Source organism: Opitutus sp. ER46, assembly GCF_003054705.1.
Taxonomy (GTDB): domain Bacteria; phylum Verrucomicrobiota; class Verrucomicrobiia; order Opitutales; family Opitutaceae; genus ER46.
Genome location: NZ_QAYX01000016.1, coordinates 57,672 through 115,342 on the forward strand (window position 1 = coordinate 57,672; position 57,671 = coordinate 115,342).

A 57,671-nucleotide genomic window follows, 5' to 3' on the forward strand; every position below is an offset into this window, starting at 1 on the left:
TCAACCCGACCCGCAGCCTGCGCCTCTCGGCCAACGTCGCCCAGCAGGAGGCGGTGCGCGGCGACACCAGCCCGATCCTCACCGCGCTCGTGGCGGAGCGGCTGAAGCAGTGGCAGCTCCCCGCGCTCTGGCCGCTCACCCTCGCGGGCGGCGTGCAGCGCGTCGACTCGTACGCCACGCAGTACATGACCAACCCGCTGACCACGGCGAAGCTCTCCGCCGGTGAGCGCACGCCCGAGCTGCGTGAGTGGCGCGCCAACGGCGTCGCCAACTACACCTTCGGCCGCAACACCTGGCTCAAGGGTTGGGCCATCGGCGGCGCCGCCCGCTGGCAGGACAAGGTTGCCATCGGGTATCCGGTCATCAACGACCCGGTGCTCGGCCTCGTCACCGATGTGAAGCATCCGTTCATGGGTTCGGACCAGATCACCTACGATGGCTGGATCAACTACTCGCGGAAGATCTTCGGCGGCCGCGTCGGCTGGAAGATCCAGCTCAACGTCCGCAACATCCTGAACGACAACCTGCTCATCCCCGTGAAGGCCAACCCGGTCTACGTCGGCGATCTCTCCACCCGTGATGTCGCGGCGTGGCGAATCGGCGAGGAACGCACCTGGGAAGTCACCTCCACGTTCACCTTCTAGCCGTTCGGCCGTGCTCCGGCCGTATCGTTTCTCCGTTCCCGCCTGTCGCTCTGACGAAGGGTGTCGCCACCGACAGGCGGGGAACGGGTTCCCCCCGCCGGACCTGTGCCCGGCGGGTATTCGTTTTATCCCGGTGCCCGGGCGGATTCTATCCGCCGCCCATGCGTCATTCCTGCCATGCCTTCCGCTCGTATGCTGACCGAGACCCTCAGCTGCTGGGTGCGCCGCACCGCCATCACGGGCAGCCTGCTCGTGCTCCCGCTGGCGATGCGCGCGGCGCCATCCGGCCCGCCGGCTGCGGCCCCGACCCTTGCGGCGCCCGCGCCCGCTGACGCCCTGGCCCAGGGTTTCGTCCGCCCGGCGGATGCGGCGCGGCCAGTGGTGTTCTGGTGGTGGTTCAACAGCCACGTGAACCGGGCGGGCATCACCCGCGACCTCGAGCAGTTCCGGGCCAAGGGCATCGCCGGCGTCGTGTTGATCAACACGTCCACCGGCTTCGGCGCGGGCGCGATCCCCCGTGGCCCGGCGTTTCTCTCGCCGGAGTGGCGGGCGCTGTACCGCCATGCGCTCGACGAGGCGGCCCGGCTCGGGCTCGAAGTGGGCGTGAATCTCAGCACCGGCTGGTGCATGGGCGGCGCCTGGATCAAGCCCGAGGACTCCGGTCGCTGGTACCTGCAGGCGCAGACGGTCGTGACCGGGCCGACGCACTTTGCCGGCGTGCTGCCGCGGCCGGGCAACCGGGCGGGCTACGACAACGCGCGGCAGCTTCAGGTGAAGAACTTCGTCGACCTGCCGCTCGCGCAGGCCGACTACCGGGACACCGCGATCATCGCGTATCCCGAGCCGGATCCCGCGGCCGCGCGCGTGGCCGGCGATCGTCTCGCGGCGTTGCCGGCAAAGGCCAACCGGCTCGACGGGAGCAGCCACCTCACGGCGGACGAAGTCATGCGCCCGCCGCTGGCCCCGTGGGCCGCCGCCGCGGGCGACCAGCCCGTGGCGCCCGCGGCCATCGTGGATCTCACCGCGCGGGTTGACGCGACCGGCCGGCTGGAGTGGGACGTCCCCCCCGGCCGCTGGGTCATTCTCCGCACGGGCCACCGCATGACCGGCGCCCGCACGCTCTACGCGCTCCCCGAGGCGGAGGGACTCGAGATCGACTGGCTGAATGAACGCGGGGTCGACGCGCAGTTCGATCACCTCGGCAAGATCCTGCTGGCGGAGGCGGGACCGCACGCGGGACGAACGCTCCGGTATTTTCATGAGGACAGCTTCGAGGACGGGTTCCCCAACTGGACCGACAACTTCCTCGCGCGCTTCCGGCAGTTGCGGGGCTACGATGCCACGCCGTACCTGCCCGTGCTCAGCGGGGTCCTCGTCGGCAGCGCGGAGATCTCCGACCGTTTTCTGTACGACTATCGCCGCACCGTGGCCGACCTGATGGCCGACGCGCACTACGGGCGCCTTGCCGAGCGCAGCCATGCCGTTGGCCTCGAGGTGCAGAACGAGGCGGCCGGGCCCAGTTGGTCCGGGACGATGGGGATGGACGCGCTGAAGAACCTCGGCCGCAGCGACCGCCCGATGGGTGAGTTCTGGCAGGACAACTACCGCTTCGTGCAGGACGGCCAGAACCAGGTGACAAAGATGGTGGCAACCGCCGCACATATTTACGGCCGGCGCACCGCGTCGGCGGAGGCGTTCACCACCTTTGCGCACTGGAGCGATGATCCGGCCGCGTTGAAACCCACGGCGGACCGCGCGTTTTGCGAGGGCATCAATCGCATCGTGTTTCACACCAGCACCGCGACGCGCCCGGAGGACGGAAAGCCGGGCTACGAGTACGGCGCGGGCACGCACTTCAACCCGAACATCACCTGGTGGGAGCAGGCCGGCGCCTTCGTCGAGTACCTCAGCCGCTGCCAACACCTGCTGCAGGCCGGCCATTTCGTCGCGGACGTCCTGTATTACAACGGCGACGCGGCGCCGAATCTGGTCCGACCCCGGCACACGCCGGCGGACCTGGGCCCAGGCTACGATTACGATGTGGCGAACACCGAGGTGCTCCTGACGCGCCTCGCCGTGCGCGACGGGCGGCTCGTCCTGCCGGATGGCATGACCTACCGGCTGTTGGTGCTGCCCGAGAGCGAAACGTTGCCAGTGGAAGTCGCACGTAAGCTGCGTGAACTGGTGCGGGCGGGCGCGACGGTGATCGGCCCGAAGCCGGTGCGGGCGCCGGGACTGCGGGATTTTCCGGCGTGCGATGCCGAAGTGCGCACGATCGCCGCGGAGCTCTGGGGCCCGGCCGATGGGCACGCGGTGACGGCCAACCCGGTCGGCGCCGGCCGCGTGTACTGGGGGCGGACGGCGCGCGAAGTCCTGGCGGCGGACGGCATTGGCCCGGCGCTGCGTTACGACGAGAGCGCGGGCTCGCTCGATCATGTGCAGCGCACGCTGCCTGACGCGGAGGTATTCTTCGTGGTGAACCGCAACGCGCGCGCGGACCGCGTGGCCGTGACCTTCCGGGTGGCGGGGCGAGTGCCGGAGCTTTGGGATCCGGTTACCGGTGAGATCCGCCCGCTCCCGGTGTTCAGCGTCGCCGGCAATGAGACGACGGTGCCGCTCGAGTTTGCCCCGCATCAATCCTGGTTCGTGGTGTTTCGCGCCCGGCCCTCCACGCCCGCATCCGCCGCGGCGGACGCCGCGGCCGGGAACTTCGCGGCCTGGCGGCCGCGGCAAACGCTCGATGGCGCGTGGCGGGTGCGCTTCGACCCGCGCTGGGGCGGGCCCGGCGAGGTGACGTTCCCGAGCCTGACCGACTGGATCCAGAGCCGGGACGAGGGCGTGCGCTATTACTCGGGCACGGCTACGTATCGAAAGACCTTCCGATGGGACGGTACGCGGGCTGCCGGCAGCCAGCTGTTCCTTGAGCTCGGGACCGTGAAGAATCTTGCGACCGTGCGCCTGAACGGTCGCGCGCTCGGAACGGTTTGGTGCGCGCCCTGGCGGGTGGACGTGACGACGGCGTTGCGATCCGGCGACAACGAACTGGAGATCGACATAACCAACCTCTGGCCCAACCGGCTGATCGGCGACAAGTACCTGCCGGCCGCCAAGCGACTGACGCGAACGAATATTCCCCTGGCGGATGCGGCGGCGCTGCTACCATCGGGGCTGCTCGGGCCGGTGACGCTGACGGAGGCGACAGTTGCGGAATGAACGTCGCGCGCCGCTCAACGCCCTGCCCGCCGCGCCGCGCGCGGCTTGGCCTCAGGCTCCGCGGGCGCGGTGCCGAGGAGCGCAGCGGCGCCGATCTCGTCGATCAGGAGCGACTTTACCAGGCCGCCCTTGACGGCGGCGCAGATGGCCGACGTGCGATCGGCGCCAGAGACCACCGCCACGACCTGTGGCATGCGGCGGAGCTGATCGAGCTCCACGCTGATCACGCGGTCGCGCCAGCCGGTGTCGCATTCGCGACCCTCGGCGTCGATGAACCGGCCGCAGATCTCGCCGATGGCGCCGGCGCGTTCGAGCTCGCGGGCCATCGTGGCGGCGACGGTGCCGCGTTCGACGAACACCGAGTTGGAAAGGGTACCGAGGCCAACGAGCGCCACATTCGCTCGGTCGAGTTCCTGGTGCACGCTGCTCACCTGGGGCAGCGCGAGCAGGGCGTCACGCGTGCGCTTGGTCGGGATGAAGGCGGGCGTGTTCATTGCGAGGAACTTGCCGCCCAGGCGCTGCGCCACGAGCCGGCCGACCTCCTGCGAGTCCACCGTGCTGATCTGGGAATCGACGCTGCCCATCGCCTGGACGATCGTGAGCGCCTTGTTGCCGCCCTCGGGCAGGTTTTGCGCCAGCTCCTGCAGGGTGCGGCCGCCGGCCACGGCGACCGTGTCCCGGGGCTGGATCATCTCATCGACCAGGCTGGCGCCGAAGTGGCCGACGGAGCGGCGGAGCGAGGCCAGGTCCGAGCCCTCGTTAGACTTGATGACGATGACGGTGCCGAAACCGAAGCGGCGCTCGAGCTCCCGCTCCAGCTCCGGCCGGCGGGGATTGTAGTCGGCGATGGTGATCCGGACGATGCCGCGCTCGCGCGCCAGCGCCAACAGGCGCGAGACCTTGGCCTGCGACACCTTGGCGAAACGCGCCACATCGCTCTGGCCCATGCCATCGATGTAGTAGAGCCGCGCCACCATGCGGAGCTGGTCGTCTGAATAATCATTCGCCATGCCGATGTTTTCCGAGGCCGCGCCGCAGGTGTCAAGGAGCCGACCGATACTGGGATCGGAGGAAAAGTCCGGTGGCTTGGCCCTTTCCCTCGGGCGGCCGCGGCATCAGAAAGACGATGCCGAATCGAAATTCACGCGTAGACCCGGTTCCCGCCCACCATCCTGACCTCTCTCCAACCATGCATCTCGATCGACGTGAATTCATCAAACTGGGATCCCTGACCGGAGTGGCGCTGCTCGTGGCGCCCGGCCGCGTGGCGGCGGAGGCGGCGGGCGGCGGGCTGGCCGCGGATGCCGCCGATGCGCTGGCCGCCGGGTTCGAGCGGGTGCCGGCGGCCGCTCGGGCCGGCGTGTACTGGTGGTGGCTCGACGGCCGGGTGGACCGGGAGGGCATCACGCGCGACCTCGAGGCCTTCGCGGCCAAGGGCGTCGGTGAGGTGCTGCTGGTCAACTCGGTCAACTTCGGGCCCTCGAACGTGCCGCCGGACGCGGTGCCGTTCCTGTCGCCGGCGTGGCGCGAGCTGTACCGGCACGCGCTGCGTGAGGCGCGCCGGTTGGGCATCGAGGTGGGCGTCAACCTGAGCGGCGGCTGGTGCATGGGCGGGCCGTGGGTGCCACCGCGGCTGGCGGGTCGGTGGTTCCTGCAGTCGCGACTGACGGTCGAGGGGCCGCAGCGTTTCACGGGCCAGCTGCCGCTGCCGGGCCACCGCGATGGCTACGACAAGGTTTTCAATCCGCCGGGCTTCAAGGAGTACATCGACCTTCCGCTCGAGCAGCTTGACTACCGCGACACCGCCGTGGTGGCGGTGCCGGAGCCGGCGGCGGGCGGCGTCCGCTTCGACGCCGAACGCACGGCGTTGCTGCCGGCCAAGACCAACCGGCGCGACGCGTCGAACTTCACGCGGGCGCGCGACGTCATGGGCCCGGCGAACCGGCCGCTGCCGGCGGCGCCCGGGGACCGGCCGGTGCCCGTCGACCAAGTGGTGGACCTGACGGCGAAGATGGACGCTGACGGTCGTCTCACCTGGGACGTGCCGCCGGGGCGCTGGACGATTGTGCGCACGGGCCATCGCATGACCGGCTCGCGCCTGATGATCGCGCCGAAGGAGGGCGACGGGCTCTCGATTGGCTGGCTGGATCGGGCCGGCGTGGAGCTGCAGTTCGAACAGCTGGGCAAGCTGCTGCTCGAGGACGCGGCGGCGGCGGGCACGCGGTTAAGCTACTTCTGCGACGACAGCTTCGAGGACGGGTTTCCGAACTGGACGGAGAAGATCGTCGCGCAGTTCCGGCGCTATCGCGGTTACGATCCGGTGCCGTACCTGCCGGTGCTGGCGGGCTACATCATTGGCAGCGCGGACGTGGCCGACCGTTTTCTGCACGATTACCGCAAGACCGTCGCCGACCTGATGGCGGACGAGCACTACGGCCGTTTCGCCGAGCTCTGCCATGCGCATGGCCTGCAGGTGCAGAACGAGGCGGCAGGACCGAGCCGCTCCGGCACGATGTGCATGGATGGGTTGAAAAACCTGGGGCGGAGCGACCGCCCGATGGGCGAGTTCTGGCTCGGGCTGCGGCACGATGAACCCGGCGGGCTGGATCCGAAGCTCGGCTACGGCGTCACGCGGCTGGAGGACCAGCAGAACAAGGTGACGAAGATGGTCTCGTCCGCCGCGCACATCTACGGCCGGCGCACGGCCTCGGCGGAGGCGTTCACCACCGGCCGCCACTGGCTCGATGCGCCCGGCACGCTGAAGCCGGCGGCGGACCGCGCGTTTTGCGAGGGCATCAACCGACTGATCGTGCACGAGTCCACCGCGGTGCGGGACCGCGACGGCAAGCCCGGGCACGAGTACTACGCCGGCTCGCATTTCAACCGGAACCAGACCTGGTGGCCGCTGGTGGGACCGTTCCTGGATTACCTCGGGCGGTGCCACTTCCTGCTGCAGCAGGGACTCTTCGTGGCCGACGTGCTCGCGTACACCGGCGATGGCGCGCCGAACGTCGCCGAACCGAAACGCGCGCTGCCGGGATTGGGCGCGGGCTATGACTACGATCAGTGCAACGCCGAGGTGCTGCTCACGCGCGCCACGGTGCGCGACGGTCGCATCGTGTTGCCCGACGGCATGAGCTATCGGCTGCTGCTGTTGCCGGACACCGACCGGATGCCGCGCGAGATTGCGGCGAAGATCCGCGAACTCGTCCGCGCCGGTGCGACCGTGGTGGGTCCGACGCCCCGGCAGGATCCGGGGCTCGATGCGTATCCGGCCTGCGACGACGAGGTGAAGGCGATCGCGGCCGAGGTTTGGGGCCCGTGCGATGGCAAGGCAGTCAAAACCCACACATGCGGCCGGGGGCGGGTGTTCTGGGGCGTGGCGCCGCGGGACATTCTCGCGGCCGACGGCGTGGGCCCGGACTTCGCGTTCACCGGCGGGAAAGCCTGGATCGACTTCGTGCACCGGCAGACGCCGGAGGCGGAGATCTACTTCGTGGCGAACCGCAATGATCGACCAGAGTCGGGCGAGGCGAGTTTCCGCGTCGCCGGGCTCACGCCCGAGATTTGGGACCCCGTCACGGGGGCGCGTCTGAAACCGGCCGCCGTGCGCAGTGCGGCGGGGCAGGCGGTCATCCCGCTGATGTTCGCGCCGCACCAGGCGTTCTTCGTCGTGTTTCGCCACGCCAAGGCGGCGCCGACGACCGGAGCGGTGCTGCCGCTCGAGCTGCCCGTGGCGCAGGAGGTTTCCGGGCCATGGCGCGTGCAGTTCGATCGCGCGTGGGGCGGACCGGCCGAGGTCGAGTTCGCGGCCCTCACCGATTGGACGCAGCGTCCGGAGGAGGGCATCCGCTTCTATTCCGGCCTCGCGACCTATCGGAAACGCCTGGCTTTCGACCGCGAGCTCGCGCCGGGCGAGCGGCTGTTCCTCGACTTGGGCGTGGTAAAATCGATCGCGCAGGTGCGGCTCAACGGCGTCGAGCTTGGCGTGGTCTGGACGGCGCCGTGGCGCGTGGAGATCACCGCGGCACTGCGTCGCGGCGAGAACGAGCTCGAGATCGACGTGGCGAACCTCTGGCCCAACCGCCTCATCGGCGACGCCCAGCGTCCGCCGGAGGCGCGCCTCACGCGCACCAACATTCCGCTCGACCCGAAGGCGAAGCTCCTGCCGTCCGGCCTGCTCGGCCCGGTCCGGCTCACGCGAAGGTAAGCTGCTCAGCGGTTCTCGGTCGCGAGGCGTTTTGCCCGAAGGCGGAGCGCCTCGTAGATCGGCACGTCGCGGAGCCACTCCGCGACGCCGTACGCGGCCAGGCTGCAAACGAGCAGGGGGAGCATGAACTCATAGCGGCCGGTCAGCTCGATCATCATCACGAGCGCGGTCAGCGGTGCGCGCACGATCGCCGTGAGCAGTCCGCCCATGCCGAGCACGGCGAAGGCCGCGGGGTGGGCGGCGAGCGACGGCAGCAGCGCATGCACGCCGTGGCCGAAGGCGAGGCCCCCGAGCGCGCCGAGCACGAGCAGCGGCGCGAAAATGCCCCCGGCCGCGCCCGAGCCGTAGCTCACCATCGTCATGGCAAAACGCGCCACGAGCAGGGCCGGCAGCCAGCGCAGCGCGATTTCGCCCGCGAGCGCCTGCTGGGTCAGCGTGCCCCCCATGCCGGCCACCGGCGGATAGATGCCGCTTGCGATGCCCACCAGCAGACCGGCGAGCGCGCCGACGGCCCAGCCGGGCCAGCGCAGACGGCCGTAGAGGTTGAGCGACGTCATCACGCAGCGGTTGAAGAACACGCCGCCCAGGCCGCAGGCGAGACCCAGGACCAGCGCGGCGGGCACGGTGCGCAGGTCGGGGACCGGCATCGCGTGCAGCGCGAACACCGGCAGGTCGCCGGTGAGCAACCGCGCCACCATGTCGGCGACGACCGAAGCGAGAAAAGCCGCCACGAAAACGACGGGCGTGAAACTGCCGGCAAGCTCCTCGAGCACGAACATCACGCCGGCGAGCGGGGCGTTGAAGGCGGCCGCGAGCCCGGCGCCGGCCCCGGCCGCGATGAGCGCCTTGCGTTCGCCTTCACCCGGTTTCACCCGAAACCACTCTGAGACCATCAGCCCGGTCGCGCCGCCGAGCTGGATGGTCGGACCCTCGCGGCCCAGCGCCAGGCCGCCGCCGATGCCGGCGAGCCCGCCGAAGAACTTCACCGGCACCATCCGACGCCACTCGATTCCGCGGTCACCGGCGATGAAGCCCTTGATCTGCGGAATGCCGCTGCCGCTGGCGTCCGGCGCAAAGCGGCGCACCAGCCACACGCCCAGTGCCCCGCCGGCCACGCAGAACGCGATTGCCACCGGGAGCCGCGAGGAAAAGGGCAGGGGCAGGAGAAACTCCACCCGCGCGCGCTCGGCTGTCACCAGCGCGAGGCGGAAGGCCGACGCCAGCAGCCCGGCCACGACGCCGACCACGAGCGCCTTCGGCAGGATATGCCGCCGGCGCACCTCCTGGGTGCCGAGTCCAAAGCCTGTGTCGTTCTGCATGGTGATCTACGGAGTGAGAGTGACCTTCGGAGTGAGAGTGAAAGTGGCCTGCGGAGTGAAAGTGAGAGTGAAAGTGAAAGGGGTCGACGGAGTGAAGTGCGTGATGTGAGCGCTGTGCCTGGGATCTTTCTCTTGCTCTTCCTCTTTCTCTTTCTCCCGGCCGTCGCCCCAATCACGTCCGGTACTTTCAGCTGCGGCCATTCCATCTCGCGCTTCCGCACCGCCCCTTAGGTGCCTTGGATCGGCAGCCGGATCACGAAGTCCGTCCAGCCTGGCGCCGTCTCCTCGTGCCAAATCTCGCCGCCATGCGAGCGGGCGATTTCTCGGCAGAGGGCGAGGCCCAGGCCATGGCCGCCTCGCCGGCGCGCCGCATCAGCGCGGAAGAAGCGCTGGAACAGGTCGGCGCGGGCGGCTTCGGGAATGCCCGGGCCGGTGTTGCGTACGCGCAGGAACGCGGTCTCGCCGATGCGCGTCAGGCTCAGCTCGGCGGCGCCGTGCCGCTCGTTGTAGTGCATCGCATTGTCGATGACATTGAGCAGCAGCCGACGCAGCAGCAGCGGGTCGCCCCGCACCCACACGTCGTCCGCGACCGTGCTGCGCAGGGTAATATCCTCGGCCGCCGCAAGCAGTTCGCCGTCTTCCGCGGCTTCGCGCACAAGCGCGGAGAAGTTGACGGGCTCGCGCGGAAGACCCGCAGCCTGGCCGGCATCGAACTGTGCGAGCATGAGCAGGTGCTCGGTGATGCGATCGAGCCGGCTCAGTTCCTCCTGCAGGCTCATCAGCCGCTCCTCCGGGATCGGCGTGTGCGCGGGCAGCCGCAGGAGCTGCTCGATCTCCGTGCGCATGATGGTCAGGGGCGTGCGCAACTCGTGCGAGGCGTCGGCGGCAAACCGCTGGGTCTGGCCAAACGAGGTCTGCAGTCGGCTGAGCATGACGTTGAACGCGCTGGCCAGTTGGCGGAGCTCGTCATTGGCGGCGGGCTGCGGCAGGCGGACGTCGAGCCGATCGGCGACGACGGTCTCGGTCGTCCGGGCAAAACTGCGCAGCGGTTGCAGGGCCCGGCGCGCCACCCAGCGGCCGCCGAGGGCTGCGGCCACGATTACCAAGGGCAGCGACATCAGGTACGAGAGCAGCAGGTTGTGCACGATCTCGCCGACCTCATCGAGGTTGTAGCCGATCACGACGGTCTTGGGCCCCAGGTAGGCGCGGAGCCGCCAGCGACTGGGATCCTCTCCGGCGGTCACCGGCTCCTTGCTCAGCAGCGCCGTGCGGGCCAGACCGGGATCGAGCCGGGGCGTGAGGTGCTCGAGCCGTCCATCCGGCCCGAAGACGGCGTAGGCCATCGAGGGGTGAAAATCGATTCCCGCGGGCAGCGCGAGGTTGTCGCGCGCCAGGCGCTGCTGCACGACCGCCGCCTCCGAGGCCATCTCCTGATCCATGCCCTCAAGCTCGACGTGGTAGAGGTTGAGCAGCGTTCCGCTGGCGAAGAGGACAACCGCGGCCGTGGTCACGAGGGCCGACCACACGGCAAACTTGGACTGGATGGAGAGCGCCATCAAACGTCGGCCTGAAGCGCGTAACCGATGCCGCGAACCGTCTGCAGGAGCTTGCGCGGGAACGGGTCATCGAGCTTGCGGCGCAGCCGCTGGATCGCGACGTCGACGAAATTGGTGCCGGCGTCAAACTGATGGCCCCACACGGTCTGGCTGATCTCCACGCGGGTGACGACCTTGCCCGGGGTGCGCAACAGGCACTCGAGCAGCGAGAACTCGCGGGGGGTTAGGTCGATGCGTGTCGCGCCGCGACGGACCTCGCGCGTGACGAGGTTGAGCGAGAGATCCGCGAGCGTCAGGACGGTCAGCCCGGTGCCGGTGTGCCGGCGCAGGACAGCCCGGAGTCGGGCGATGAGCTCGACCACCGAGAACGGTTTCGGGATGTAGTCGTCGGCACCCAGGTTGAGGCCGGTGACGCGCTCATCGAGGTCGCCGCGCGCCGTGAGCAGGATGACGGGGGTTGAGTTGTGTTCGCGGCGAAGCTTCTGGAGCACGCTGAGCCCGTCGCGGCCCGGCAGCATGATATCCATGATGATGCCGTCGAAGCTGCCGGCGCTTGCGACGTCCGCCGCGGTGTCGCCGTCGTGGCAGACCTCGACTGCAAACCCCTGCTCCTCGAGGCCGGCCCGGACAAATGCCGCGACCTTCTTTTCGTCTTCGACCACCAGGATGCGCATCGGTGGCCAGCGTAGCCGGGGCGGGCGGGTGGACCAGAGCGAATTTACGCCGCCCCGGACCCGGAAAATCTGAGATGACGCTTGGCTAACGCCAAGATGACGGTTTTGTCATCTTTCTAGCAGGAAACGTAGGAGACGCCTCTATCCGTATCGTATGCCCGCTCCCACACCCTCCTCCGGTGCGCTTGCTCCGGACGCTGCCAACCTTTCCCCAACCCCCCTCGTCCCCAATTCCGAAGTGCCAGGCACTCCAGTCGAAGTCGGCAAGGACTCGCGGCCACCGGTCGCAGAGCTCCCTCGCCGAAGCTGGCTGGCGCGGCTGGTGAGCCGGCGGCATGGCGGGGCGTGGCTGACGGTGGGCCTGATCCTGGTCGCCAGCTGCCTGATGCGGCTGGCCTTGCTGGCGAAGGCGGGCGGGGAGGCGGGGTGGGATGCGAGCCTGTTGGGGGCCTTTGCCTGGGGCACGGCCTTCGACCTGGGTACCGCGCTTTGGTGGTCGCTGCCGGTGGCGCTGTTGCTGGCGGCCCTCCCGGCCCGGTTTTTCGAACGTCGCGTGGGGCGGGCGCTGGCGTGGCTCGCGCTCTTTGCCGGGGTGTACGCGTTGGGTTTTACGGCGCTCGCGGAGTGGGTGTTCTGGGATGAGTTTGGCGTCCGCTTCAACTTCATCGCGGTGGATTACCTCGTGTACACGACGGAGGTCGTGGGGAATATCCGCGAGTCGTACCCGATGCCCCTGCTCCTGGGCGGGCTGGCCGTGCTCTCGGCCGGCGGCGTGTGGCTCATCAGCCGCACCGGACTGATCGCCGCGTGGCTGGCGCATCCGGCGGAACCGGCGCGCCGCCGGTGGCGCGCGGCGGCCGGGTGGGCTGTCGCCGCAGTGCTGGTGGGGATGGCGCTGCAGCAGGACCGGCTGCCGCGGTTTGCCAATGCGTACAACGCGGAGCTCGCCAAGAACGGTCCCTGGTCGTTCTTCGCGGCGTTCCGGGCCAACGAGCTCGATTTCGACACGTTCTATCCGACCGAAAACATTGACGCGGCCTTCTCCCGGGTGCGTCGCCGACTCGAGGGCTCCCCGAGCGCCGCGGCGGTGGCGACCGTGGCGGGCACCCGCGACCTGCTCCGACCGGTGGTGCATGCCGGGCCCGAACGGCGGCTGAACGTGATCCAGATCACGGTGGAGAGCCTGAGCGCGAGCTTCCTGACGCGCTATGGCAACAAGGAGGGCATCACGCCGAACCTCGATGCGCTGATGCCCTCGGCGCTGGTCTTCGACCGCTTTTATGCGACGGGCAACCGCACCGACCGGGGCATGGAGGCGCTGACGCTCAGCGTGCCGCCCACGCCGGGGCGCTCGCTGGTGAAACGGCCCGTGAACGACGGGTTGTTCACGCTCGGCTCGGTCTTCCGCAGCAAGGGGTACGCGACGACGTTCGTGTACAGCGGCTACGGATACTTCGACAACATGAACGCCTTCTTTGGCGGCAATGGGTACAAGGTCGTGGACCGGGCCGGTGTGGCGAAGGAGGACATCACCTTTGCCAACGCTTGGGGCGCCTGCGACGAGGATCTCTATCGCTGGGCGCTGCGGGAGGCGGACGCCGAGTACGCCGCCGGCCGGCCCTTCTATCAGTTCGTGATGACGACCTCGAATCACCGCCCCTTCACGTTTCCCGACGGCCGGATTGACCTGCCGTCGAAGACGTCGCGCCGGGCGGGCGGGGTGAAGTACACCGACTATGCCATCGGCCAGCTCCTGCGGCAGGCGGCGACCAAGCCCTGGTTCAAGGACACGATCTTCGTGATCGTGGCGGACCACTGTGCGTCGAGCGCCGGGAAGACCGAGCTGCCGGTTTGGAACTACCACATTCCGCTCATCATCTACGCGCCGGGCGGCCAGGTGCAGCCGGGCGTCGTCAGTACGCTTGCCAGCCAGGTCGACTATGCGCCGACGCTGCTCGGGCTGCTGGGCTGGTCGTATCCGAGCCGGTTCTTCGGCGTGGATGTGCTGGCGCCGGATCATCCGGAAGGCCGCGCCCTGATGGGCACGTATCAGAAGCTTGGCCTGTACCGCGGCGACAAGCTGGCGGTGATCGAGCCGGTGCGGCGGAGCGCGAGTTACTCGTACGACCGGACGACGCATGCGCAGCTGCCGATCGACCCCGATCCCGAACTCATGGCCGACGCGGTCGCCTACTATCAGACGGCAAGCTGGCTCTTCGCCCATCGCGTGCAGCGGGCTCTGGAGTCGAAGGGCGCGGGGCGCTGAGCCTCCCCGGGTCTTCCTCTTTCTCTTTATCTTCCTCTTTCTCTCCGACCTCGTCGGCCGGGGGTCGTGGATCGAGTGGTGACCCTCCCGCTGCCGTGTTCGTAGAGCGAGAACTGAGCAATCGAGAGTAAGAGAAAGAGGAAGAGTAAGAGAAAGAGCCGAGTCCCGGAGGGACGAGCGGCTTGCGCTCGCAAGGTGAGGGAGGGTAGCGTGTTGGCGTGCCCATGACACCCCCGCGGCAAAGCATCCTGGTGGTCGACGATACGCCGGCGAACCTGCAACTGCTCGATGGCATGTTGAAGGAATGTGGGTACCGCGTGCGACCGGTGACCAATGGAGCGCATGCCTTGCGGGCGGTGCGCACCGAGCCGCCGGATCTGGTGTTGCTGGACGTCACGATGCCCGAAATGAACGGCTACGACGTCTGCCGGCAGCTCAAGGCCGATCCCGCGACGGCGGACATTCCGGTCCTGTTCATCAGCGCGTTGTCGGAGACCGAGGACAAGCTGCGGGCCTTTGAGGCGGGCGGCGTGGACTACGTGAGCAAGCCTTTCCAATTCGCCGAAGTGGCGGCCCGCGTGAAGACGCACCTCCAGCTGCGCCGCCAGCAGCGCGAACTGCAGGAGAGCCTGCTGCGGGAGCGCAATCTCGAGCGGCTGCGCGACCAGCTGACGCACCTGATCGTGCACGACATGCGTTCCCCGTTGCTGGCGCTGAAACTCACGATGGACGTGCTGCAGCCGTCGGCGCCGCCCGAAGATGCCGAATTGGTCGCGGGGGCGAAGGCCGAGATCGAGGGGTTGGTGGAGATGGTGGCGCAGTTGCTCGACGTCGCGAAAATGGAGTCGGGAACCCTCCAGCCGCTGCTGACGCCCGTGAACCTGCCCGAACTGGCGCAGTCCGTCCTGGCCGGGCTGAAGCCGTTGGTGCGCGAGACCGAAGTGCGTTTTGAGGCGCCGGCGACGCTGACGGTCCAGGCTGACCGCGAGCTGATCCGCCGTGTGCTGCTGAACCTGATGACGAACGCGCTGAAACTCGCGCGCCGCGGGCATGTCGCCATTCGGCTGATACCGACGGAGGGCGGCGCGCGCATCGAGGTGCAGGACGATGGTCCCGGAATCGCGCCGGAGCTCCACACGGTCATCTTCGAGAAGTTCGGCCAGGTGGAGCGCGAGCATGCCAAATACGGCACGGCCCTTGGCCTCGCGTTCGCGAAGATGGCGGTCGAGGCGCATTACGGCACGATTGGGGTCACGAGTGCCGAGGGGCAGGGCAGCACGTTCTGGTTCACGCTGCCTGCCAACGCCGCGCCGGCACAATGAGCGCCTACGGCGTCTCGTAGGGCCCGACGTCGGGCGCCGCCCCGCGGTAGGGAATTGGCGGGAGCGAGTAGCCGCGGTCAGCGATGGCTTCGGTGCGCGCGCCGGCATCGATCAACCGGCTGCTCGGACGCAGCCGGCCGAAGCGGTCGGGAAGAGAACCATCGGCGTGCCGCGGCGCGGCGGCGTCGGCTCGATCGAGCGAGACGAAGTCCGCCGGCGTGGCGGTGATGGCGCCCTGCCAGGTGTTCGCTTCCGCGAGATGTGGAATCTTGATCGCACTCTCGGCGGTGCCGCGGCCGAGCAGGACGTTGTTGCGGAAGACGAAACGGCGGCCGGGGTTCGGCTGGTTCCAGAAGTTGATGTTCCGCCGGTTGTCGAAGCTCAGGCAGTTTTCCACGTACATGCCGTCCTGGTGATTGTTCTGGTCGATGCCGGTGGCGCGATTGCCGAAGCTGATGCCGTTGCGCAGCACGTTCGTGCCGCGGGAAAGTGCGGAGCATTTGCCGCCGCCGGTGCTGTGATTGCCGCCCAGCTTGAAGCCGTTGCCGTCGCCGCGGAACAGCGTCTCGGTCAGCGGCTTGCCGGTCCGGGCCTGATAGACCTCGGCGTGATCGCTCCAGACACCGTTGCTCCAGGTCCAGCAGTTCTCGATCACCACGCCGTAGCCCGACTCAAAGCAGTCCCAGCCGTCGTCGGAGTTGCTCCAGCTGCGGCAGCCGAAGAACGAGTTGCCCTGGCCGGAGCTGAGGCTGCAGCCAAAGCCGTCGGCATCGGTTCCCGGGTATTGCGCGCCGCCCGGCCTGGTCTTGTACCAGTCGAAATTGTGGTGCGCGTCGCAGTTGACGAAGCGGTTGAACGCGGCGCGTTCGCCGGCCGCGTTGCCTGTCTCGCCGTGCTCGAGCGTCACGCTGAACCCGGAGCCGCCGTTGTGGTGCGAGACGCAACGCTCGAACTGATTGTGGCTGCCCTGGATGAAGACACCCTGGTTGTACGCGCCCGTGATCTCGAGGCCGCGGAGCACGTAGTAGTTGCCGGTGATCGTGATCGCGCGGGCGGAGCCGCTCGGGGCCAGGGCGCTGCCGTCGATGATCGGGTGCTCGCCCGGCGCGGCTTCGAGCGTGAGGGGAGCGCCAGGCTGGCCGCTGGAGGCGAGGACAAGTGTCTGGGTCAGGGCATAGCGGCCGCCGTGTAGGATCACGGTGTCGCCCGGCCGCAGCTGGCCCGCAGCCTTGGCGAGTGTGGTCGGGGCGTTGGCCAACGTGCCGGGCTGGGAGACGGCACCGTCAGGGGCGGCGTGGAACGTCGTGCCGGAGGCGGGGGGCACCGCCAGGCAGAGAAGGAGGGGGAGGAGGGGTTTCACGCGTAGCAGCGAATACATCTCCAGGGTGGGAAGGCGAGCGACGGCGAATCGGTGCCGGGTGAGCTGGAGTGGGGCGGCACAAAGCAGGACGAGCGCGCCGTTGTCATTTAGCCGGGCGCCCGGTGTGCCGATGATGCCGATGTGGTCCGATCCCGTTTCAACGTGGGTTCATTGTTTGCCGGCACGTGGCAGGTCGCCGCGCGCGGGACGCGCTTTGCCACGTCCGCTTGCGCGGCTTGGGTGAACCCCACGGTGCATGCCTGGACCGAGGCCAGGTCGCGGCAGGCGAAGGGGCGGAAAGTAGTCTCTCAGCGCGCGAGTTCGCGGGCGGGGGCGTAGGCAGGATCGATCGCCAGCGCGCGGCGTGCGGCGGCGCGGGCGGCCTCCGGTTGGCCCTGGCCCCAGAGAATCGTGGCGCGGGCGTACGGGTAATCTGCGACATCGGGTGCGGCGTGCTCGGCCCGCTCGAGCGCGGTGATGCCCTCGGCCGCGCGGCCAGTCTGCGCGAGGAGCAGCCCGAGATTGTACCACGCGCGATGGAGCATGGCGTCGCGGCGCACGGCTTCGCGCAGCGCCAGCTCAGCGTCAGGCAGGCGGTTGGAGGCGGCGAAGGTGAGCGCGGCCTCGAAGGCGAGATGGGCGTTGGACGGCGCGAGTTGCGCGGCGCGCCAGAATTCGGCGGCGGCGCCGGCGGCATCGCCCTGCTCGTTGAGGAAGAGCGCGAGCGTTTCACGGATGCCGGGTGAGTTCGGGTCCCACGCGATGGCCTGGCGGAAGCACGCCTCGGCGGCGGCGGTCTCGCCCCGCGCGGCGCGGGCTTGGCCCAGCTGGACCTGACCGAGCGGTTGGTCGGCGTTGAAACGCAGGTAGGCATCGAGGTCGGCGCGCGCGGGTGCGTCGGCGGGCAGGTCGCGGGCGAGGGCCCAGGCGGCTTCGAGCCTCACGAGTCGGCTCGTATCCTGCAGTGCGGCGCGGACGGATTCGGGCGCGGCGTTGGCGGCGGCCAGCAGGCGGACGGCCTCGGCGCGGACGAGCGGGTGCGGGTCGGCGCGGGCGGCTTGGGCGGCCTGCGTGACTGCCGGATCCGCCGCCCACGGGAGAGTGAGTTGGAGGAGGGTGGCCTTCCACGCGGGGACGTCCTCGCCGGCGATCAGCGCGAGGAGCCGGGCGGGGGCCTCGGGCGCGCCGCGCTGGGCGGCGGCGACGGCGCGGGCGCGGGCGCGTTGGCGGGAGTCAAGCTTGGCGCCGTACCACTGGGCGTTCGCCGCGATCTGCCAATCAATGCCGCGGTCGGCGTGGCAGCGATCGCAGGCGTTGGGGATGCCGAGTTCCTTCGTGAGTAGCGGGTCGGGCTTGAGAAACCCGTGGTCGTGGCGCGGGTCGCGCTGCATGTAGGTGGTCGTCGGCATGTGGCAGGCGACGCACTGGTTGCCGGTGCTGTCTGGCTTGTGGTGCGAGTGCGCCAACGGGTCGATGATGGGCGCGTTGCGCGGGTTGGGCTGGCCGTGGCATTGCTGGCACAGGGCGTTGGTCGCGGCCGGCAGGCGGGTCTTGCCGCTGTGCGGGTCGTGACAATCGAGGCATGTGACGCGGGCCTTGCCGCCCATCCGGCTCGTGAGGAGGGACGTCCAGTTGAAGTCCTCGTCGCGGACCTGGCCGTCGGGGTAGAACGTGGCGGCGTCGACCGGCAGCGTGACGCGGAAGTGGTCGAAGTAGGCCAGACCGGGGCGCGGTTCGCCGACGAGGACCTCGTTGCGGGCGTGGCACGGGGCGCAGGTTTCGGTGGCGCGTGCGCGGTCGGTCGCCTGCCGCCAGAGCGCGGGCGGCGTGCGGTAACCGGGCGTCGCGTGGTCGGGCGTGAGCCCGTCGTGACACTGGACGCAGCCGACGCCGTGCTCGAGCCACGTGGAGGCGTAGGCGTCGGTCGCCGGCTCGTAGTTCTTGGCAAAGTCGGTGAGGTGGCACTGGGCGCACATCGAGTTCCAGTTCATGCCGCGGCCGCGCCAGTGGCCCCATTCGCCGGGCTGGCGGCGCTCGTTGCCGAAGACGTTGAACCAGTCTTTGCGCGCCGGATCGTAGGCGATTTCGCTGGCCTGGTAGCGTCCGCGCCCGGTGGGCACGATGTACTGGCGCAGGGGCGTGTGGCCGAGGACGAAGTCGGCCGTGTAGGTGTCGGCAGGCTGGCCGGCGCGCTGCTCGGAGAACGCGGGCTTCCCGGTGTCGAGCCGAAGCTGATACGTGACGTCGTGGAGTGCGAACAGGGCGCGCGGGGTGAATGCCTCGGCATCCTGCGCGACGTCGAACGGGCGGTGCGCTTTCGCGTGATGCGAGTCGGCCCAGGCCCGGTGGATGTCGGCGTGGCACTGCTGACACGACGCGGAGTTGCGGGCGAGTGGCCGCGGCGGCGGGGTGGGGCGGGCGCGCAGCGACCAGAACAGTGCGCCGAGTTGCCAGGCCGCGCCGAGCAGCAGCAACGTGCTGCCCCCGGCGAGTAGCCAGGTGAGCAGGCGTTTGCGGGCGGGCGACGGCGGCATGAACGGAAAGCCAAGAGCAAGCGCAGCGCGCGGGGAGGTCTCAACCTGAAAGCAGAAGCAGCCTGTCGGAAGCAGCCTGTCGGACTTCGTCCGACAGGCTGCTTATCAAAATGGCTGCGCCATTTTGGGAGGTGGGGCAGGAGCGCAATCGAAGGGAAATTTCCCCCGGAAAGGCGCGGCGAATCCGAGGAGCAGTAGGGCCGCAAGGAAGCGCAAAAGGCGCAAAGGACAGACAGGACCCGACGTCAGAACTAAACAGGAGTTCGCCGAGGAAGCAGAGAATGGTCGTTGTTCCGCTCCGCGCCCCGGTGGGCGCTCGGAAACGACAGGCTTCGCGCCCCCCATGGGCGCGGCGAAAGGCACGGTCGTTGCCCCTTTGGGCGCGCACAAACAGTACGGTCCGTGTCCTGATGCCGCATGGTTGCCGCCCTTTCCGTGCAGATTTCTGCCCGGCTCGTGCACGCAGAGTGTTCGTGTCGCGCCCTCTTTCGCCCCGGCGCGCCCTTTTCGCGCCCCAATTCCGCCCCGAGTTCGCTCCCAGGGGCGCCCCGATTCTGCCACGATCCGGCCCTGAATCGCCCCTCCCACCTGCTCACCGCTCGACCCATTCGGTTTTCGCGTCGCGAAAACCGAGGACGTCGAGGGGACGATGGCTGCAATTATAATTAGCTCAATCGCAACGAGTAGCGTGATAATGTCCAGATACTCGGGAATAATGTCCGGATACTCCTGCGATAATGTCCGGATACTTTCGCGTCGTGTCCGGCGCTCTTGTTTTCGCCCGTGGCGAAAACAAAGGCGCGCTGCAGCTGCTCGTCATGGGACGGTTCCTCGACGTGGCGGTGCGCGACATCGTGATCGCGCTGAGCGGCCCGCTCGTGCTGGCGCGGCTGACGTCGCTGGTGTTCGATCGCGGGCACGCAGCGGCGAATCGGCACGACTGAGAATTCGCGTCGCGGATGAAGTCTCGACGCACCGCAGGTGCGAGGGAGGGGCGAGAGGCGCGTGAGGCGAAACGCGCCGCCGCCGGCTAGTGCGACCCGGCGGGCGCGGCGGCGTGCTGTTCCACCGGCACCTTGGCGGGGAACGTGTGCGCGAGGAACCAACCGCCGGCAATGACGGCGGCGATCACCGCAATGGCGACGGCCTTCGGCACCTTCTTCTCACGAGAATCCATCCCGATTTCACGGGTGTAATCACGGCTAACCATACCCGAATATACCGCCCGGAGCGCGGCCGACGGAAATGCTTCGTTGGTGCTGACGGTGATACCGGAAAGGTATGGGACGGGCCCTGTTCACGGAGGTCGCGTTTCATTCGGTAATCGTTTCTCTCGGGCGCCATGAGGCTCTCCGACATCATTGCGGCGGCGTGTTGCGCACGGCCTCGCTCGCTCACGCAAGTCGTCGGAGTCGTGGCCGTCGGCCTCGTGTCGTGGTCCGCGGCCGGCGCCCCACCGCCGGTGGCGCCGGAGGCGACGGTCCGACCGCGCGTGATCGTGACGTCGGACATCGGCGGGACTGATTTCGACGACTTCCAGTCGTTCGTGCACCTGCTGGTGAACGCGGACCGCATTGATCTGGAAGGCATGATCGCGTCGCCCTGGGGCACGGCGCGGAACCGCGTCCGGCACATTCACGAGATGGTCGACGCCTACGCGCAGGACTTCCCGCGGCTGCGGACCTACTCCGACGCGTACCCCACACCGGAGCGGCTGCATGCGATCGCGAAGCAGGGCGGCTCGGATGCGGCTGATCTGCGCGGCTGGGGCAAGCCGACCGAGGGCTCGAACTGGATCATCACGTGCGCGCGCCGCGCGGATCCGCGTCCGCTCTGGGTGCTCGTCTGGGGCGGCATCGATGATCTGGCACAGGCGTTGCACGACGATCCATCGATCACGCCGCAGCTGCGCGTGTACTTCATTGGCGGACCGAATAAGAAGTGGTCGACGACCGCATACGACTACCTTGCGCGGGCGCACCGGAACCTCTGGATCATCGAGGCGAACGCGACCTACCGCGGCTGGTTCACCGGCGGCAACCAGGCGGGCGAGTGGGGCAACGCGGCGTTTGTTTCGACCCACGTGCAAGGCTGCGGCGCGCTCGGCGACACCTTCGTGCGCATCGCGCCCAAGGTGAAGATGGGCGACACGCCGTCGCTCGTGTATCTGTTCGGCGCCGAGCCGGAGAATCCGGCGAAGCCCTCGTGGGGCGGGCAATTCGTGCGGGCGTGGGACCGGCCGCGCTACCGCTTCGATACGCCGCCGAACGCCGCCGACACCGTGGAGACCTACAGCATCGTGGAACTCATGGCGCGGACTCCGACGGCGCCGGGTGCGACGCGCGCCGAACTGATCGTCGACGGGCAGTCTTTCGCCGGCTTCCGGGCGGAGGATGGCACCTGGCGTTTCCTGTTTTCGCCGAAAGAGGCGAAGCGCTGGACCTACCGGATCAAGAGCGACGACGCGCGGCTCGACGGACGGGCTGGGGCGTTCACTTCGGTGCTGCCCTCGCCGGAACGCGCGCGGACGCCGTCGGCTGACTATCCCAACTGGTGGACGGACGACCCGGATCCACGTTGGCGGGAGGGCAACGAGCCGGGCGCGAAGACCGTGAGCCAGTGGCGCGAGGATTTCCTGCGCGACTTCGCGGCGCGGATGCAGCGCTGCAAAGCGCCGGCGCGCTGAACCGCCCCGCCTCCGGCCCGGTGCGCTGCCGCCCGACTTTTTGCAGTTTTTAATCCCGCCATGAGAACGTTTGCCTGCCTGATCCTGCTGCTGTCGCTGCTGCTCCCGTCACTTGGAGCGGTGGAGAAACCGCGCGTGCTGGTCCTGACTGACATCGAGAACGAGCCCGACGACGCGATGTCGATGGTGCGGTTCCTCACGTACGCGAACCAGTACGACATCGAAGGACTCGTCGCGACCACCTCGGTGCATCAGCGGAATCGCGTGGCGCCGGAACGGATCCGGCGGATCGTCACGGCGTATGGGAAGGTGCGCGACAACCTCGAGCGGCATGAGCCCGGCTTCCCGGCGGCGGACGCGCTGCTGAGCCGCGTCAGCGAAGGACTCCCGCTGTGCGGCATGGAAGGCGTGGGGCCGGGCAAGGATTCGCCGGGATCGGAGCTGCTGATACGGGCGGTGGATGCGGCCGACCCGCGGCCACTGTGGGTGCCCGTGTGGGGCGGGCCGAACGTGCTGGCACAGGCGTTGTGGAAAGTCCGCGCGACGCGCCGCGCGGCGGAGGTGCAGCGGTTTGTGGCGCGCCTGCGCGTGTACGCCATCTCGGATCAGGACGACTCGGGCCCCTGGCTGCGGCGGGAGTTTCCCGAGCTGTTCTACATCACGAGCCCCGGCTCGAACGCCGGCGGCGCGTACCATCACGCCACCTGGAGCGGAATCAGCGGAGACACCTTTCACGGCCGGTTTGCCGGGGCTGATTTCTCGCTGGTGACGAACGAATGGCTCGAAACCAACGTGCGCCGGAAGGGCCCGCTCGGGGCGGAGTACCCGCGCTGGGAGTACCTGATGGAAGGCGACACGCCGTCGTTTTTGAACCTGGTAAACAATGGTCTGAGCGTGCCGGAGCATCCCGAGTGGGGCGGGTGGGGTGGACGTTACGAATGCTACACGCCGCGCTTTCAGAAATGGCACCTCCAGCCCGAGACCCGGCCGATCTGGACGGATGCGGACGACGAGGTGCTGGGAGTGGATGGCCGCTGGCACACGGACAATCATGCGACCATCTGGCGCTGGCGGCAGGCGTTCCAGAACGACTTTGCCGCGCGGATGGATTGGACCGTGAAGGCGCCGGCGGAGGCGAATCATCCGCCGGTGGCGAAGCTCGGGCATCCAGCCGAGCTGGTGGCGAAGCGCGGCGCGCGCGTGGATCTGAGCGCGGCGGGCTCGACCGACCCGGACGGCGACGCGCTGGCCTACGAGTGGTTCTACTACGGCGAGGCGGGGACGCTCGCGACCTCGAGCGGACGCTCCGGTCAGCCATTGGAGATTCGAAACTTCGACCAGCCCCAGGCCTGGTTCCTCGTGCCCACGGGTCGCGTCATGCCCCCGGGGACCGGGACCATGCACATCATCCTCGCGGTGACCGACCACGGCTCCCCGCGCCTCACGCGCTACCAGCGCGTGATCGTCACGGTCGTGCCCTGAGGGCTGGCCAGAGGACGGAAGCCGGAGGCCGGAAGCCAGAAGCCGGAGGCCGGAAGCCGGAGGCCAGATGTCAGAGGTCAGACGTCAGAGGTCGGATGTCGGAGGGAAGCGCATATCAGAAGCTCGGTGACCTCCCCGAGGTCTGTGGCCCAACGAATCAACCGGTTTTCTCGGTGTCCTCGGTGTCTCTGTGGTTCATTTCAGATCGATCACCGAGGGGCGGGTCTCGGCCAGATCGCCCAGGCCGCGTGGCGGCTACAGCGCGCGCTTGAGGGCGGCGATGATCTCGGCGTATTCGGGCTCGGCCAGCAGCTTCTTCGTTGCCGGCATCATCTCGAAGGTGGAGCCGAACGAAGCGCCGCCCTCATACTTCGGCACGAGATGCATGTGCAGGTGCGGCAGCTTGTCCGAGGCAATCGGGGAGTTCGCTCACGGTGCCGCTTGCGTAGGCGCGCCCAAAGATCGCAGCAACCGCATTCCCGTCCGAGATAACTAGCCAGATCTGGCTAGTTACGGGCGATAAGTAGCCAGATTTGGCTAGTTATCTCCATTCAAGGGCCGGGCCGGGCTCGTGGACCGACGTGGTTCAGTTGGCGTTCGGCCGGAGGCGGGAGGCGAGGTAGCCGGTGGCGAGGTCGAGATCGAGGTCGGCCACGAGCAGGCCGGCGCGGCCGTAGGGCTGGAAGGCGAGGAGCGTGCCGTCGGGCCGCGCGATGGCGGAGGTCGTGGCCGTGCCGGCGTCGGCGCAGTTCACGCTGGCGAAGTAGCAGGTGTTTTCCGCGGCGCGGCAGAGCATCGCCTTTTCGTGAAAGGTGTTCGCCGGATCGGCGAAACCGGGACGCGCGGGACCGGCCGGGTCGGTGTCGAAATGCGGATGGAAGACGACTTGCGCGCCCTGGCGGGCGGCGGCGCGGACGGTCTCAGGATAGCGCCAGCCCTCGTGGCAGATGACGATGCCGAAGGTGAGCGCGCCGATCTTGAAGACGCGGCGGCCGGCGCCCGGCCGGTAGATGGGCTCCTCGGAAGGGTCGAGCTGCACCTTGTCCTGGAATCCGAGCCGCGAACCGTCGCGATCGAATACCAGCGCCGTGAGCCGCCGATCGCCGTCGACGACGCGCTCCGTGCCGAGGATCACGCCGACCTGCGCGCGGGCCGCCGCGGCGCCGACGCGCGTCCACGCGGCCTCGAGAAAGGCCGGATCGGCCGGTGCGACCGGCTGGTTCGGATACGGGTATCCGGGGATGTAACACTCCGGGAAGCAGACCAGCCCGGCCTGGGCGGCGCCGGCTTCGGCCACGATCTGTTCGGCGAGCGAAACGGACTCCTCGGGGCGGGCGGGAATCCGGGCATTGGCGAGCGCGACGCGAAAGCGGTTCATGCGGCCGAGAACGTGGCGACACCGGCGTGGGGTTCAAGCGGCTCGTCGCGATGTAATAGGTACACGTGGCATCACGACGGCGAGCGCACTGCACGGCCGCGCCTTCCCCGGACCCGGCGCCTGAGGTCGCGGGCGACGATGTAACCCAAGACCGAAGGCAGGATGGTGCGGAACGCACCGCTTGAGTCTCCGACACGCGATACGGCGGGCGTCGTTCGTGTGTACCCGAATGACAAGAAAACCGCAGCCGGTGGGCTGCGGTTGGGAGGAAACGGGAAAATACGCGGTTCGCTTACCGGCCGCCGTGGTAACCGGTACCGGTGCCGCTGCCGGTTCCCCGGCCAGTGCCGTTGACCGGACAGGTGGCCGTTCCGTTGACCGGGCAAGTGGCCGAGCCCGGGCCGGTACCGTCGCAGACGCCGTTGCCGACGGCGAGGCCGAGGCCGCGACCGGGTCCGCGACGCTGGCTGCGGCCCTGGCCGGGCGTCGCGATGACGGCGCTGTAGTCAGCGGCGGCGAGGATCTGGGGCGCGTAGGTGATGCCCTGGCTGGCGAGAGTGCGCGTGAGGGCGGCCAGGTGGTGCCCCGAGGCGCGCTCGAGATTCGCGAGCACGGCACGAGTCGGGTCGTCGGTGGCCGTCGCCTGGAGCTGACGCAGGTCGCGGATGTCGGTCTCCTCGAGGAGCGCGCCAGCCTTGAGCGCGCCGGTGGCGGATTCATTCACCAGGGCCATCAACGCGGTGTGGAGCTCACCCAGGTTGGCGCTCGTGTAGACGCCGGCTTGGGCGGCGGGGAGCGAAACGTTGGCGGTCGTGGCGAGCCGCACGAGCGCGACCTCGTGGCGGGCCTCGGCCTGGGCGATGCGGGTGAACATCGGGAGGTCCCACTTGGCGGCGGCGGCGAGATAGAGGTCGCGTGCCATGCGCTCTTCCTCGACGGCGCCGACGAGCGCAGCGACGGGAAGCGTGGTCGGCGTCGCGGCCGTGACCGTGTTCAAGGGGCAGTCCGGGCGGACCGGGTTCGGGTTGGCGGGCGATCCGGCGCCGGCTCCCTGGCCCTGGCGGGCCGGAGCGGCGAAGACGAGGGCGGGAGTGAGGAGGAGCAGAGCGAGTTTCGTTTTCATGGATGGAATCGAGTTCGCTAAGGGAAACACCGCGGCGGGGCGGACATTACGTCGCGCGCGGAATTTTCGGCGCGGCAGCGAGCGGGCGCTGGGCCTGAATGTGACGCCGTGACACCATCGAAACGGCCGCAAACGTGTGACAAAGTGACGGCCTGACCCCGTGGAAAATGTGACGCGGTGACGCCCTGACCCCATCCGAACGGGGTCAGGGCGTCACCGCGTCACATGCTGATGAGGTCGCGGGTCAGCGGACCCTCCGCGTTGGCGTGTGCCCGCTATTTCCGGGGTTTCACCTTCAGGTACTCCTCGACCAGGGCGCGCCGGTACTGGGCCTTTTCGTCGGGCGGAAGCGACTGCAGCTTTGACTGAATCTCAGCGCGCCGCTCGGGCGTGGCGGCGTGCATCATGTCGCGCCAGCCGGCCTGGATGTCGGGCGGCACCGCGCCCCAGCCCTGCCGCAACTGCCGGCGCTGCGGCTCGGGCAAACGGCGAAAGGCGACGATCTCGTCGCGGAGCTTGGCACGATCGACGGCCGTCATCGCGCGCAGCCGGGCTATCGCCTGCTGCAGTTGGGCGAGCTCGGCGTCGGAGAGGTTCAGGAACTGCTCGAGCGCGGCGAGTTCGCCGGGGGCGATGGACGTGGTCGTGGCCGCAGGCGCGCTGGGGCCGGTGGAGGCCGGAGCGTTCTGGGCGATCGCGGCGACGGGCAACGCGCAGGCGAGGACGAGTGCGGAGAGAGTCTTCATGGCACAACGGAATCTGGGACGATGGAAATCTGGATCAGCGCATCGCGATTCTCGGTGTCGAGCAGCGGACGGGCGGGCGCGAGAGCGGCGTCGAGCGCGATGAGTTCCTCAAAGCGTGCGGCATCGGCCGGTGCGATTGCCGGCGCCGGTGACCGCGTGACGAGGAAGAGGGCCACGGCGGCGAGGCCCGCGGTGGCGAGCCCGGGCCACCACAGCCAGCGCGTCCAGTTAGGCCGGCGCGGGCCGGTGCGGCCGACCAAGTCGCCGCGCAGTTCGCGCCAGCGCTGCTCAAAGGCGGGTGACGTGCGGTTCAACTGGCTGCCCAGCAGCCGGTCGAGTTCACGGTCGGTGGGTTCTTGGTTCGGGTTCATGGGACGTTGGACATGATTTCCTTCAGGCGGGCGCGGGCGCGGTGGAGCTGTACGCGCAGCGCGTTCTCGGTGAGGCCGAGAATTGTGGCGGCGGCACGCTGGTCGAGGTCCTGCTGTTGGACGAGCAGCAGCAAGGTGCGCTGCGCCTCGGGCAGCTGGGCGAGGGCGTGCTGGAACGACTCCTCGAGTTCGGACACGCGGCGGGCCTCCTCGCTCTCGGGGGCGACGAGGTAGTCGAAGGCTTCGGGCGCGACCGGCTGGGCCGGCTTGCGCCGCCGGTGGCGCAGGGCGTTGAGGAGGAGGTTGCGGGCGATGTGAAAGAGGAACGTGGCGAAGGCCGCGCGCGGCTCGTAGCGATCTGCCGCGCGGTGCAGGCGGACGAAGACCTCGAGCGTGAGGTCCTCGGCCTCTGGCATGGTGCCGAGCGAACGGTAGAAGAAGGCGAGCAGCGGCTTCTTCCAGCGGTCGAACAACTCCTGCCACGCTTGCTCGTCGCCGCTGCTGGCGCGTTGGAAGACGGCGCCCTCGGGATCGAGCGCGTCGGGCGCCGACGCGGTCGCATCCGCCGGCGGGTCGAGTCGCCACCACAGGAACAGACTGGAGAGGGCCATGGCATGGTTCACCAGTGAGGTGAACCCCGGAAACGCGCCGACATTACAGGGCGCGGATATCGGGTTTGGGACCATGGGTTTCGGCGGAGTTGGCCGGTGCGCAGACTGCCAACTCAGGCGCGGGCTGGCGAGGCGGGAGGCGTCGGCTGCGGAGTGAAAGCGAGACGGAGAGTGACCGTGGGAGTGGAAGTGGAGTGGCGACCGATGGACCGCTTCGGGGTCGGGCCCGCGACGGCACGCCGAGGCCAGCCCAGTTGGCGAGCTTAGGTAACCAAGAACGAGGCGACCGCGGCGCGGCTGACTCAGGTCTGGAAGGCGACAGTCAGGGCGGCGCCGGTGTAGGTGACCGTTTTGGTCGTGCGCTGGCCGTCGGCGAGGAGGACGACGCGGTATTCGCGGGTGGTTACCTGCGTCGGGAACGTGCCCTGGCGCGCGCCGATGGTGAGCCGGCGGCTGCGTTGCTTCCACGTGAGCCGGATCAGCGAGTAGGCGCCCTGCTCGTAGGCGTAGGAGTCACCGGCGTCCTCGTAGAGGTCGAACGTGCCGTTGGCGCCGGCGTAGATCCGGATCTCGTACGGGGCGTCGGGCTTCTCGTCGGTGTACTGCTGCGGCTCGGGCGACAACGGGAGAATCGTGCCGGCGGGCACGAAGACCGGGATCGTCTCCAGCGGCGCGGCGGCCTCGATGGTGCGTCCGCCCTTGTGCGCCGCCCCGGTCCAGAAGTCGCACCAAGTCGTGCCGGCGGGCAGGTAAACGGACCGGCTCTTCGCGGCGCCCTCGATCGGCGTCGAGTTGGGACCGAAGTACATCGGTTGCGTCACGGGGCAGACCATGAGTGACGGGCCGAACCGGAACTGATCGGTGACGGCGTGCGTGCGCGGGTCGGCGGGGAAGTCGAGCGCCAGCGGGCGCATCAGCGTGGCGCTGGCGAGCGTCACCTGGGCGGCGGCCGAGTAGATGTAAGGGAGAAGCTCATACCGGAGGCGGATGTACTCCGCGATCGTGTCGTAGAAGGGCGTGCCGGCTTCGCCGAAGCGCCAGATCTCGCGCGCGGCGTCAGTGCCGTGCGAGCGGAAGATCGGCAGGAACGCGCCGTACTGCAGCCAGCGCGTGTAGAGCTCCCAGTAACCTCGGTCCTGGCAGCCGGTGTCCTTCGGGTCGGGCTCCAGGGCGGTCATCTCGGTCAGCCCGCGGCAGCCATCGGCGTAGTCGCCGCGCCAGAACCAGAGCTTGGGGTCGTGGTTGATGAAGAACCCGCCGATATCGACGCTCCAGTAGGGTTCGCCGGTGACGCAGAAGTTGAGCCCTTCGGGGATCGAGCGGCGGAGGGTCTCCCAGGTGGCGCAGATGTCACCCGACCACGTGATGGTGCCGTAGCGGTGCTGGCCGGCGTAGGACGAGCGGGTGAGGTTGATGACGCGCTTCGCCGCGGTGGCGCGGCGCTGGCCCTCGTAGATGCCCTTGGAGTGGAGAAGTGAATACGCGCTGAGGCAGCCCTCGTCGAGGTAGCGCCGGGCCTGGCCGGTGTTGATCGCGAGCCGGTGGTGCGGCTCGGGTTTGACCGCGCCGGACCAGTCGGCCTCGAACGGCTCGGTGCAGTCGCACCACCAGGCATCGATGCCCTGGGCGAACAGCCCGCGGTTGGCCTGCTCCCAGTAGCACGCGCGCGCCTCCGGGGAGAACGCGTTGTACGTCGCCTGGTTGCCGAGCATGAGGTCGCGCTCGAGCAACTCGCGCTGGTTCGGGCAGTCGCCCGTCATGATCGGCCAGATCGAGACCATCAGCCGCGCGCCGAGGTCGTGCAGCGCGGCGGTGAACGCCGGCGGGTCGGGGAAGCGGACGGGGTCGAAGGACTTCTGGCCCCAGCCGTTGCCGTTGGGCCAGGACTTCCAGTCGAGGACGATCACATCGAGCGGGATCCGGCGGCGGCGGTATTCGCGGACGACGTCGAGCATCTCGCGGGCGTTGACGTAGCGCTCCTTTGACTGCGTGTAGCCGAAGGCCCACTTCGGCAGCATCGGCGTGGGGCCGGTGAGCAGATGGCAGCCGCGGGTCACGGCATCGAACGAGTCGCCGGTGATGACGTAGTAGTCCAACTCGTCGACGACCTCGGCCCAGACGTAGGAGCCGAAGGCGTCGTCGTGAAAGGTCATCAGTGAGTACGCGTCGAGCAGGACGCCGTAGTTCCGGGTCGAGACGAAGTACGGCACGACGGCCTTCATGTTCTGCTGGTAGAGCTCGCGGGCCTTGCCGCGCAGGTTGCCGTAGCCCTCCTCGTGCGAGCCGAAGCCAAACAGCGCCTCATCGGGCGAGAACACGAACTCCAGCTTGGCCTCGAACGCGTGCCGGTCGAAGACGCGGTCGCATTCCTCCACGTTGGCGCGGGCGCCGTCGATGCTCTGGCCGGCGGCGATCGCGGCGTCCTTGCGGTACACATTGCGAATGACGTCCCGCGGCGTGAGCCATTTTCCGCCGCGCTCGGGCTCGCGAACCAGAAGCCGGTCGGCGGCGTCGAAGTAGGACAGCGCGCCGGTGGCGCGCGCGACGTGCACGCGGAGGGCGGCGGTGCGCAGGACGAAGGCCTCGGGCTGCTCCTCGAGCGTGCAGGCGACCGCGGGCGGCGGCGTTTCGACGATGAGGCTCGTGTGGGGCTTGAACGGCCGGCCCTCGGTGACGGTCACGCGCACGATGGCGGACGTGACGAACTGGACGCGGAGGCGGCGTTCGCCGCAGGCGAAGATCACGGCGGGGCCGTGGCTTTCGAGCGTGTACATGACGGATGCTGGAAGAGGACGAAGCGGAGCGACGGACGGAAAGGCGGGCGGACGGGACTCAGCGCGTGGGGGCCGGCGCGGGCGTGGCGTGCTGGCGCCGCTGCTGCAACTCGGCCTGGATCTGCGGCTCGAGGGACTCGAAGCGGCGGTAGAAGAGCACCGGGAGCGCGGCGACGGCGAAGCAGATCGCGGGCAGCCAGATCAGGCCGAACTTCATGCCCGCGAGCGAGGCGGCGGACTGGGCGACGTTGGGCACGTAGCCGGCGCGGTCGAGAATCCACATCGGAATCGCGCCGCCCAGGCCGGCCCCGGCCTTGAGACAGAACGCGGCGCCGACGGCGGTGAGCAGCCCGGCGGCGCGGATCCCGGTTTTCCATTCGCCGTAGTCCACGCTGTCGGACAGCACCGCGAACGGCATCGCCATCGCGACGCCGCTGGCGAGGAACCCGATCGTCCAGCCCGCCATGATGAGCGGGATCGACGGTCCCTGCTGCACGCCGAGGAAAACGATCACCTGGCCGAGCGCCATGCCGAGGAGTCCCACGGCCCAGACCGTGCCCTTCGAGGCGTGCCGGCAGAACCAGGGCAGGAGGAAGGCGGTGGCGAGCGAGGCGAAGTCGAGGGAGGTCGCGACCTTGATGAGGTCCTCGCGGTGCAGCGCGTACTTGAAGAAGTGGGGCAGGACCGTGACGCGGGAGATGAAGCCGATCCAGAAGAGGAAGCTGCTCGCGAAAATGATGAACCACGGCCAGTTCCCGCGCAGCGCGCCGAAGGTGCCGAGGATCGGCTGCGGCTTCGACTCCACGGGCACGACCTCCTTGAGGTTCTTGAACGCGAGCAGGAACAGCAGCAGCGAGAGGACGGCGAAGATCGGGACGGCGAGGAGGAAGCCCTTGCGGTCGTCGCCGCCGCCGAGCCGGGCGACGAGGGCCAGGCCGGTGAGGTTGACGATGAGGACGCCGAGCTTGGAACCGAACATCCGGAACGTGGTGAGCGTGACGCGCTCCTTCGAGTCGGGCGTGAGCGCCGAGAGGATCGACGTCACCGGGGTGTTGATGCCGGTGTAGAGGACGTTGCACGCGATGTAGGTCAGCGCGGCGTAGATGATCTTGGCGGTGTGCCCGAGATCGGGCGTGAGGAACGTCAGCGTGCCGAACACCGCGAACGGCGCGCTGAGCCAGAGGAACCACGGCCGGCTCTTGCCCCAGCGGCTGCGCGTGCGGTCGAAGATGATGCCCCACACGGGCGCATCGATCGCGTCGACCCAGCGCGCGACGAGCAGGATCGTGCCGACGGCCGCGGCGGAGAGGCCGTAGACGTCGGTGTAGAAGTAGGGCAGGTACCACATGATCCAGCAAAACAGGAGCTGGCCGGCGACATCGCTTGCGGCGTAGCTGAACCGGGTGGCGTAGGAGGTGCGGTGCATGCGTTTTGGGGGGGCTGGAAGAAAGCGGAGCGGCGCCGGGGGATTAGGCGAGATCGCCGAGTCCGTGACGGTCAAGGATGGCGCGGACCTGGACGGGTTGGCCGCGGGTGGTGGACTCCTCCATCGCCTGCAACAGCGCGACGGTGACGATCCCCTCGCGCGCGTCGGGCTTGGGCGTCTCACCGGCGGCGATACCGCGGGCGAAGTATTCGATGTAGTTCTGGTATTCGCCGGCGTGGTGGCGGTGACCCTCGAAGCGGAAGTAGTAGTCCTCGGCGCCCTCAAACGCCTCGACGACGGCCTGTGAGCCGATCTTCCACGCGTACCGCAGCTCGTGGTAGTCGGCCTGGCTCGCGCCCCCGGTGCAGCGCAGGATGCAGCTCATCCCGCTGTCGCGCTGGGCGGGGACGGTCGGGCTGGAATACGTGCCGCTCACGCGCGCGATGCGGCCGGCGGCGGATTTGAAGATGAAGTGGAACGTGTCGGGATTGACCAGGCCGCCGGCCCGGCCGGTCGGGCTGAGGTCGGCGTAGCCCATGACCTCGGTGACATCGGGCAGGTACCAGCGGATGAAATCGGCGGGGTGGCTGAGTCCGCCGAAGAGCCACTTGAAGGAGGCGCTGCGGGCCCAGGGCTTCTCGAGGAACCAGCGGTGGTCGGCGTGGTACTGGGCCTCGATCGTGATGAGTTCGCCGAACGCGCCGGAGAGAAAATGCTCCCGCTGGCGGGCGAACGGCGCGAAGAAACGCGAGCTCTGGCCGACCATGACCTGGCGGCCGCTGCGCTGCTGGGCGGCGAGGACGTCACGCGCCTGCGTGAGGTCGTTGAGGAACGGCTTGGTGCAGATGACGTGTTTGCCGGCGTTGAGCGCCTGGATGACGTGCGTGGCGTGCAGGTGGTCGGGCGTGTAGATGCCGACGGCGTCGACGCGCGGGTCGGCGAGCACCTGTTCGAAGGAGGAGGTGAACTGCGTCAGGCCAAACTCGGCGCAGCGCTGGCGACCGAGAGCCTCGTTGAGATCGCAGAGCCAGACGACGTCCCAGAGGGGACTCTGGACGCCGGCGGAGATGATGCTGCGGCCCTCGCCGAGGCCGAGGACGGCGAGGCCGAGTTTGCGGGGGGGAGGTGGAGTGGGAGTGGGCATGCGGAGGCCGGGGTGGTGGGAAGCCCCGAGCATCCATCAGCCGCGACACGGCACGCAACCCCGGGGTTTACCGGGCCGGCGTGCGACGGAACGCGGGCGCAATCAAGACCGGGGTTGGCCACGAAGAGGCACAAAGAGTCACGAAGATGCGGGCCACGGAAAATCTTTCTCGTTCTCTTTCTCTTTCTCGTTCTCCCAATCCGTCACCCTCCTCCGGCTTCCCGCTCCCCCGATCCCCGAGAGAACGAGAACGAGAACGAGAACGAGGGGAGGGGAGGGCGGCTATGATAACCGGGGACGACCCTCAATCCCTCAATCCCTCAATCCCTCAATCCCTCAATCCCTCAATCCCTCGCGAGAATGAGGAAGAGTAGGAGTAAGAGAAAGACCCCCAAGGGACCGACCGTGGTCTCGATCGCGATGAGCGGGCCGGGGAGAGAAAACGTGGTTTACGGCGAGTCAGGTAACGATAAACCAATTACGTTCACCATGAGACTTACCCCGCTCGTGCTGGTGGGTATCGCGTTTGGCGCTGCGGCGATGGCCGCGGCGGCCGGAAACCCCACGGAGGATTCCCCCGGGCAGTTGCCGTCGCTCGAGCGCGAGGTGCAGCGACCATACCTCTATGCCGAGGTATCCGGTGTGCGGATCCTGTCGCTCGCTGACCGGCGGACGACGCGCGATTTCGCGGACACCGTGGCCGACAATGTCGCGATCTTCCACCAGCTGCTGCCGGAGAGGGGCCGCACGTCGGCAGACAACGCGTTTGCCGTGCTGCTCGCGCCTCCCGGCTTCGATGCGCTGACACCCGCCAGAATGGTGAGAATGAGTGGAACACGTATGCCCGGCCGAACCATGGTGCTGCACGGCGTCGGCGATGTCCCGATCGTGTTAGCCGAGGCGATGGCGAAAGATGCCAGGGATCCGCTGAGGCCGGTGTATGAGAATATCGACCCCGAAAAGGAGCTGTTGCGTCAGGGCCGGCACCAGTTGCGCCCGGCGGAATGGTGGGCGCTGCATTTCTGCGTGGATTACAGCAACCATGTCCTCGAACGGCACCGGAGGCTGCCAATGTGGTACCGGGTGGGCTTGCGGAAGGCGGCGATTCGGAGCGGCTCCGTGCATGGCGTAGTGGTGGAGGGAAGCTCGGTCTTGATCCCCCGGGGGCCTGGTGCGGCCAAGCCCGCGTCGGTGCAGCTCATGCCGCTGGCGGAGTTTCTCGCGATCACGGACCAGGCGGGGAGGTCACGGACTCTAGCCCGGATGCCGGCGGCCTTGCGGGTGGCCCACGAAGTCCAGAGCAATATCTTCCTGTATTGGGGGCTGACGGACGGGGACGCAGACCACCGGGAGCGGTTTCGTCAGTTTGTCGCCGCGGCGTGCGATCGCCCGATCGACGAGCGCCTGTTTGAGAGTTGTTTCGGCTACGGTTTCGCCGAGGCCGAAAAGCGTCTGGCAAAGTTTGCGGAACGCCTGCTGGTACGCGATGGCCGGCTGGAAAACGGGAAACTGGACTTTTTGTTGGAGCAAAGCGCGGGCGGAAAGAAGCGCGAAGTCGAGGTGCGAGCCGCGACGCGGGAAGAGGTGATTGGACTGATCGGAGAGGCCATCCTATGGCGCAGCGTGGATGAGGAAGCGCTGTTTGCGGTGGTGGGGCCCGTGGCGCTGAATCGCGGGCGCTGGGGGTATTGGCCGAGTCCGTGGCTGAAGACGTCGGCGCCCTTCGGGGCGGAGACCCTGGTGCCGGCTCACAAGGTCATTGCCGAGGCGGCGGCGGCGAGCCGCGACCCGCGCCTGATCGCTTTGCTGGGATCGTATGAACTCCGGATGGGCAATGTGGCGGAAGGGGAGCGTTGGCTGCGCGAGGCCGTGGCGGCGAAGGTGCGGCGGCCGCGCGTATACGTGGACCTGGCTTGGCTGACGCTGGAGCGCGCGCTCACGGCGCCGGCGGGAACGAAGGGAAGGTTGAGCCGCGAACAGATCCAGCCTGCCCTTGAACTCCTGCGCGAAGGCGCGCGGCAGATGCCGGAGATGGTGGCGGCATACCTGATGCAGTTGTACGCCTGGGGGATCTCAGATGCGGTGACCTCTCCGGAGGAACTCGCCGCACTCGCGACGGCGGTCCGTCTTTACCCCGACACCGAGAGCATGGCGGCCATTGCGCTCCTCTGCGAACGCGCCGGCCGACACGCGGAGGCCGTTGAGTTCGCGAACGCCGCGCTGGCGTCGACGCCGTACCACCGGGTCCTGCGCCAGCAACTGGTCCCGGTGCTTGGCGCGGCGGACGGGCAGAAATAATCCGCGCTGGTCGGGCGGCGGTTCGCACGCTAGTCAAACTTCCACGCTCAGGTGATGCGCTCCCCCCGCCGCATTGACGGCGCGGCGGGCGAATATCGCCGAGTCATCCTGCCATGAGAAATCCCCTGACGTTCTTCCTCACCCTGGCTGCCGCGGCGGCGTTGTGGGCGCAGCCTCAGACCCCGGCGCCGGTCATGACCGAGTCCGGGCTTGTGCAAGGCGCGGCCGAGCCGGGTTTGACGGTCTACCGGGGCGTGCCGTTTGCGGCGGCGCCGATCGGGGCGCTGCGCTGGCGGGTGCCGCAGCCGGCGGCGCGTTGGGAGGGCGTGCGGGCGGCGACGACCTTTGCGCCGGATCCGATCCAAGGGCGCGCGCAGAACGGCGGGGTGAGCGAGGATTGTCTGTATCTGAATATTTGGACGCCGGCGAAGGCGGCGACCGAACGCCTGCCCGTGCTCGTATGGATTTACGGCGGCGGCTTTGCCTTCGGCTCGACCTCGGTGCCGGTGCACAACGGCGAGCATCTCGCGCGGCGGGGCGTGGTGCTGGTGAGCGTTGCCTACCGCGTGGGGCCGTTGGGTTTTCTCGCGCACCCGGAGCTGAGCGCGGAGTCGCCGCATCACACGTCGGGCAACTACGGGCTGATGGATCTCTTCGCCGGGCTGCGGTGGGTGCAGCGCAACATCGGGGCGTTTGGTGGCGATCCGGCGAAGGTGACGATCTTTGGCGAATCGGCCGGCGGCATTGCCGTCAGCATGCTGTGCGCCTCGCCGGAGGGGAAGGGGCTGTTCCGTGGGGCGATTTCGCAGAGCGGCGGCTCGTTTGGCCCGCCGCGGCCGACGACTTACCCGGGCGAGAACATGAAGCGCCTCGCTGACGCGGAGAAGGCCGGGGCGGCCTACGCGACACGCCTCGGGGCGAAATCGCTGGCCGAGCTCAGGCAACTGCCGGCCGAGCGTTTTGCCGGCACGCCGATGGGAGGATTCTGGCCGGTGATCGACGGGTGGTTGATCCCCGACGACCAGCACAAGCTGTACGAAGCGGGCCAATACAACGACGTTGCGATCCTCGTGGGCTACAACTCGGACGAAGGCCTGAGCTTCGCGCGCGAGAAGACGGCGGACGAGTACGAGGCCAGCACGCGGTTGCGATACGGGCGTTTTGCGGACGCGCTGCTCAAAGCATATCCGGCCGAGGCGGGGAAGGTATCCTGGGCGGCGCGGAACCTGATGCGCGACGCGGCGTTTGGCTGGCAGGCCTGGAGCTGGGCCGTGTTGCAGGCCCGCACCGGGAAGTCGCCGGTCTATTTCTACCACCTCGACCTCCACCCCGAGCGCCGGGTCGGAGGCGCGCCAGCGAACCACGGGACGCCGCACGGCGTGGACGTGCCCTATGTGTTCCAGACGCTGGACCGAAAGAACCCGCGGATAACCGCGGAGGACTTTGCGGTGTCGGACACGCTCGCGACCTACTGGACCAACTTTGCGAAGACCGGGAATCCCAACGGTGAAGGCGCCGTCTCGTGGCCGCGCTTCACGGACCAGGATCCGCAGGTCCTCTACCTCGGCGGGCAGCCTCACGTTGGCCCGGTGCCCGATGCTGCGGCGCTGAAGGTGCTCGACGAGTACTTCGCCTGGCGCCGCACCCCAGAAGGCGAGGCTTGGGCAAAGTAAGAGCCCTGCGGCGGGGGTGCGCCAGCCGCCCGTTCACGGTCGCCTTCGCGCTCGTATCCTGAGGCGGACAGCGCGCCACAAGCGGAGCGCTGCAATCCTTACCGGGCCAGCGGATAGCTGAGGACGAACTTACCTGAGCCTTCGGGCAGGAGAAACTTCACCGGTTTGGCCTCGATGCTGCGGGGGCGGCCGACGAGTTGCTCGAGTTTTCCCACGACGGCGCGAACGGAGGCGGCGGGATCGCAGTCAGGCTCCGGAATGTAGCTCAGGACGTACTTCCCGGCATCGGTTTCGTGCAGGCGATAGTGCTGGATGCCCTCGGCGCCGACGAAGCATTGGTCGACGTCGCGCGTCGTGATGCGCCGGCCATCGGCAGTCTGGAGGGCGTCGGGGGCGCGACCGTGCAAGACGTAGGTCGGAGCGCTGCTCCCGGCGGTGGGTGCGCGACGTTCCACGAGGTCGCCGATCCGGTACTTGAGCAGCGGCATGTAGTCGTTGGTCAGGGTCGATACGACCAGATCACCAATGCCGCGGTCGTCCTGGTTGATGACGTCGAGCAGCGCGATGTTGGGGCTCGGCACCATCTGGTGATCGGCGCCCTCCATCATGAGGTGGCCCGTCTCTGTCGAGCCGTAGAGGTTGTACACGGGGACGCCGAACGCGCGCTCGAGGATGCGCTGGTGCAGGACGCTCGTGTACTCGTAGCTCGTAAACATGAACTGCAGCTTCGGAAACCTGACCCTCCGTCGCTCGCAATGGAGCGCGAACACCACCGCGTAAGCCGGATCGGTATCCAGGAAGACCGGATCCCACGCGAGCGCCTCCTCGAGCATCTGGTCGAGGTCGTCGGGCCCGAGCAGGAAAGGAAAGCGCGACAGGCTCACGACGCGCGTGAGGCCGAGCGTGCGCCGCTCGACGGACGGCGTGCCGTTGGCGAAAGTGATGTCGCCGTTGCACGCGGGGGAGGAAATCGTGACGCGATGTGCGCCGGGGGTGGCCTGGAGCACCTGGGCCACGTGCGGATTGAGCGCGAGGGCCCACTGCTCCTGGCGCGCCCACCAACCGCGTTCCAACAGGAGGTCGGCGCGGTTGTCCGTGGTGCCGGCGGTGTGCTCGACCTCGACCAGGTTCCGGGCGACGAGCGCGTCGAGCGACTGGCCGGCCCGGAGGAAGTTGTTCGGGAACCCGTGCTTGATGTCCTGCTTCGTGATGTACGGCAGGGCGGCCAAGACGGCGGACGCCGAGGTGGCGCCGGCGGCTGCCTGGTAGAGCGGCACCTCACGGGCATAGGTGAGCAGCTTTTCGTCAGGACTGATCGAAGTCGGGGAAGCGGAGATGGATTGCACGGTGGGTGAGGCGCGGGGCGCAGGAAGGAAGAGCGAAAGTCGATGGAGGGGAGCCAGGGCCAGAACCACGCCGCGGTGGCATGGAGCCGGTTGCGGGCCGGAGGCGTCGTGGTCGCGTCAGCTCGCGCGGGCGAGAGCGGGCGAGACGCGTGCGGCGGTGCGCGGGGACGCGGCGGCCCGGAGTTCGGCGACGAGGCGCGGGAGATGGCTCATGAGATAGGCGACGTCCTCGGCGGTGTTCTCGTAGTCGAGGCTGAAGCGGAGCGTGCTGCGCGCCTCCGCGGGGCTGAGCCCCATGGCGGTCAGCACGTGGGAGGGCGCGACGGAGCCGGTGGTGCAGGCCGAGCCGCTCGACGCGCAGATGCCGAGCTGGTCGAGCAACAGGAGGAGCGCCTCGGCCTCTACGCCGACGAAGGAGATGCTCGTGGTGTTGGGCAGGCGAGGTTCCTTGGCGCCGTTCCGAGTCGTGTGCGGAATCTGAGTGAGGATCTGTTGCTCGAGGGAGTCGCGCAGCGCCGCAAGGGTGCGCCGCTGCTCCGGTGTGACGGCGCGGGCGAGTTCGGCGGCGCGGCCGAAGCCAACCAGATAAGGCATGTTCTCGGTGCCGCCGCGATGGCCCTCCTCCTGGTGGCCGCCGATGATCAGCGGCTGGAACGGGGTGCCCTTGCGCACGTAGAGGAGGCCGACGCCTTTGGGACCATGGAGCTTGTGGGCGGAGAGGGACAGCAGGTCGACGCCCAGTTCGTTGACGTCGATCTTGAGTTTGCCGGGCACCTGGACGGCGTCGGTGTGGATCAGAATGCCGCGCTGACGGCAGAGGGCCGCGATCTGCGGGATGGGAAAGAGGACGCCGGTCTCGTTGTTGGCCCACATGATCGAGACCACGGCGGTGTCGGGCCGGAGGGCCTGCTCGAAGCGCGCGAGATCGAGCGAACCGTCGCGGTTCACCGGCAGAAACGTGACCGCGTAGCCCCGCTCGGCCAGCGCGGCGCAGCAGTTGCGCGTGGCGGAGTGCTCGACCGCGGTGGTGACGATATGCCGCTTGGCCGGCTGCGTGTAGAGGCAGCTCGTGATGGCGGTGTTGCTGCTTTCCGTGCCGCAACTCGTGAAAACGATCTCGGTGGGATCGGCGCCGATGAGCGCGGCGGCGGACTCACGCGCGGCCTGGAGCGGGGCCACGAGGTTCTTGCCCAACCGGTACGGGCTGGAGGGATTGCCCCACTTCTCGGTCAGGTAGGGAAGCATCGCTTCCAACACCTCCGGGGCGACGCTCGTGGTTGCATTGCTGTCAAAGTAATAGGTCCGGGAAGCGGTCATGTGACACGTGGGACTTATTTACGGTCGCGCGCAGTGCAACCGTCGAGCGCGACATCTGCCGGGCGGCCGCGCGGCGGCGGAGTCGCGCGTCGTGCGGCGGGGGGCCCGGCCCGGGCGGATCGCCTGGGGACCAAGCGGTTGGGCGGATGCCTGGCTGACGCGCTCACGGAAACGGAATGACCGCCAAGGGATGCTCGCCAGAGTTCCAGAAGGCAAAGAAGCGTCCGTTGTGCGTCAGCAGGCTCGGGTGATCCGACAACCCAGCGGCAGAGGAAAGCTCACTCGGGCGCCAGGTGTGGCCCGCGTCCTCGGAGATCAGGCCGCGCAGGGCGGTGCGGCCATCGCGGTACTCTTTCCAGGCGATCGCGATCCTCCGGCCCGTTGCGCCGATGGCGGCGTGGCCGGCGCTGTCGGCGCCGATCCGCTGGGCAGCGTCGCCGCGCGAGGCGGAGAGCCGGCCATAGAACACTCCGTGGTTGCGGGCAGCGCCGCTGAACCACACGCCGTGAAGCGCGCCGTCGCCATCGATCGCCATCGCCGGCCCGTGGTGTGGGCACGCGTCGATCCGCCAGTCCTCAAAGGTCGCGCGCTGCACAGCCTCCGCGTGACCATCCGGGCGCAGATTCGCGATCGCGTGATCCCGAATGTTCGGATCGAAAATGTGCCGCCAAAACGCGGTCACGGTGCCGTCGCGGTGCGAGACGAGCGCGAGGCGGCAGCATTCGCAGCAATGGTCGGCAACTTTAAAGTCGCCGCGAAACGACGCGCCCTGGTCGGAGGAGACGGCGTAGTAGAGGGCGGCACCGCGATAGGCGGATGGCGTCGAGGCGACGAGGTCGCGCTTGTCGATCCAGGCCGCGAACACCTCGCCGTCCTGGTTGACCGCAATCGTGTCGAAGCGATGCGTGATCACCTGTCGGTCGTGATGCACCACGATGGGCGGGGAGAAGGTTCGGCCCGCATCCAGTGAGCGCGAAAACCGGATCTCGCCGGTGTACGGTTCGGCGAGCGGGCGGGTCCAGCTGACGTAGATCTCGCCCTTGGGGCCGAGCGCGATCTTGGGCCGCGCGTCGCCTCCGGCGTCGATCGCCTCGGGCGTCCGCGTGACCAGGACCGCGTTGGACCAGGACTGGCCTTCGTCCGCCGAACGGCTGACCGCGATGTGACCACTGACGCGGTGCACCGCCCAGAGGACGCCGCTGGCATCGAAGGCGGCCTGCGCGCCGAGTTCGGCCTGATCGGGCGCCATGACGTGGCGGTGGGCTGCGTCGGCGGCGGCGGACATGCCGGCGGGCGCGAAGATAGAGAGGAAGAGCAAAACGAATCGGGGCATGAGGAGGGTGTTTACCAGTTGTACTCGATCGCGACGTAGCCGGCGCGAGGCAGGCCGGGACTGAAGACCGGCGTATTTGAAGCTATGGACGCACTTTCGGCATAGCGTTTGTCGGCGAGGTTCATCACGCGGGCCGACACGGAGAGATGCGGACTCAGCCGGTAACTGCCGCGGAGATTGATGAGGTCGTGCCCGGGATAACGGCCAAACGCCGGTGAGTTTCCGGGCTCGAGCCAGTAGGCGCCAATGCGAATCCACTCCAGCTGGAGCATGGCCGCCTTGGTGGGGCGCCAGGTGAGGCGGGTGTTCGCCATGACCTTGGGCGCGGCCTCGATGTCCTTGCCATTGAAGTTGGCGGTGCTTGTAACCCACCGTACGTAGCGCTGGCGAGAATACGAGAGGGCGGTGCCGAGTCGGAGCTTGTACCCCAGGTCGGCGCCGATCGCCGCCTCGACTCCGCGGTGCTCGGTCTCGCCGGCGTTCACGCTGGTCGCGACGTTCGTGGCCAGGTTGCGCTGGCTCACGAGGTCGTCCTGTTTGGTCAGGTCGTACGCGACCAAATCGTAGGTCCATCCGCCGTGATCGCCGCGGACGCCGAGTTCGAACTGACGGGCCTGGATTGGCTTGAGTGCGCGGGCGAGCTGGGCCTTGGCGACGGCGTTCGCGGCCCCGGCGTCATTGCCGGCGCGATACAGCTGGCTCTCCGAAGGGGCGCGAAACCCGAAGTGGTAGGACGCATAGAGGTGCGTGTGGGCGTTGAGGGCATAGGTGGCGCCGAGTTTGGGGCTGGTGTGGGCGAAGCGCGCGTCGTCCCGCGCGATCTGGCCGTAGTACCGCGTGGCCCCGAGCACCACGGCCGACACCGTGCCGGGCGCGAGATGATTGCGCAGGGCGAACCTGAGGGTGTCGTGACGCAGACCGGCGGTCACCCGCAGCCGGGCGAGGGGCGAGAACTCGACGTGGACGTAGGGAGAGAGGCTCTGAAAGGTGACCCGGTAGTCGTAGATCCGGGTGCCGCGGGCGTAATCGCTGAAAAGGGTGTTGGCGCCGGTGCCGGAACGGGTGACGAGCAGGTTGTCCTCCTGCCGGGACCCGGCGCTGGAGTCGAAGTCGACCCCGCCGATGAGGCGGGCGCGCCAGAACGGAAGGTTCTGTCGCCCCTTGGCCATCAGGCCGTACGAGACGTTGTGCGTCTGCTCGATCCGCGGGTCCGAGTTCAGATTGTAGGATCCATTCAGGTCCATCGCGTTGTCGCGGAAGTAGGGGATCAGCGAAATCGCGGCCGAGTCGAACACCTGCTCGTACTCGACGGACGCGCGGACGGCGCTTACCTGGCGAAACGCGATCGGCAGCAGATTCCGGGTGGGATGGTCGAGGTAGTCAGCGTAGGTGAGGGGCGAGTTGGCGCCCGTCTGCTGGTCGATCTTCGAGACGGCGAGGACGGACTTAATTGTCACGCCGCGGCCGAGAGACTGGTCGACGCGGACGTTGGCGCTCTGCCGATCATAGCCGGTGTGGTTGCGCCAGCCGTCGGTGTGCGTGAGGTTCAGATTGACCCCGTAGGCGCCGTGGTCGCTGGCCGCGCCGCCGGCGGCGCCCAGGAAACGCCAGGTGCCGAACGAGCCACCTTCGGCGGTCAGGGTGGCGAGCGGCGTCGCAGTGGGGGCGCGGGTGAGAATGTTCACGACGCCGCCGATCGCATCCGAGCCGTGCAGCGCGGTGCCGGGGCCGCGGATCACCTCGACGCGGCCGGCCATGGGCACGTTCACCTCGTAGAGCGCGTTGTGATTGAAGAAGCCGGTGGCGCGAATCGGGATGCCGTCCTCGAGGAATAAATACACCGGGCTGGTGGTGAATGGCTGGCGGATGGCGGTCGTATGGCCCTCGCCGTTGGTGACGGCGACCGCCACTCCCGGGATTTGGCTGAGCAGCTGGGCCGGATGCATGGGGGCAGTTTCGCGGATTGAGGCGGCGGAGATGATGCCGATGGCCGCAGGCGTCTCGGTGAGCGGGGCGCTTTCGCGGGTGCCGGTGACGGTCATCGGCGCCAGGATGGCGGGCGGCGGCCCGTCTGATGGGCGGGAGGACTGCGCCAGCGCGGCGGGCACGAGGAAGGAGAGGAGAATCAGGGAGGTGGGAAAGGGTTTCATGGGAGGACACCCCGGTGGGGTGTTGGCGCGATCCGCGCGCCCGGCTGCGCGACCGTTTCGGCGGCTGGCCGACGGTTCGGGGCAGAGCTGTGCGTCCGCCGTGTTAGGTCACGGTCTGGACACGTTTCGCTGGTGATGACGTCCGAGGACGCTCAGGCCGCGCGTGGCGGGGGCAGCGGTGGGCAGGCTCGGCCACGGCCGAGCATTGGGCTCGCTGCGGTCGAATACCGCAGGTGTTGCGTGGCCGGAGGAACCACGGCCGCTGCGTGGAGGGGCGGGTAGAGCTCGACAAGCTTCCCTGAAGCCCTGGCTCCGGGCGTCTTTCCGTGGTTGCGCTCATGCTCCTGCCGCCGCTGTTGGACGGCTCGGCACATGCGGCACATTTCGCCGGAGAAGGTTTTCTCGACCGCCGCGCCAACGGTCATCTGCGTGACGTAGCCGGAGAACATGTTGCCCCACGCGACCAGTTGCGCGACGTCCCATTGGCAACCCGTGGCGAGAAACCACGCGAGAAAGGCCAGGATGACTTGGAGGCGGCGGCGCACGCGTCGTCACAGATGGGGGCGAATGCCATTCGTGCAACTCGCGACCCCTTTTCCGATTGATGCGGATCAACGGGCGGGGCGGTGGGCCAACTCGGCAGGGCGCTCGTGGGCGCCCAGTGAAGACCTCGGCGCGGATCGGCGTGGCGGATCTCGGGAATCGGTTCGCGCCGGTCAGTTGACACCGGTGTGTTTTCGCTGCCCCGGGTGTCTGCCACGGCCGGATTCGTTCGTTGAGGTGCCGGAACGCAAAACCCACACCTCCCATGCGCAAATTGATCGTTTCTGAATTCATCACCCTGGATGGCGTCATCCAGGCCCCCGGCGGCGCCGACGAAGACCGCGACGGCGGATTTACCCACGGCGGGTGGACCCTGCCGTACTGGCACGACGACATCGGCAAAGCCTTCGTCGGGCTGATGCAGGACGTGGACGCGTTCCTCCTGGGCCGGCGGACGTACGTCACCCACGCGCAGGCGTTCGAGCCGCTGCCGAAGGGCGACTTCTTTGGGGACCTGATGAACGGGCCGGCGAAATACGTGGTTTCGACCACGCTGGAGAAGCCGATCTGGCGGAACACGACGGTGATCCGCGGGAACATCATTGAGTCGGTGCGCGCGCTGAAGGCGCAGTCCGGTGGGAGCATCATCACGGACGGCAGCAGCCAGTTGGTGCACACCCTCCTGGCGCACGACCTCGTCGACGAACTGCACCTGCTGTTGTACCCGCTCGCGCTGGGTGGCGGGAAACGGCTGTTCCCGGATGGGAAGACGACGAGGTTCTCGCTGCGCCAGGCGACGCCGTACCCCAGCGGGGTAGTGGGCCTGGACTACGTCAGGGCCGCATAGGTTGGGTCGCCGCGGTGTGGATGATCGCGCTCACGGCTTCCGCCGCGTCGACATGGCAATCGTGCCCGGTGGGCAGCTCGAAATAGCCCCAATGTTCGCGCTGCGCCCGGGCGGCGAATGATTCGAAGACGGGGCGCGCTCCGTTTTGCGGGCCGACGCACGCGATGTAGGTTCGTCGCACGGTGAGCGCGCGGCAGTCCTCCCGGAGCGGCTGTTCGAAGCACCTCAGGGAGAAGTTCCACCAGCGTTCGCGGACGAATGTCCGGGCCTCGCCCTCGAGGTGCCAGAGATCGAGCAGCGCTTCATCGGGCACGATGCTGAATCCGTCCGCGGCGACACGGGCGACAAACCCGTCGCGGATGTGCGGTGGCATGAAGTCGAAAGCCGACTGGCCCTGTTCCGGCACAAAGGCGTCGACATACACGAGGTGGTCCAGCCGCGAGGCACAGTGGGTCGCTACGCCGGTGGTCACCATGCCGGCGTAGCTGTGTCCAACCAAGACCACGCACTGCAGGTCGTGGCGCTTGATGAAACCGACGAGATTGGCGATGTGGGTGTCCAGGCTGATGCCGGCGGTCATGGGGCCGCCGCGAGGGCCCATGCCGCTGAGTTCCGGCGTGAACACCTCGTGGCCGAGACGCCGCAATCGCGGCGCGACGAGGTCCCAGGTGGCGGACGTCTGCAGGGCGCCGTGAACGAGGACGATCGTGCTCACGAGCCGGCCACCGCGCGCTGGGCGAGCAGGCTGGCCACGTAGTCACGGACGGTGGCGAGCGGAATGGGAAAAAGCGCCGTCATCGGCCCGGTGTCCATCGCGTCGCCCGCGGCGTAGCCGAGCATCAGCGCGGCGAACGATTTCTGCATCGGATCGGTGGCGGCCTCGTACTGCGCCTGCAGCGTGGCGGTCGGCACGTGCTCCGGACTGATTTCCGCGGCGCCGGCGGCTTCGAACATGCGCACCACCTGGTGCGGGGAGAGGGCCTCCGGTCCGCCGACGTCGAGGACGATCTCCCGCGCCTGCGGATGGTGCGCCGCCAGGGCGGCCACGCGCGCGACGTCACGGAAGGAGACCCAGCTCAGCTTGTTCTCTCCCTCGCCGTAGATCCGGACGGTGCCGTGAAGGGGATCGAAGCCGAGCATCGGGGTGAGCCAGACCTCCATGAAGTACGAGGCGCGCAGCACGACGTACTCGATTCCCGCGCTTTTCAGCCGGTTTTCGACCGCGAGCTTGGCGGAGGTGAGCGGACAAGGGTACGGGAGCTTCGGCCGGTAGGAGACGAAGACGAAGCGCCTGACGCCGGCGCCTTTCGCGGCATCGATGAGGGCCAGTTGGCCCTCCTGGTCGACGGTGGCGATCGAGTCGCCAGGCTGCCGCGAGAACGTTGACGACGCGGTGGAGATGACGGTGGAGATGCCCGCGCAGGCGCGACGCAGCGACGACGGTTCCCTTAGGTCGCCCTCCATCAGCTGGACGGCCAGGCCTTGCAGCGTGGCGCGCTTGCCCGCCTCGGCCGACGGGCGGATCAGCGCGCGCACGGGCTGCCCCCGCGCGCGCAACTGCCGACAGATTTCGAGTCCCAACAACCCTGTGCTGCCGATGACCAAGTTCATGATGTTGCCTCCGGGCGCCGAGGATAGCGCGGCGGCGCGGAACGCGGGAGTAACGGTTACGGTAAACGTGCGCCGAGCCGCGCGGCCGCTTGGCGGGCCGGTCGGAAGAGACAGGTCGCGGTTCAGCCGCGGGTCGCTTGTGGGGCGGGCTCCGGCGTCCTGGCGGCGGTGGCGGTTGCAGCCCTCGGGAGCGCGCACGGTGCGGGCTTCTGCGCCAGCTCGCGGAGCGTTGGCCAGACGTTGGTGAACAGCGCGTACGACTCGAGGCCGGTGGCGGCGGCTTCGAGTTCTCTCCATGCATTGGTGGGGTCGCCGAGGCCCGCGTGAACCTGGGCGATATCCCAACGTGGCACATAGCGGCGCTGGCCGAGATCGTGGAGCTCGCGCAAGACGCCCTGGGCTTCGCGCCGTTTACCCCAGCGTCCGTAACAGAAGCCGAGGGTGCCCAGGATGCGCGTGTGAAAGGCGGCGTCGGGGCACAAGCGCAGCGCTTCGTGCAGCGCGTGTTCGGCCTCGGCGAACCGGTGCTGCACGGCGAGGCTCAGGCCCAGGAACCAATGCGGCCGGTGGAAATGCGGCGCCAGTTCGAGGCTGCGCTGCAGGGCGGACTCGGCCTCGCGGTGATGGTCGGCGAAGCAGTGGATCAGGCCGAGGTCGGCGATGATCGGCACGGCGAGGGGGTCGAGTTCAACGGCGCGCTCGATCTCATCGACGGCTTCGCTCAGTCGCCGGGCGGGCGCGTGGTGGAGCAGACCGAGCCAATGGTGCGCGGTCGCATAGCTCGGATCGAGGTGGACGGCGCGCAGGAGCGATGCGGCCGCGAAGGTGGCGTCGCGCGGATGGATGGCGTGGATGGCTCCGAGCGAGGCGTGGGCTTCGGGAGCGTCGGCATCGAGGGCCAGCGCACGTCGCGCGGCCGCCTGGGCTGCGGGCATCGCCTCCGCCGGCGCGGTGGCACCGGACAACCCGAGGAGCACGTGGCAGTCCGCAATGCCGGCGAAGGCGCGGGCGAAGCGGGGATCGATTTTGGCGGCGCGGGTGAAATGGCCGAGCGCGGCCAGAAGGCCGGTGGCGGTCCGGCGGTTCCACAGGCAACGGCCGCGCAGGTACTCGTTGTAGGCATCCAGCACCTGGCTGCCGCGCGTGGCGACCGCGGCTGGAGCGGGGTCGGGGCCGACCGCGAGCCACGGGCGCAGCGCAGCGTGGATCGCGGCGGTGATCTCGTCGTGGATGGCGAAGATGTCCTGCAGTTCGCGATCGTAGCGTTCGGACCAGAGGTGGCAGCCGTCGCTGGCGTTGATGAGCTGCGCGGTGATCCGCACGCGACTGCCGGAACGGCGGATGCTGCCTTCGACGATCTTGCCGACATCGAGCAGGCGGCCGATCTCGCGGACGTCCCGCGCCTGCTGCTTGAACTGAAACGTGGAGGTTCGGGCGACCACCTGCAGCCGGGCGTCGCGGGCGAGCACGTGGATCAATTCCTCGGTGAGGCCGTCGCTGAAGTACTCGGTATCCGGCTCGGAGCACATGTTAACGAACGGCAGGACGGCGACGCGGTTGGCCGCGGTGGAGGCGGGGCTGGACCCGGTCCGGCGCAGCGGCACGTCGGTCCCGCGCATCTGGAACACCGGCCGGTAGCCGCCTTTGGGCACCTCGATCAGGACCAGATCGACGCTGTGATCGTAATACGCCTGGAGCCGGCGGCGGAGACGGCCCATTTGCACGCGGACGATGGGATCAATGGCGGGATCGTAGTGGGCCGCGGGCCGGCCGAAGACCGCCACACCCAGCCGGTGCTCTTTCAATTCGTCACCCCGGCCCTGGAGGGTCTCGTCGACAACAAACTGGAGGAGCCTCGCCAGCGCGTCGGAATGCGAGAGCTGGGAACTGGCGAGGAGGCGCTTAACCTGGTCCCGAATCTGTTCGGGGGTGGCAGACACGGCGGGATGGAGCCGACCGGCGGTGGGGTAATGCCCGGCAGGGCGGAACTGAGACTGAGGCAAACCCCGTCAGTCCGCAAGCGGGCTGTCTCGCGTGCCGCTCCCCAAAACGCGGCCTCTTCTTGTCGGAAATTTGTCGGGAATCGGGTGTTCGGGGGTGACGAGGAGCGAGGCAAATCCGGCGGCGGGTTCCTGCGGGGTGGGCTCGTTGTCGATCCACGCACGCCGGAGCGAGAAAACTCGCGCCGCGTCGCAGTCCGCTCCCGCGCCGCCACGGCGCGCCTCCCGCTGAGGTGTCAGGCCGTCCCGGCGTCCGGAGATCGGGGCGGCACCAGCAGCGCGCGTTCACGCCGTTCCTCCTCGTCGTGCCACCGCTGCCGCGCGGCGAGAATCTCCGCGCGTCCGAGGTATCCGAGCAGCCGGGGGTGCTCCACTTCGCGCGAAATGACCGGCAGGCGTCCGATGTCATGCCGCAGCATCCGCGCCACGGCGTCCTGCAGCGTCTCGTCGGGATACGCCACCTGCAGGTTCCGCTCCGCCATGAGCGCGCCCAGCGGCGCCTGCGGATTCTCCTCGAGCGCCCGCATCAGATCCCCGCGCGTGACGATGCCGCGGAGCGTTCCGTCCGCATCCACGAGCAGCGTTGCCTGCCGGCGGGCGAGCACCGGATCGCTGTGCGCGATGCGATCGGCCAGTTCAGACACCACCAGGTCGGGCGGCACCACTGGCGGTCGTTGATCCATCACCTCGCCCACCCGCACCAGGTCGAAGAGGTCCACGCCGTAGTCGTAGGAGATGTGTTGCCCCCGGCGGGCGAGCTTCTCCGTGAGGATCGAACGCCGGAGCAGGAGGACGGTGACGGCGACCGCCGCCACGCTGCCCACCAGCAGCGCCGGCAGGACATTCTGGTCGCGCGTGAGCTCGAACATGAAAACCGTCCCCGTGAGCGGCGCCCGCATCGTGCCGCCCATCATGGCGGCCATGCCGATCACCGCTCCGAGGCCGGGATCGCCCCAGCCGGTGACCGCCGCCAGCGCCGCTCCCACCGCGCCGCCGATCATCAGCAGCGGGGCGAGCACGCCGCCCGAGGTGCCGGAGCCCAGGGCCACCGACCACACGAACGCCTTCGTGAGCAACAGCGTCAGGAGGGTGAGCCCCAGCACGTCGCCGCGCAACAGACCGTGGATCGTCTCGTAGCCAACCCCGAGCACCCGCGGATCCACCAGCCCGCCCACCCCCACGACCAGCCCGCCCAGCGCTGGCCACCACATCCAGTGCACCGGCAGCCGCGCAAACGCGTCCTCGCACGCATACACCAGCGTGGTCAGGGCGCCGGAAACCAGCCCCGCCACCACGCCGATGCCGAGCGCGAGCCCCAGCAGGGGCAGATCGGGCGCCCCATGGGCGGCAATGGGAAACACGGGCCCGGCGCCGAGCAGCGGCTGACGCAGGACCGAGGCGATGATCGCCGCCACGGCCACGGGAATGAAGCTGCGCGGCTTCCATTCGAACAGGAGCAACTCGACCGCGAGGAGCACCGCGGCCAGCGGCGTCGCGAACACCGCCGCCATCCCGGCGGACGCTCCCGCCACCAGCAACGTCTTCCGCTCCGCCGCCGACAGGTGAAAGAGCTGGGCGAACAACGATCCGAAAGCCGACCCGACAGGGATCGGCCACTATTCCTTCCGCACCGCGGGCCTCTTGTGAGGCCCGTTCTCTGTCGGACCCCGTGGATGCCGAAAAAAGCCGGTCAATCTACCGGCTTGAATCTGAATTCCCGGCGTAGGCGATCGAGGTATGCGATACCCCCATCTTTCCGAGGAAGACTAGCTCCGGAAAGGCAGACATAATGGCCATTGGGGTTCCAATTCTCAGCGTATTGTGCGTGTGCCGTAAAATCGAACCACGACATGACTCCCTCTTCGGCGTCGAAAAAGAAAAGATACGGAAATGTGCGGCCTGATTCGGGCCACAGCACGTGCGGTGCCTTCTCAAATCGGCGCCACGGGATGGCCTTCACGATTCCGAAATACTGGATGAGGCCCTCCGAGCGACTTGCGGAAGGTGCGAAAAGCACCACGTCGCCGACAGCAGTCTTTTCATATGGAGCCTCGGCTCCTTCTGGCACGCCCCAAACGTTGCACGAACCGTTCGGAAACTTGGCGTGAAGCTCCGAATCGTGCTCGAAATAATCTCTTTCCCAGCCGCGCGGCAGTGACCGCGCAATCTGCTCGAATGTTCGCCGCTGACGAACGGTGTAGTCGAGGTCGTACGAGTTCTCGGCCCCGACATGTGCCAGGAACCAACGCATCCCCTACATATACTCAGCAGCCTCCGGTCGTTCCAGATAGTTTTCCGGCTGGATGGCGGCGCCCGGCGCGAGCAATCTCGTGATCCTTATCATCATGTTCACCGAGGAACGCGCGCGTTGGATCTATCAACACTATCGTTGGCTCGAAACACATTTGCCAAAACGTGCGGCTGGAAAGCAGCCGGTCCTGGTGACGCCCACGCCGGAATTCTACCCGCAGGCCAACACGCGCAACCATGCGTTCGCGGCTGCAATGTTCGAGGCCACAAAAGAGCTAATGGAACTGCAAAACTGGAAGTGCCGGCTCTCCAGTCAGCGTGAGGATCACGCCGACCGCGACGCGGCTTTGGCTCGCTCTGGCGTCTACGGACGAACTGAACACAAGGGCGCAGCGGGAACGTTCCAGATCGACGAGGAAATTCAGATTACTTACTCGCCGCAATTGGTGCACGAACCTGTAGCTTTGGTGGCGACGTTTTCCCACGAGCTATGCCATTACCTGCTTGCGACAGTGAAAACTGAGCCGCCGTGTGGTTGGAAGGAACACGAACCACTCACGGATCTCGCAGCGGTTCACGAGGGGTTCGGCGTATTTCTCTGCAATAGTGCCTTTCAGTTCAGCCAATGGACGGACAGCCAATACCAAGGGTGGAAATGGCGGAAACAAGGGTACCTAACGGAAGCCGAGTTGGGCTTTGCCCTCGGAGTGTATTGTGTGCGAAGCGGCATTCAGCCAGACACCGCCGGGAAATTCTTGAAAATGAATCCAGGGGAGGTCTTTTGGGATTCGATCGGCTACATCACCGAACTCGAGGAAAAGGAACGTGCTGCTCAAATGGGAGCACCCTCGATTGCGCCGCGCCGCCGTTCGGTGTTTTCGTCGCTGGCCAGCCTCTGGCGGCGCAAGTCGGCTCAGAAGTGACCACGATACTCGTCATCGCCTCGCAGCGGGATCGGCTCCGAAGAGTGTCTGCACCACTTAACCGTCTGTTCGACGATGTAGCGGACCTCTTCACCAGCCGGGAGCAGCGTTGTCTCGCCCTCACCGACAGCAGCCGTTCGCTTCGCGTTCTCGCGGCCTATCGCGACAATCGCATCGAGTTTGTCGGTGATATGCTCGCACTCGCTTTCTGAAAACACATCGCGAGTCACCAGATGCTCGCGGAGCGGCGCGATGTAATCTTCCTCACAGCTCTCGTCCCAGCCGAGCCCGCCGTTTCCGTTCCACAGTCGATCGAGAACGCTGGCTGCGCTCACGACGACAGCCTTTTTCGTCGTCGCGAGTTCGATCGCCGGGTCCGCGTACCGATTCTGCAGGCCCAGCCATTCGGAGTCGTAGTCGACCGGGATGGCCGCCTTTCGGCGCTTCAGAAAACCAAACACGTTAGTCCTCCTTTTTCGGCGCAGGGGCATTTTTGCCCTGCTTAACCCCGTTCATCATCTCGATCATCAACGCAGCTCCGGCTTCAACCACGGATTGCGGCGGGTTCACGATGACGTAATTGCCAGAGCGCGTAAGGAGTGTCACCTGAGCGTCGCCTTTGGGCAACGAAAGCGTGGTTCGAGGTCGGGCCGCACCGCTCGCGGGAATCGTCGAATCAATCAGACTCTTGCACAGTGCCTTGATCTTCTCGTCCGGCTGATCCCAGAAGATCGCTTTGCCGGAGAAATTGAGATACCGAGCCGTCCCGTCGGCGTAGGCGGCGAGGGTGTCGTACCCGCCGCCGGACGGCATTTCGATCACGGCGCCCAACACTTCGCCCGCAACGCTTCCGTCGGGTTGCATGCCGAGCTCACGGAGACCGGCCCATGTCCAGAGAATGATTCTTGTTTCGTTGTCCGGATGCTGAAGTGCATTTTGCAGTCGAGCGATTGCATCCTGTTTCTTCCCTTCACGCGCTAGTTTTGCTGCATCGGCGATGTCTTGAAAACCTCCAGGTTCGCCGTTCAGGTGCATCTGCTTCACCTGCTCCTCCAGCGACTGTGAAGCGAAGAGCATGCGTCGAATCGGATCTCCATCGGAGCCAAGTTTCGCCCCATCCGCCTTCGAAAACGGCGCCAGTAGAGCTGAAAGGAAGTAAAGCAGGCGTTTCATTGTCGAGCACCTGAGAGTGACAGCTGGGGCTTGCTGGTAGCAAGCTAGCCGCGCACCTACGCGGAATCGTGTGCCGTTATCTTGTCCACTCGACACGCTTCGTACACGCCGGCCCGGATCGATTTCACTCGTCCCGAGAGAAGATGCTCGAAAAGCGGCTCAAGTCCGCTGCCTTCAATGACCAGCTGCAGCTCAGCGAAACTGAGGACGATCTCGGCGCTGCGTTCACCGCGCAGGATTGCTTTGCTGAGCGACAATAGGGGCAGCGCGACAGCATCGCCGATCTCGAACGTGATGAATGCTCCGCTTCCGTGAACGTGGAGGTCAAATGGTGGGCGGGTGGGTTCGTTCATGTGCTTCATGATGTTCTCCTTGGTGATGATGATGTTGTTGTTGTTGATCTTCTCGTGAGTCTGCGCCGCGTCCCTGCCACAGCCCATTGAGGTGCTTTCGCCACCAGTCGCGCGTAAGTGCGGCCTTCAGCCGTTCATGCCACCGCTGCGAGGGAGCTGGGCGGCGCTGCGCATCCGACCTGCGGTGCTCATGGTCCGCCATTACGTCAAGAACGCCCGGGCGGGCCCCGGACGGGAGACGCTCAAGCAGGTGGACCTTGTCGGGCGTATGAACCGAGCAACTTAGCCGACCGCGCGAGCAGGCGACGTAGGCCGATTTGGCATCCAGCCGCTGGGCGGCCACAACGACGTGATCCACCGTCTTGCTTTGTGACTTGTGGCTGGTCACTGCGTAACCGTAGCTGAGATCGCGGACACGGCGGGTATCGAAGGACCGACCGTCGTCCGTCGTGATCGCTCAGTTTGAGGAGCCGCTGACGGACCGACGCTGCGAGATTCTTCTTCGGCGGCGCGCTCACGTCAGTGACTCAAGATAGGGACGGACGACATTAGCCACTCGGCAGACCCGCGCATACTTCATGATCTCGTCGGGTGTACAGCGACGCTCGCGACGCGCTTCGCGCAGAGCCTCGATGGCAACGTCGATTCCGATCTTCTTCCGGTACTTGAAACAGTCTGCGACGGTCTTCGCGACGCCGTAGGTTTTCACGTCGACGCCATCGATCCGGTGCTGCTCGACGCCTTCGGTGAGGGCGGGACCCGAGAACCACACAAATCGGATAGGTTGGCCGCCAGCGTTGGGTTGCCAGCCTTTCACTGGCAGCGCCATTCATACCTCGTGTGGGCTCTGCGTTGTAAGGTTGTGAAACCGCAGAGCGCTGTGCAGGCACACGATACCGTTCGGGATTCGCTTAGCCGCGATCGCGAGTGAATGGCTTTCTGTCACTCGGGCATCAGGCAGCCGATAGAGACCTCGACCCACTCGTTCAACGGCACCGTTCTTAACTGCCTGCCGGAGTTGCATCCGCGAAAATCCCGCAGCCTCCAGCTCACGGCTCCGCTTGAGTGCCGAGCCGGCAAAGAGCTGCTTCATGGATTGTTGCGGTGGTCCTTTCATTACAAAACCTCGGTAGTTATTGGCATCTACCTAGGATTTGTAAAGCCAGCCGGATTGCGGCCGTTCCGCTCTTGCCCGGCCGATCGCGACGCCAGCGCGACAGCCAAACCTCGCTCTTTCAGAGACAGATCGTTTGACCAACTTCCAGTTCAGCAAATCGCCATGAGATCGCGCCGTTCTGGTTGTCGAACCGAGTGACGATGAAACGCTGATTCATGCTTAGGTTGTCGGCCTCATCGGTCCCAGGCGTTCGCTCCGCGAACGCATTCCATTTTTGCGCCAGAAAAAATGGCGGAGAGGGTGGGATTGGCGGCCTTCGGCCGGTCCCGCGGACTCAACGCTTCGCGTTGCCCCATATCCCACCTCTACGGCGCTTTGCGCCTCGTTTCGCTTCGCGAAACGTCACCATTTTTTTGCGGAGCAAAAAAATGGCGGAGAGGGTGGGATTCGAACCCACGGTGCCTTTCGACACTCCGCATTTCGAGTGCGGTGCGATAGACCACTCTGCCACCTCTCCGGAAGCAGGTGGCGGAACGTAGAGGGCACCTCCTAAAACGGAAGCAGAAAAATCGGGCGCTGAGATTTTCCAAGTGCGAGCCCGCTTCATGGTTCGCCCGTCCGTCCTGCCGGCGGAGTCCTGTCAGGCGCTTGGGCGTTACTAACGACGCAAGCGGCGGGGCGTCAATTACTTGGCGTTAGGCTCGCCCGGATGACTTTTGCGGGCGTCTTGGCGTTCGTGCTTCTTCCGGGAGGCTTCGGTTGGCCTCACGACATCTTCTCTCGGGAAATCCACCTGCGCGGCGGCGGACGCTGCACTCGGTTCAGCCCAGGACGGCTTTTCGCAGCGTGGCGACCATCTCGCGCTGGCGGCGGCGGACGAGGTCGCGGCCTCGGGCGACTTTTGCGCGGGCGGCGGCGGGATCCTTCGCGAGGGAGAGTGCGGTAGGGACCACACGGGCGTAGTCGTTCGGGTCGTCGAGGTCGAAGAGCCAGTCGCCGAGGCCGATGTCCCGCCACATGAGCCCCTTGGTTGTCTGCTCGGCGAAGCGGCACACGAGCGCCGGCACGCCGTGGCCGATGCTCATGATCGGGCTGTGCATTTCGTTGCTCACGAGCCCGGCCGAGCGGCGGTACGTGCTGATCGCTTCGTCGGTGAGCCAGAATTTTTCCCGCCACACCACGCGCGGCTTCACGTCGGCCGGCAACGGATCCACGAGCAACTCCTTGCCGGTGCTCATCTGGGTCGAGTCCTCCGGACACACCAGCACCTTCAGGTCGGTTTCGCGCACGATCCGGACGATCGCCTCGCGGAGTGGCGCGTGGTCGTGCTCCTTCATCTCCTCGTTGCGGCGGTGCTTCGCGGCGTCGAAGGCATAGTTCGGCTTCACCAGCCAGTACGGCGCGTTGCGGAGGTTGGGCAGGAAGCACATGAACTTCCCGTCCTCCAGGCCATGCGCCTTGAGAAAGGCGTCCGCCGCCGCGTCGTTGCGCACGTCGGCGGAGAACGCGCCATCCGGCCCGAACTCGACCACCGGGCTCTTCACGCCCGACTTTCGCACGACCTCGACCGAGGGGCCGTCGCGGAGGAAAACGAATCGCGCGCCGTCGAGCAGCTCGCGGGTGGCGTCGTCGAGTCCGTTCGTGCGCATGATCTTCATGCCGGGGTCGCCCGCCGGGGCCATGGTGATGCCCCACACGCCGTACGGCTTGCCGGTCTCCTTCCGCCACGCGGCGACGTTGCGGTGCGCGACCAGGTAAGGCCCGGAGCCGTGCAGGAGGAAATCGCAGGCAAACGCCTCCTGCTGCTCGCGGATGATCCGCAGGTGCGGAAAGCGGGCGCGCAGCATCTCTTCGACGCCGTTGCGCACGTTCACGGGCCAGAGCACGACCTCGGCTTCGGGGAGTTCCTTTTCCAGCAGCGCCAGCACGCCCGGCGTGTGCCCGATGTCACCGATGTTCACCGTCTGCCACGACGACCGGAGCACGATCCGGGGGCGGCGGGTCGCGCCGGACCCCGCCCCGCGCAGTTGGGTGGCCGCGGTGGCGGCGAGAGCGGCAAGGAGGAAATCGCGACGGGTGAAGGCGGTCATGATCATTAGCGCGGGCGGACGCGCGTCCTCCCGCAGCGAAGACGCCATCGGAGCAATCGTGGTGCGCTGGTGCAAGCGTCCCGGCGGGACCTGGGCGAATGCGCGTCGCCGTGTAAGCCTGCGTTGAGCTCACCCGGGCCGGGGGCACCACGATGTCCCGGTCCCCGGTCCCTTGGCGCGTCCTCTCCGATCGGTGACGCCTAAAGCACGCGGTTCTCGCGGGCAACCGACGCGTACCATTTCGCGCTGAGCTTGGGCGTGCGGCGCTGGGTGGCGTAGTCGACGTGCACGATGCCGAAACGCTTCGCGTAGCCGTACGCCCACTCGAAGTTGTCCAGCAGCGACCAGACAAAATACCCGCGTACCGGAATACCCTCGGCGGCGGCCCGGTGCACGGCGTGGAGGTAACCCCGCAGGTACTCGCAGCGATGGAGGTCGAGCACCTCGCCCTGGGCGTCGGGGGCCTCCTCGTAGCCGACGCCGTTCTCGGTGATGTGGAAGGCGCGCGGGGCGTACAGGGTGTGGAGGTGGCGCATCGCCCAGTAGATGGCCGGCGGCGCCAGGTGAAGCCACGGCAGCCCGGCGAGGGGATATTGCGGCGGCAACGGGAGCACCTCGGGCTTACCGCGTGCGGCCGCGCGGATGAAGTTTCCGGTGTAGACGTTGAGCCCGAGGAAGTCGGTCGGCTGCGAAATCAGGGCGAGGTCGCCGCGGGCAATCTGCGGGCGGTCCGCGCCGAGCGAGCGCAGGTAACGGGTCGGATAGCGGCCGCAGAACACCGGGTTGAGCAGGTGCTCGTTGTGCAGCTCAGTCCAAGCCTGGGCGGCGGCGATGTCCGGCGGCAGCTCGGTCACGGGGATGCCGATGGCCGGGTTTTGGGTGAGTCCGACCTGCGCGCCGCGACCGCCGAAGGCGCGCACGGCGCGCACCGCCTCGCCGTGGGCGAGCAGCGCGTGGTGGTAGGCCTGGGCCAGGACGCGGCGGTTCTCGCGCGCGCCCGGGGCGTGTTCGCCGGTGCCATAGCCCATGCCGATGAAGCACGGGATCTCGTTCATCGTGATCCAGCGCTTCACGCGGTCGCCGAGCGCCCGCACGACGGTATCGGCGTAGTGAGCGAACGCGGTGACGGTGGCACGCTCGCGCCAGCCGCCGGCGTCCTCGAGCGTCTGGGGCAGGTCCCAATGATAAAGCGTCACCCAGGGCGTGATGCCGCGGGCGAGCAGCGCATCGATGAGCCGGTCGTAGAAGGCGAGCCCGGCAGGATTCACCCGGCCGGTGCCCGTGGGGAAGAGCCGGGGCCAGCCGATCGAGAGCCGGTAGTGCCGGAGCCCGAGCCGCTGCAGGAGCGCGAAGTCCTCCTCGTAGCGATGAAAGTGGTCGCAGGCGTCCGCCGGCGTGTCGCCATGGGCGACCGCGCCCGCGCGACGGGAAAAGGTATCCCACACCGAAGGCCCGCGGCCGTCGGCGTCCGCCGCGCCCTCGATCTGCGTCGCCGCGGTGGCGGCGCCCCAGATGAACTTGGGCGGAAAGCGATAGGAGAGGGGGGCGGGCATGAGCTTGGGGTGGAGACGGGAGTTGAGGTGCGGTCGCCGGCGGTCACGCGCGCGGCGCGGCGACGGTGGTGCCTTCGACAGGATGGGCCTCGACGAGGATCTTTCGGCGGGGCGCGTGGGGCTGCATCATGCGGCCGAGCAGCCGGCCGACGGCGGAATCGCCGATGTCCTCGTGCGGCACGCGCATCGACGACATCCGCGGGAGGTTGGCGGGCGGCTCGAGGCCGTCGAAGCCGGTGATGGAGCAGTCGTGCG

General features: G+C 67.8%; 44 protein-coding genes, 1 tRNA gene and 1 pseudogene (2 of these 46 cut by a window edge). 13 read left to right on the forward strand and 33 right to left on the reverse strand.

The genetic code is table 11. From position 1 onward, the window contains the following. Window positions 1-644 carry the end of a TonB-dependent receptor plug domain-containing protein gene (locus tag DB354_RS02120; RefSeq protein WP_107833785.1) on the forward strand. The gene continues 2,608 nt to the left of window position 1, outside the view, so only the last 644 of its 3,252 coding nucleotides appear in the window; its start codon lies beyond the left edge, outside the window; the stop codon is at window positions 642-644. A gap of 177 nt (window positions 645-821) precedes the next feature. Further along, window positions 822-3,857 carry a glycosyl hydrolase gene (locus tag DB354_RS02125; RefSeq protein ID WP_199226772.1) on the forward strand — a complete coding sequence of 1,012 codons (3,036 nt, stop codon included), beginning with the start codon at window positions 822-824 and terminating at the stop codon, window positions 3,855-3,857. 14 nt (window positions 3,858-3,871) lie between these two features. On the opposite strand, the gene DB354_RS02130 is transcribed toward DB354_RS02125, so the two are convergent. Further along, window positions 3,872-4,867, reverse strand: a complete 996-nt coding sequence (locus tag DB354_RS02130; protein ID WP_107833786.1) for a sugar-binding domain-containing protein — start codon at window positions 4,865-4,867, stop codon at window positions 3,872-3,874. A gap of 179 nt (window positions 4,868-5,046) precedes the next feature. Between DB354_RS02130 and DB354_RS02135 the strand changes: the two genes are divergently transcribed. Then, entirely contained in the window at window positions 5,047-8,067 is a 3,021-nt protein-coding gene (locus tag DB354_RS02135) for a glycosyl hydrolase (RefSeq protein ID WP_107833787.1), read from the forward strand. A 5-nt stretch (window positions 8,068-8,072) separates the two neighbouring features. Here the strand turns inward: DB354_RS02135 and clcA are convergent, their stop codons facing one another. The 3 genes from clcA to DB354_RS02150 form a co-directional block, all read right to left on the reverse strand. Further along, complete coding sequence (clcA, locus tag DB354_RS02140) at window positions 8,073-9,386, reverse strand: H(+)/Cl(-) exchange transporter ClcA (RefSeq protein WP_107833788.1); 1,314 nt, start codon at window positions 9,384-9,386, stop codon at window positions 8,073-8,075. 227 nt (window positions 9,387-9,613) lie between these two features. Continuing rightward, the gene (locus tag DB354_RS02145) at window positions 9,614-10,942 is read right to left on the reverse strand and encodes an ATP-binding protein (protein WP_107833789.1); all 1,329 of its coding nucleotides are present in this window, start codon (window positions 10,940-10,942) and stop codon (window positions 9,614-9,616) included. Then, entirely contained in the window at window positions 10,942-11,616 is a 675-nt protein-coding gene (locus DB354_RS02150) for a response regulator transcription factor (RefSeq protein ID WP_107833790.1), read from the reverse strand. The genes DB354_RS02145 and DB354_RS02150 overlap by 1 nt, the downstream gene beginning before the upstream one ends. Before the next feature lie 238 nt (window positions 11,617-11,854). On the opposite strand from DB354_RS02150, the gene DB354_RS02155 reads away from it, so the two are divergent. Then, window positions 11,855-13,882 (forward strand): LTA synthase family protein, encoded by a 2,028-nt coding sequence (locus tag DB354_RS02155; protein ID WP_233256526.1) that lies wholly within the window; start codon window positions 11,855-11,857, stop codon window positions 13,880-13,882. A gap of 224 nt (window positions 13,883-14,106) precedes the next feature. Next, window positions 14,107-15,204, forward strand: coding sequence for a hybrid sensor histidine kinase/response regulator (locus DB354_RS02160; protein ID WP_107833792.1), 1,098 nt, complete (start codon window positions 14,107-14,109; stop codon window positions 15,202-15,204). A 4-nt stretch (window positions 15,205-15,208) separates the two neighbouring features. Here the strand turns inward: DB354_RS02160 and DB354_RS02165 are convergent, their stop codons facing one another. Continuing rightward, complete coding sequence (locus DB354_RS02165; RefSeq protein WP_158277321.1) at window positions 15,209-16,564, reverse strand: right-handed parallel beta-helix repeat-containing protein; 1,356 nt, start codon at window positions 16,562-16,564, stop codon at window positions 15,209-15,211. A gap of 308 nt (window positions 16,565-16,872) precedes the next feature. Continuing rightward, window positions 16,873-19,098 (reverse strand): tetratricopeptide repeat protein, encoded by a 2,226-nt coding sequence (locus tag DB354_RS02170; RefSeq protein ID WP_107833794.1) that lies wholly within the window; start codon window positions 19,096-19,098, stop codon window positions 16,873-16,875. Between the two features lie 737 nt (window positions 19,099-19,835). On the opposite strand from DB354_RS02170, the gene DB354_RS02175 reads away from it, so the two are divergent. Further along, window positions 19,836-20,042 carry a hypothetical protein gene (locus DB354_RS02175; protein ID WP_107833795.1) on the forward strand — a complete coding sequence of 69 codons (207 nt, stop codon included), beginning with the start codon at window positions 19,836-19,838 and terminating at the stop codon, window positions 20,040-20,042. 86 nt (window positions 20,043-20,128) lie between these two features. On the opposite strand, the gene DB354_RS02180 is transcribed toward DB354_RS02175, so the two are convergent. Further along, window positions 20,129-20,308: a hypothetical protein gene (locus DB354_RS02180; RefSeq protein ID WP_107833796.1), complete on the reverse strand. Its 180-nt coding sequence runs from the start codon at window positions 20,306-20,308 to the stop codon at window positions 20,129-20,131. A gap of 132 nt (window positions 20,309-20,440) precedes the next feature. Here DB354_RS02180 and DB354_RS02185 point away from each other — a divergent pair, with 132 nt between their 5' ends. After that, window positions 20,441-21,784, forward strand: a complete 1,344-nt coding sequence (locus DB354_RS02185; protein WP_107833797.1) for a nucleoside hydrolase-like domain-containing protein — start codon at window positions 20,441-20,443, stop codon at window positions 21,782-21,784. 60 nt (window positions 21,785-21,844) lie between these two features. After that, window positions 21,845-23,266: a nucleoside hydrolase-like domain-containing protein gene (locus DB354_RS02190; RefSeq protein WP_107833798.1), complete on the forward strand. Its 1,422-nt coding sequence runs from the start codon at window positions 21,845-21,847 to the stop codon at window positions 23,264-23,266. A gap of 255 nt (window positions 23,267-23,521) precedes the next feature. Here the strand turns inward: DB354_RS02190 and DB354_RS22800 are convergent, their stop codons facing one another. The 9 genes from DB354_RS22800 to DB354_RS02230 all read right to left on the reverse strand — a co-directional run bounded on the left by DB354_RS22800 (window position 23,522) and on the right by DB354_RS02230 (window position 32,839). Next, a complete protein-coding gene (locus tag DB354_RS22800) occupies window positions 23,522-23,653 on the reverse strand; it encodes a hypothetical protein (RefSeq protein ID WP_255420648.1) in 132 nt (43 codons plus the stop codon). 199 nt (window positions 23,654-23,852) lie between these two features. Next, a complete protein-coding gene (locus tag DB354_RS02195) occupies window positions 23,853-24,644 on the reverse strand; it encodes a carbon-nitrogen hydrolase family protein (protein ID WP_107833799.1) in 792 nt (263 codons plus the stop codon). Window positions 24,645-24,936: 292 nt separating this feature from the next. Beyond that, window positions 24,937-25,767, reverse strand: a complete 831-nt coding sequence (locus tag DB354_RS02200) for a DUF2202 domain-containing protein (RefSeq protein ID WP_158277323.1) — start codon at window positions 25,765-25,767, stop codon at window positions 24,937-24,939. 275 nt (window positions 25,768-26,042) lie between these two features. After that, window positions 26,043-26,513 (reverse strand): DUF3106 domain-containing protein, encoded by a 471-nt coding sequence (locus DB354_RS02205; protein WP_107833801.1) that lies wholly within the window; start codon window positions 26,511-26,513, stop codon window positions 26,043-26,045. Further along, a complete protein-coding gene (locus DB354_RS02210) occupies window positions 26,510-26,884 on the reverse strand; it encodes a hypothetical protein (RefSeq protein ID WP_107833802.1) in 375 nt (124 codons plus the stop codon). The genes DB354_RS02205 and DB354_RS02210 overlap by 4 nt, the downstream gene beginning before the upstream one ends. Beyond that, window positions 26,881-27,495: an RNA polymerase sigma factor gene (locus DB354_RS02215; RefSeq protein ID WP_158277324.1), complete on the reverse strand. Its 615-nt coding sequence runs from the start codon at window positions 27,493-27,495 to the stop codon at window positions 26,881-26,883. Before DB354_RS02215 ends, DB354_RS02210 begins: the two co-directional genes overlap by 4 nt. Before the next feature lie 302 nt (window positions 27,496-27,797). Next, window positions 27,798-30,269: a glycoside hydrolase family 31 protein gene (locus tag DB354_RS02220; protein WP_107833804.1), complete on the reverse strand. Its 2,472-nt coding sequence runs from the start codon at window positions 30,267-30,269 to the stop codon at window positions 27,798-27,800. Between the two features lie 58 nt (window positions 30,270-30,327). Then, the gene (locus tag DB354_RS02225; RefSeq protein WP_107833805.1) at window positions 30,328-31,695 is read right to left on the reverse strand and encodes an MFS transporter; all 1,368 of its coding nucleotides are present in this window, start codon (window positions 31,693-31,695) and stop codon (window positions 30,328-30,330) included. 43 nt (window positions 31,696-31,738) lie between these two features. Beyond that, the gene (locus DB354_RS02230) at window positions 31,739-32,839 is read right to left on the reverse strand and encodes a Gfo/Idh/MocA family oxidoreductase (RefSeq protein WP_107833806.1); all 1,101 of its coding nucleotides are present in this window, start codon (window positions 32,837-32,839) and stop codon (window positions 31,739-31,741) included. 489 nt (window positions 32,840-33,328) lie between these two features. Between DB354_RS02230 and DB354_RS02235 the strand changes: the two genes are divergently transcribed. Next, complete coding sequence (locus DB354_RS02235) at window positions 33,329-35,137, forward strand: hypothetical protein (protein ID WP_107833807.1); 1,809 nt, start codon at window positions 33,329-33,331, stop codon at window positions 35,135-35,137. A gap of 113 nt (window positions 35,138-35,250) precedes the next feature. Beyond that, window positions 35,251-36,810 carry a carboxylesterase family protein gene (locus tag DB354_RS02240; protein WP_107833808.1) on the forward strand — a complete coding sequence of 520 codons (1,560 nt, stop codon included), beginning with the start codon at window positions 35,251-35,253 and terminating at the stop codon, window positions 36,808-36,810. Between the two features lie 98 nt (window positions 36,811-36,908). Here DB354_RS02240 and DB354_RS02245 read toward each other — a convergent pair whose 3' ends face one another. The 4 genes from DB354_RS02245 to DB354_RS02260 all read right to left on the reverse strand — a co-directional run bounded on the left by DB354_RS02245 (window position 36,909) and on the right by DB354_RS02260 (window position 42,956). Further along, entirely contained in the window at window positions 36,909-38,156 is a 1,248-nt protein-coding gene (locus tag DB354_RS02245; RefSeq protein ID WP_107833809.1) for a hypothetical protein, read from the reverse strand. Window positions 38,157-38,273: 117 nt separating this feature from the next. Next, a complete protein-coding gene (locus DB354_RS02250; RefSeq protein WP_107833810.1) occupies window positions 38,274-39,473 on the reverse strand; it encodes an aminotransferase class V-fold PLP-dependent enzyme in 1,200 nt (399 codons plus the stop codon). A gap of 163 nt (window positions 39,474-39,636) precedes the next feature. After that, window positions 39,637-40,806, reverse strand: coding sequence for a sialidase family protein (locus DB354_RS02255; RefSeq protein WP_146180070.1), 1,170 nt, complete (start codon window positions 40,804-40,806; stop codon window positions 39,637-39,639). Window positions 40,807-40,817: 11 nt separating this feature from the next. Then, window positions 40,818-42,956, reverse strand: coding sequence for a TonB-dependent receptor (locus DB354_RS02260; protein ID WP_107833812.1), 2,139 nt, complete (start codon window positions 42,954-42,956; stop codon window positions 40,818-40,820). A gap of 338 nt (window positions 42,957-43,294) precedes the next feature. On the opposite strand from DB354_RS02260, the gene DB354_RS21860 reads away from it, so the two are divergent. Both DB354_RS21860 and DB354_RS02270 read left to right on the forward strand, forming a co-directional pair. Further along, a complete protein-coding gene (locus tag DB354_RS21860; RefSeq protein WP_146180071.1) occupies window positions 43,295-43,561 on the forward strand; it encodes a hypothetical protein in 267 nt (88 codons plus the stop codon). Window positions 43,562-43,764: 203 nt separating this feature from the next. After that, a complete protein-coding gene (locus tag DB354_RS02270) occupies window positions 43,765-44,346 on the forward strand; it encodes a dihydrofolate reductase family protein (protein WP_107833814.1) in 582 nt (193 codons plus the stop codon). Here DB354_RS02270 and DB354_RS02275 read toward each other — a convergent pair. The 5 genes from DB354_RS02275 to DB354_RS21865 form a co-directional block, all read right to left on the reverse strand. Next, window positions 44,333-45,061, reverse strand: coding sequence for an alpha/beta hydrolase (locus DB354_RS02275; protein WP_107833815.1), 729 nt, complete (start codon window positions 45,059-45,061; stop codon window positions 44,333-44,335). The two genes, DB354_RS02270 and DB354_RS02275, sit on opposite strands and share 14 nt — an antisense overlap. Then, the gene (locus DB354_RS02280) at window positions 45,058-45,957 is read right to left on the reverse strand and encodes an SDR family oxidoreductase (RefSeq protein WP_158277325.1); all 900 of its coding nucleotides are present in this window, start codon (window positions 45,955-45,957) and stop codon (window positions 45,058-45,060) included. The genes DB354_RS02275 and DB354_RS02280 overlap by 4 nt, the downstream gene beginning before the upstream one ends. A gap of 122 nt (window positions 45,958-46,079) precedes the next feature. Beyond that, window positions 46,080-47,897 carry a hypothetical protein gene (locus tag DB354_RS22170; RefSeq protein ID WP_158277326.1) on the reverse strand — a complete coding sequence of 606 codons (1,818 nt, stop codon included), beginning with the start codon at window positions 47,895-47,897 and terminating at the stop codon, window positions 46,080-46,082. A gap of 296 nt (window positions 47,898-48,193) precedes the next feature. Beyond that, a complete protein-coding gene (locus tag DB354_RS02285) occupies window positions 48,194-49,567 on the reverse strand; it encodes a chloride channel protein (RefSeq protein WP_255420652.1) in 1,374 nt (457 codons plus the stop codon). 80 nt (window positions 49,568-49,647) lie between these two features. Continuing rightward, window positions 49,648-50,208: a hypothetical protein gene (locus tag DB354_RS21865; RefSeq protein WP_146180072.1), complete on the reverse strand. Its 561-nt coding sequence runs from the start codon at window positions 50,206-50,208 to the stop codon at window positions 49,648-49,650. 79 nt (window positions 50,209-50,287) lie between these two features. Between DB354_RS21865 and DB354_RS02290 the strand changes: the two genes are divergently transcribed. After that, window positions 50,288-51,130, forward strand: a complete 843-nt coding sequence (locus tag DB354_RS02290) for a hypothetical protein (RefSeq protein ID WP_146180073.1) — start codon at window positions 50,288-50,290, stop codon at window positions 51,128-51,130. Here DB354_RS02290 and DB354_RS02295 read toward each other — a convergent pair. From DB354_RS02295 to DB354_RS02330, 8 genes and pseudogenes are all read right to left on the reverse strand, one after another. After that, on the reverse strand, window positions 51,121-51,591 hold the full coding sequence (locus DB354_RS02295; RefSeq protein WP_107833818.1) for a hypothetical protein: 471 nt from the start codon (window positions 51,589-51,591) through the stop codon (window positions 51,121-51,123). The two genes, DB354_RS02290 and DB354_RS02295, sit on opposite strands and share 10 nt — an antisense overlap. Window position 51,592: 1 nt before the next feature. Then, on the reverse strand, window positions 51,593-52,303 hold the full coding sequence (locus DB354_RS21870; RefSeq protein WP_146180074.1) for a hypothetical protein: 711 nt from the start codon (window positions 52,301-52,303) through the stop codon (window positions 51,593-51,595). A gap of 56 nt (window positions 52,304-52,359) precedes the next feature. Further along, window positions 52,360-52,743 carry a hypothetical protein gene (locus DB354_RS02305; protein WP_107833820.1) on the reverse strand — a complete coding sequence of 128 codons (384 nt, stop codon included), beginning with the start codon at window positions 52,741-52,743 and terminating at the stop codon, window positions 52,360-52,362. Window positions 52,744-53,170: 427 nt separating this feature from the next. After that, window positions 53,171-53,773: pseudogene (locus DB354_RS22965) on the reverse strand (type IV toxin-antitoxin system AbiEi family antitoxin domain-containing protein). 429 nt (window positions 53,774-54,202) lie between these two features. Further along, window positions 54,203-54,290, reverse strand: a tRNA-Ser gene (locus DB354_RS02315). 304 nt (window positions 54,291-54,594) lie between these two features. Continuing rightward, window positions 54,595-55,911 (reverse strand): polysaccharide pyruvyl transferase family protein, encoded by a 1,317-nt coding sequence (locus tag DB354_RS02320; RefSeq protein WP_233256528.1) that lies wholly within the window; start codon window positions 55,909-55,911, stop codon window positions 54,595-54,597. Between the two features lie 152 nt (window positions 55,912-56,063). Continuing rightward, entirely contained in the window at window positions 56,064-57,416 is a 1,353-nt protein-coding gene (locus DB354_RS02325) for a GH1 family beta-glucosidase (protein ID WP_107833821.1), read from the reverse strand. A 43-nt stretch (window positions 57,417-57,459) separates the two neighbouring features. After that, window positions 57,460-57,671 carry the 3' end of a LacI family DNA-binding transcriptional regulator gene (locus DB354_RS02330; RefSeq protein WP_107833822.1) on the reverse strand. It continues 838 nt past the right edge of the window, so only the last 212 of its 1,050 coding nucleotides appear in the window; the start codon falls outside the window, past its right edge; its stop codon occupies window positions 57,460-57,462.

Bases quoted from the DNA above. Each gene is read 5' to 3' on its own strand.
- DB354_RS02225 (WP_107833805.1), bottom strand. From the start codon at position 31,695: ATGCACCGCACCTCCTACGCCACCCGGTTCAGCTACGCCGCAAGCGAT.
- DB354_RS02215 (WP_158277324.1), bottom strand. From the start codon at position 27,495: ATGGCCCTCTCCAGTCTGTTCCTGTGGTGGCGACTCGACCCGCCGGCG.
- DB354_RS02235 (WP_107833807.1), top strand. From the start codon at position 33,329: ATGAGACTTACCCCGCTCGTGCTGGTGGGTATCGCGTTTGGCGCTGCG.
- DB354_RS02305 (WP_107833820.1), bottom strand. From the start codon at position 52,743: ATGGGCTGTGGCAGGGACGCGGCGCAGACTCACGAGAAGATCAACAAC.
- DB354_RS21870 (WP_146180074.1), bottom strand. From the start codon at position 52,303: ATGAAACGCCTGCTTTACTTCCTTTCAGCTCTACTGGCGCCGTTTTCG.
- DB354_RS02125 (WP_199226772.1), top strand. From the start codon at position 822: ATGCCTTCCGCTCGTATGCTGACCGAGACCCTCAGCTGCTGGGTGCGC.
- DB354_RS02250 (WP_107833810.1), bottom strand. From the start codon at position 39,473: ATGACCGCTTCCCGGACCTATTACTTTGACAGCAATGCAACCACGAGC.
- DB354_RS02260 (WP_107833812.1), bottom strand. From the start codon at position 42,956: ATGAAACCCTTTCCCACCTCCCTGATTCTCCTCTCCTTCCTCGTGCCC.
- DB354_RS02130 (WP_107833786.1), bottom strand. From the start codon at position 4,867: ATGGCGAATGATTATTCAGACGACCAGCTCCGCATGGTGGCGCGGCTC.
- DB354_RS21860 (WP_146180071.1), top strand. From the start codon at position 43,295: ATGCTCCTGCCGCCGCTGTTGGACGGCTCGGCACATGCGGCACATTTC.
- DB354_RS02195 (WP_107833799.1), bottom strand. From the start codon at position 24,644: ATGAACCGCTTTCGCGTCGCGCTCGCCAATGCCCGGATTCCCGCCCGC.
- DB354_RS02270 (WP_107833814.1), top strand. From the start codon at position 43,765: ATGCGCAAATTGATCGTTTCTGAATTCATCACCCTGGATGGCGTCATC.
- DB354_RS02175 (WP_107833795.1), top strand. From the start codon at position 19,836: ATGTCCGGATACTTTCGCGTCGTGTCCGGCGCTCTTGTTTTCGCCCGT.
- DB354_RS22800 (WP_255420648.1), bottom strand. From the start codon at position 23,653: ATGCATCTCGTGCCGAAGTATGAGGGCGGCGCTTCGTTCGGCTCCACC.
- DB354_RS02200 (WP_158277323.1), bottom strand. From the start codon at position 25,767: ATGAAAACGAAACTCGCTCTGCTCCTCCTCACTCCCGCCCTCGTCTTC.
- DB354_RS02150 (WP_107833790.1), bottom strand. From the start codon at position 11,616: ATGCGCATCCTGGTGGTCGAAGACGAAAAGAAGGTCGCGGCATTTGTC.
- DB354_RS02145 (WP_107833789.1), bottom strand. From the start codon at position 10,942: ATGGCGCTCTCCATCCAGTCCAAGTTTGCCGTGTGGTCGGCCCTCGTG.
- DB354_RS02280 (WP_158277325.1), bottom strand. From the start codon at position 45,957: ATGAACTTGGTCATCGGCAGCACAGGGTTGTTGGGACTCGAAATCTGT.
- DB354_RS02240 (WP_107833808.1), top strand. From the start codon at position 35,251: ATGAGAAATCCCCTGACGTTCTTCCTCACCCTGGCTGCCGCGGCGGCG.
- DB354_RS02160 (WP_107833792.1), top strand. From the start codon at position 14,107: ATGACACCCCCGCGGCAAAGCATCCTGGTGGTCGACGATACGCCGGCG.
- DB354_RS21865 (WP_146180072.1), bottom strand. From the start codon at position 50,208: ATGCGTTGGTTCCTGGCACATGTCGGGGCCGAGAACTCGTACGACCTC.
- DB354_RS02205 (WP_107833801.1), bottom strand. From the start codon at position 26,513: ATGAAGACTCTCTCCGCACTCGTCCTCGCCTGCGCGTTGCCCGTCGCC.
- DB354_RS02170 (WP_107833794.1), bottom strand. From the start codon at position 19,098: ATGCCGCCGTCGCCCGCCCGCAAACGCCTGCTCACCTGGCTACTCGCC.
- DB354_RS02190 (WP_107833798.1), top strand. From the start codon at position 21,845: ATGAGAACGTTTGCCTGCCTGATCCTGCTGCTGTCGCTGCTGCTCCCG.
- DB354_RS02325 (WP_107833821.1), bottom strand. From the start codon at position 57,416: ATGCCCGCCCCCCTCTCCTATCGCTTTCCGCCCAAGTTCATCTGGGGC.
- DB354_RS02230 (WP_107833806.1), bottom strand. From the start codon at position 32,839: ATGCCCACTCCCACTCCACCTCCCCCCCGCAAACTCGGCCTCGCCGTC.
- DB354_RS02185 (WP_107833797.1), top strand. From the start codon at position 20,441: ATGAGGCTCTCCGACATCATTGCGGCGGCGTGTTGCGCACGGCCTCGC.
- DB354_RS02135 (WP_107833787.1), top strand. From the start codon at position 5,047: ATGCATCTCGATCGACGTGAATTCATCAAACTGGGATCCCTGACCGGA.
- DB354_RS02210 (WP_107833802.1), bottom strand. From the start codon at position 26,884: ATGAACCCGAACCAAGAACCCACCGACCGTGAACTCGACCGGCTGCTG.
- DB354_RS02255 (WP_146180070.1), bottom strand. From the start codon at position 40,806: ATGCCCCGATTCGTTTTGCTCTTCCTCTCTATCTTCGCGCCCGCCGGC.
- DB354_RS02220 (WP_107833804.1), bottom strand. From the start codon at position 30,269: ATGTACACGCTCGAAAGCCACGGCCCCGCCGTGATCTTCGCCTGCGGC.
- DB354_RS02180 (WP_107833796.1), bottom strand. From the start codon at position 20,308: ATGGTTAGCCGTGATTACACCCGTGAAATCGGGATGGATTCTCGTGAG.
- clcA (WP_107833788.1), bottom strand. From the start codon at position 9,386: ATGCAGAACGACACAGGCTTTGGACTCGGCACCCAGGAGGTGCGCCGG.
- DB354_RS02320 (WP_233256528.1), bottom strand. From the start codon at position 55,911: ATGGCGTCTTCGCTGCGGGAGGACGCGCGTCCGCCCGCGCTAATGATC.